Annotated in this window: 50 protein-coding genes (1 of these 50 running past the window's edge); 26 read left to right on the top strand and 24 right to left on the bottom strand. The window is 59.2% G+C overall.

Going from position 1 to position 51801, the window contains the following annotated elements; all coding sequences use genetic code 11:
* Window positions 1–328, top strand: partial view of a TMEM165/GDT1 family protein gene (locus tag LEPTO7104_RS0120690; protein ID WP_017300501.1) — the 3' portion only. The gene continues 98 nt to the left of window position 1, outside the view; 328 of the gene's 426 nt are visible here — the last part of the coding sequence; its start codon lies off the left edge, out of view; the stop codon is at window positions 326–328.
* Between the two features lie 47 nt (window positions 329–375).
* On the top strand, window positions 376–657 hold the full coding sequence (locus tag LEPTO7104_RS0120695) for a TMEM165/GDT1 family protein (protein WP_017300502.1): 282 nt from the start codon (window positions 376–378) through the stop codon (window positions 655–657).
* A 55-nt stretch (window positions 658–712) separates the two neighbouring features.
* Here the strand turns inward: LEPTO7104_RS0120695 and LEPTO7104_RS0120700 are convergent, their stop codons facing one another.
* The 4 genes from LEPTO7104_RS0120700 to LEPTO7104_RS0120715 all read right to left on the bottom strand — a co-directional run bounded on the left by LEPTO7104_RS0120700 (window position 713) and on the right by LEPTO7104_RS0120715 (window position 3952).
* On the bottom strand, window positions 713–1699 hold the full coding sequence (locus tag LEPTO7104_RS0120700; RefSeq protein WP_017300503.1) for an L-lactate dehydrogenase: 987 nt from the start codon (window positions 1697–1699) through the stop codon (window positions 713–715).
* A 120-nt stretch (window positions 1700–1819) separates the two neighbouring features.
* Window positions 1820–2629 (bottom strand): lysophospholipid acyltransferase family protein, encoded by an 810-nt coding sequence (locus LEPTO7104_RS0120705; RefSeq protein WP_155523715.1) that lies wholly within the window; start codon window positions 2627–2629, stop codon window positions 1820–1822.
* A 205-nt stretch (window positions 2630–2834) separates the two neighbouring features.
* On the bottom strand, window positions 2835–3359 hold the full coding sequence (gene tadA / locus LEPTO7104_RS0120710; RefSeq protein WP_017300505.1) for a tRNA adenosine(34) deaminase TadA: 525 nt from the start codon (window positions 3357–3359) through the stop codon (window positions 2835–2837).
* A gap of 275 nt (window positions 3360–3634) precedes the next feature.
* Window positions 3635–3952, bottom strand: a complete 318-nt coding sequence (locus tag LEPTO7104_RS0120715) for a Mo-dependent nitrogenase C-terminal domain-containing protein (protein WP_017300506.1) — start codon at window positions 3950–3952, stop codon at window positions 3635–3637.
* Between the two features lie 497 nt (window positions 3953–4449).
* On the opposite strand from LEPTO7104_RS0120715, the gene LEPTO7104_RS0120720 reads away from it, so the two are divergent.
* The 3 genes from LEPTO7104_RS0120720 (at window position 4450) to tatC (ending at window position 6701) form a co-directional block, all read left to right on the top strand.
* A complete protein-coding gene (locus LEPTO7104_RS0120720; protein ID WP_026072909.1) occupies window positions 4450–4719 on the top strand; it encodes a YciI family protein in 270 nt (89 codons plus the stop codon).
* A gap of 118 nt (window positions 4720–4837) precedes the next feature.
* Entirely contained in the window at window positions 4838–5821 is a 984-nt protein-coding gene (locus LEPTO7104_RS0120725; RefSeq protein WP_017300508.1) for a helix-turn-helix domain-containing protein, read from the top strand.
* A gap of 85 nt (window positions 5822–5906) precedes the next feature.
* Complete coding sequence (gene tatC / locus LEPTO7104_RS0120730) at window positions 5907–6701, top strand: twin-arginine translocase subunit TatC (protein WP_017300509.1); 795 nt, start codon at window positions 5907–5909, stop codon at window positions 6699–6701.
* A 54-nt stretch (window positions 6702–6755) separates the two neighbouring features.
* Here tatC and LEPTO7104_RS0120735 read toward each other — a convergent pair whose 3' ends face one another.
* Entirely contained in the window at window positions 6756–8669 is a 1914-nt protein-coding gene (locus tag LEPTO7104_RS0120735) for an ABC transporter ATP-binding protein (RefSeq protein ID WP_017300510.1), read from the bottom strand.
* 192 nt (window positions 8670–8861) lie between these two features.
* Between LEPTO7104_RS0120735 and LEPTO7104_RS0120740 the strand changes: the two genes are divergently transcribed.
* Complete coding sequence (locus LEPTO7104_RS0120740; RefSeq protein ID WP_017300511.1) at window positions 8862–9914, top strand: hemolysin family protein; 1053 nt, start codon at window positions 8862–8864, stop codon at window positions 9912–9914.
* Between the two features lie 281 nt (window positions 9915–10195).
* Here LEPTO7104_RS0120740 and argB read toward each other — a convergent pair whose 3' ends face one another.
* The 6 genes from argB to phoU all read right to left on the bottom strand — a co-directional run bounded on the left by argB (window position 10196) and on the right by phoU (window position 17556).
* Complete coding sequence (gene argB / locus LEPTO7104_RS0120745) at window positions 10196–11128, bottom strand: acetylglutamate kinase (protein WP_040695572.1); 933 nt, start codon at window positions 11126–11128, stop codon at window positions 10196–10198.
* Window positions 11129–11252: 124 nt separating this feature from the next.
* On the bottom strand, window positions 11253–11816 hold the full coding sequence (locus tag LEPTO7104_RS0120750) for a shikimate kinase (protein WP_017300513.1): 564 nt from the start codon (window positions 11814–11816) through the stop codon (window positions 11253–11255).
* A 50-nt stretch (window positions 11817–11866) separates the two neighbouring features.
* On the bottom strand, window positions 11867–13096 hold the full coding sequence (locus LEPTO7104_RS37200) for a hypothetical protein (protein WP_155523716.1): 1230 nt from the start codon (window positions 13094–13096) through the stop codon (window positions 11867–11869).
* A gap of 50 nt (window positions 13097–13146) precedes the next feature.
* The gene (locus LEPTO7104_RS0120760) at window positions 13147–13791 is read right to left on the bottom strand and encodes a flavin prenyltransferase UbiX (RefSeq protein ID WP_040695573.1); all 645 of its coding nucleotides are present in this window, start codon (window positions 13789–13791) and stop codon (window positions 13147–13149) included.
* A 209-nt stretch (window positions 13792–14000) separates the two neighbouring features.
* Entirely contained in the window at window positions 14001–16388 is a 2388-nt protein-coding gene (locus tag LEPTO7104_RS0120765; protein ID WP_017300516.1) for a ribonuclease R family protein, read from the bottom strand.
* 508 nt (window positions 16389–16896) lie between these two features.
* Window positions 16897–17556: a phosphate signaling complex protein PhoU gene (phoU, locus tag LEPTO7104_RS0120770; RefSeq protein WP_017300517.1), complete on the bottom strand. Its 660-nt coding sequence runs from the start codon at window positions 17554–17556 to the stop codon at window positions 16897–16899.
* Window positions 17557–17793: 237 nt separating this feature from the next.
* On the opposite strand from phoU, the gene psaM reads away from it, so the two are divergent.
* A complete protein-coding gene (gene psaM / locus LEPTO7104_RS0120775; protein ID WP_017300518.1) occupies window positions 17794–17889 on the top strand; it encodes a photosystem I reaction center subunit XII in 96 nt (31 codons plus the stop codon).
* Between the two features lie 110 nt (window positions 17890–17999).
* On the opposite strand, the gene pyk is transcribed toward psaM, so the two are convergent.
* Complete coding sequence (gene pyk, locus LEPTO7104_RS0120780) at window positions 18000–19787, bottom strand: pyruvate kinase (protein ID WP_017300519.1); 1788 nt, start codon at window positions 19785–19787, stop codon at window positions 18000–18002.
* Window positions 19788–20095: 308 nt separating this feature from the next.
* Between pyk and crtR the strand changes: the two genes are divergently transcribed.
* Window positions 20096–20983 (top strand): beta-carotene hydroxylase, encoded by an 888-nt coding sequence (gene crtR, locus LEPTO7104_RS0120785; protein WP_026072911.1) that lies wholly within the window; start codon window positions 20096–20098, stop codon window positions 20981–20983.
* A gap of 43 nt (window positions 20984–21026) precedes the next feature.
* On the opposite strand, the gene aroH is transcribed toward crtR, so the two are convergent.
* Complete coding sequence (gene aroH / locus LEPTO7104_RS0120790) at window positions 21027–21404, bottom strand: chorismate mutase (protein WP_017300521.1); 378 nt, start codon at window positions 21402–21404, stop codon at window positions 21027–21029.
* A 120-nt stretch (window positions 21405–21524) separates the two neighbouring features.
* The gene (gene sppA, locus LEPTO7104_RS0120795; protein WP_017300522.1) at window positions 21525–22391 is read right to left on the bottom strand and encodes a signal peptide peptidase SppA; all 867 of its coding nucleotides are present in this window, start codon (window positions 22389–22391) and stop codon (window positions 21525–21527) included.
* A 286-nt stretch (window positions 22392–22677) separates the two neighbouring features.
* On the opposite strand from sppA, the gene LEPTO7104_RS0120800 reads away from it, so the two are divergent.
* From LEPTO7104_RS0120800 to LEPTO7104_RS0120810, 3 genes are all read left to right on the top strand, one after another.
* A complete protein-coding gene (locus LEPTO7104_RS0120800; RefSeq protein WP_017300523.1) occupies window positions 22678–23685 on the top strand; it encodes a DMT family transporter in 1008 nt (335 codons plus the stop codon).
* A 190-nt stretch (window positions 23686–23875) separates the two neighbouring features.
* Window positions 23876–25126 carry a HEAT repeat domain-containing protein gene (locus LEPTO7104_RS0120805; RefSeq protein ID WP_017300524.1) on the top strand — a complete coding sequence of 417 codons (1251 nt, stop codon included), beginning with the start codon at window positions 23876–23878 and terminating at the stop codon, window positions 25124–25126.
* Between the two features lie 135 nt (window positions 25127–25261).
* Window positions 25262–26338 (top strand): glycosyltransferase family 4 protein, encoded by a 1077-nt coding sequence (locus LEPTO7104_RS0120810; RefSeq protein ID WP_017300525.1) that lies wholly within the window; start codon window positions 25262–25264, stop codon window positions 26336–26338.
* Window positions 26339–26408: 70 nt separating this feature from the next.
* Here the strand turns inward: LEPTO7104_RS0120810 and LEPTO7104_RS0120815 are convergent, their stop codons facing one another.
* From LEPTO7104_RS0120815 to LEPTO7104_RS0120825, 3 genes are all read right to left on the bottom strand, one after another.
* A complete protein-coding gene (locus tag LEPTO7104_RS0120815) occupies window positions 26409–27062 on the bottom strand; it encodes a J domain-containing protein (protein ID WP_017300526.1) in 654 nt (217 codons plus the stop codon).
* A gap of 74 nt (window positions 27063–27136) precedes the next feature.
* Window positions 27137–27772 (bottom strand): ATP-dependent Clp protease proteolytic subunit, encoded by a 636-nt coding sequence (locus tag LEPTO7104_RS0120820; protein ID WP_017300527.1) that lies wholly within the window; start codon window positions 27770–27772, stop codon window positions 27137–27139.
* Window positions 27773–27872: 100 nt separating this feature from the next.
* Window positions 27873–28559, bottom strand: coding sequence for an ATP-dependent Clp protease proteolytic subunit (locus LEPTO7104_RS0120825; protein ID WP_017300528.1), 687 nt, complete (start codon window positions 28557–28559; stop codon window positions 27873–27875).
* A 403-nt stretch (window positions 28560–28962) separates the two neighbouring features.
* Between LEPTO7104_RS0120825 and LEPTO7104_RS0120830 the strand changes: the two genes are divergently transcribed.
* The 3 genes from LEPTO7104_RS0120830 to LEPTO7104_RS0120840 all read left to right on the top strand — a co-directional run bounded on the left by LEPTO7104_RS0120830 (window position 28963) and on the right by LEPTO7104_RS0120840 (window position 32099).
* Entirely contained in the window at window positions 28963–29145 is a 183-nt protein-coding gene (locus LEPTO7104_RS0120830) for a CsbD family protein (RefSeq protein WP_017300529.1), read from the top strand.
* 866 nt (window positions 29146–30011) lie between these two features.
* Complete coding sequence (locus LEPTO7104_RS37205) at window positions 30012–30851, top strand: hypothetical protein (RefSeq protein ID WP_155523717.1); 840 nt, start codon at window positions 30012–30014, stop codon at window positions 30849–30851.
* 321 nt (window positions 30852–31172) lie between these two features.
* On the top strand, window positions 31173–32099 hold the full coding sequence (locus LEPTO7104_RS0120840; protein WP_017300531.1) for a glycosyltransferase family 2 protein: 927 nt from the start codon (window positions 31173–31175) through the stop codon (window positions 32097–32099).
* Between the two features lie 90 nt (window positions 32100–32189).
* Here LEPTO7104_RS0120840 and LEPTO7104_RS0120845 read toward each other — a convergent pair whose 3' ends face one another.
* Window positions 32190–34304, bottom strand: a complete 2115-nt coding sequence (locus tag LEPTO7104_RS0120845; RefSeq protein WP_017300532.1) for a cation:proton antiporter domain-containing protein — start codon at window positions 34302–34304, stop codon at window positions 32190–32192.
* A 309-nt stretch (window positions 34305–34613) separates the two neighbouring features.
* Between LEPTO7104_RS0120845 and LEPTO7104_RS0120850 the strand changes: the two genes are divergently transcribed.
* Both LEPTO7104_RS0120850 and LEPTO7104_RS0120855 read left to right on the top strand, forming a co-directional pair.
* Window positions 34614–36389 carry an ABC transporter ATP-binding protein gene (locus LEPTO7104_RS0120850; RefSeq protein WP_017300533.1) on the top strand — a complete coding sequence of 592 codons (1776 nt, stop codon included), beginning with the start codon at window positions 34614–34616 and terminating at the stop codon, window positions 36387–36389.
* A gap of 205 nt (window positions 36390–36594) precedes the next feature.
* The gene (locus LEPTO7104_RS0120855) at window positions 36595–37146 is read left to right on the top strand and encodes an EF-hand domain-containing protein (RefSeq protein ID WP_017300534.1); all 552 of its coding nucleotides are present in this window, start codon (window positions 36595–36597) and stop codon (window positions 37144–37146) included.
* Between the two features lie 110 nt (window positions 37147–37256).
* Here LEPTO7104_RS0120855 and LEPTO7104_RS40295 read toward each other — a convergent pair whose 3' ends face one another.
* Window positions 37257–37427, bottom strand: coding sequence for a hypothetical protein (locus LEPTO7104_RS40295; protein ID WP_155523718.1), 171 nt, complete (start codon window positions 37425–37427; stop codon window positions 37257–37259).
* A gap of 354 nt (window positions 37428–37781) precedes the next feature.
* Here LEPTO7104_RS40295 and LEPTO7104_RS0120860 point away from each other — a divergent pair, with 354 nt between their 5' ends.
* The 8 genes from LEPTO7104_RS0120860 to LEPTO7104_RS0120895 all read left to right on the top strand — a co-directional run bounded on the left by LEPTO7104_RS0120860 (window position 37782) and on the right by LEPTO7104_RS0120895 (window position 42376).
* Window positions 37782–38027, top strand: a complete 246-nt coding sequence (locus LEPTO7104_RS0120860) for a pentapeptide repeat-containing protein (RefSeq protein ID WP_017300536.1) — start codon at window positions 37782–37784, stop codon at window positions 38025–38027.
* 75 nt (window positions 38028–38102) lie between these two features.
* Window positions 38103–38318: a hypothetical protein gene (locus LEPTO7104_RS40300; protein ID WP_155523719.1), complete on the top strand. Its 216-nt coding sequence runs from the start codon at window positions 38103–38105 to the stop codon at window positions 38316–38318.
* Between the two features lie 276 nt (window positions 38319–38594).
* Window positions 38595–39131, top strand: a complete 537-nt coding sequence (locus LEPTO7104_RS0120870) for a gamma-glutamylcyclotransferase (protein ID WP_017300538.1) — start codon at window positions 38595–38597, stop codon at window positions 39129–39131.
* 62 nt (window positions 39132–39193) lie between these two features.
* Window positions 39194–40438, top strand: coding sequence for a tryptophan synthase subunit beta (trpB, locus tag LEPTO7104_RS0120875; RefSeq protein WP_026072913.1), 1245 nt, complete (start codon window positions 39194–39196; stop codon window positions 40436–40438).
* A gap of 46 nt (window positions 40439–40484) precedes the next feature.
* Entirely contained in the window at window positions 40485–40973 is a 489-nt protein-coding gene (locus tag LEPTO7104_RS0120880) for a DUF29 domain-containing protein (protein ID WP_017300540.1), read from the top strand.
* 8 nt (window positions 40974–40981) lie between these two features.
* Complete coding sequence (locus tag LEPTO7104_RS0120885; RefSeq protein WP_017300541.1) at window positions 40982–41608, top strand: ribonuclease D; 627 nt, start codon at window positions 40982–40984, stop codon at window positions 41606–41608.
* 58 nt (window positions 41609–41666) lie between these two features.
* Entirely contained in the window at window positions 41667–41900 is a 234-nt protein-coding gene (locus LEPTO7104_RS0120890) for a Calvin cycle protein CP12 (RefSeq protein ID WP_017300542.1), read from the top strand.
* A gap of 170 nt (window positions 41901–42070) precedes the next feature.
* Window positions 42071–42376, top strand: a complete 306-nt coding sequence (locus LEPTO7104_RS0120895) for an RNA recognition motif domain-containing protein (protein WP_017300543.1) — start codon at window positions 42071–42073, stop codon at window positions 42374–42376.
* A gap of 76 nt (window positions 42377–42452) precedes the next feature.
* On the opposite strand, the gene LEPTO7104_RS34730 is transcribed toward LEPTO7104_RS0120895, so the two are convergent.
* The 3 genes from LEPTO7104_RS34730 to LEPTO7104_RS0120910 form a co-directional block, all read right to left on the bottom strand.
* A complete protein-coding gene (locus LEPTO7104_RS34730; RefSeq protein WP_017300544.1) occupies window positions 42453–43373 on the bottom strand; it encodes a hypothetical protein in 921 nt (306 codons plus the stop codon).
* Between the two features lie 67 nt (window positions 43374–43440).
* On the bottom strand, window positions 43441–43884 hold the full coding sequence (locus tag LEPTO7104_RS0120905; RefSeq protein ID WP_225887019.1) for a peptide chain release factor 1: 444 nt from the start codon (window positions 43882–43884) through the stop codon (window positions 43441–43443).
* A 58-nt stretch (window positions 43885–43942) separates the two neighbouring features.
* Entirely contained in the window at window positions 43943–45664 is a 1722-nt protein-coding gene (locus tag LEPTO7104_RS0120910) for an IS1634 family transposase (protein ID WP_017300546.1), read from the bottom strand.
* Between the two features lie 462 nt (window positions 45665–46126).
* On the opposite strand from LEPTO7104_RS0120910, the gene LEPTO7104_RS0120915 reads away from it, so the two are divergent.
* The gene (locus tag LEPTO7104_RS0120915; RefSeq protein WP_017300547.1) at window positions 46127–46948 is read left to right on the top strand and encodes a carbonic anhydrase; all 822 of its coding nucleotides are present in this window, start codon (window positions 46127–46129) and stop codon (window positions 46946–46948) included.
* 227 nt (window positions 46949–47175) lie between these two features.
* On the opposite strand, the gene LEPTO7104_RS34735 is transcribed toward LEPTO7104_RS0120915, so the two are convergent.
* Window positions 47176–47745 carry a hypothetical protein gene (locus LEPTO7104_RS34735; RefSeq protein ID WP_017300548.1) on the bottom strand — a complete coding sequence of 190 codons (570 nt, stop codon included), beginning with the start codon at window positions 47743–47745 and terminating at the stop codon, window positions 47176–47178.
* Between the two features lie 394 nt (window positions 47746–48139).
* Between LEPTO7104_RS34735 and LEPTO7104_RS0120925 the strand changes: the two genes are divergently transcribed.
* Entirely contained in the window at window positions 48140–51133 is a 2994-nt protein-coding gene (locus LEPTO7104_RS0120925) for a type I secretion system permease/ATPase (RefSeq protein ID WP_017300549.1), read from the top strand.
* 487 nt (window positions 51134–51620) lie between these two features.
* Here the strand turns inward: LEPTO7104_RS0120925 and LEPTO7104_RS43705 are convergent, their stop codons facing one another.
* Window positions 51621–51734, bottom strand: a complete 114-nt coding sequence (locus tag LEPTO7104_RS43705; RefSeq protein WP_422879852.1) for a DUF6972 family protein — start codon at window positions 51732–51734, stop codon at window positions 51621–51623.
* Between the last annotated feature and the right edge of the window lie 67 nt (window positions 51735–51801).

Consider the following 51801-nt stretch of genomic DNA (forward strand, 5'->3'; position numbering starts at 1 on the left):
CTCCCAGCCCACCGATGGGGATAAGCCCGCTGAATCTGTCAGTCGGTCGGCTTTTTGGCGCATTTTTACTTCCACCTTCATCACTATTTTTTTAGCAGAGCTGGGGGATAAAACCCAGGTCACTACGCTGCTGATGAGTGCTCAGTCTCAGGCACCTATGATGGTCTTTATAGGGGCTGGCACCGCTCTGGTGACCACCAGCTTAATTGGCGTTTTGCTGGGGCAGTGGCTCGCTCGCCGCGTTTCCCCCGCCGCCCTCGACACCGCCGCTGGCGCCATGCTGCTGGGCATCACCGTCTGGCTGCTCTGGGATATTGCCCACCTCTAGGGCTTTCCCCCTCGACTTCCCTAACGTCCTCATCTTTTTATCTGCCAATGGACTGGAACCTCCTCGCCCTGAGCTTCACCGCTGTATTTGTCTCAGAGCTGGGAGATAAAAGCCAGCTGGCCGCGATCGCCCTTGGCGGCAGCTCCAGCTCTCCTCGCGCCGTCTTTCTGGGCACCGCCGCCGCCCTGCTGCTGGCCAGTCTGCTAGGGGTCTTAATCGGTGAGGGCACAGCCCAGGTCTTGCCAGAGCGACTGGTCAAAGCTGTAGCCGCAGTGGGCTTTGCCATTCTGGCTGTGAGACTACTGTGGCCAGGGAAAAGTGCAGACTAAGCGCCCCCCATAGCTAGGGCCAGAAAGGCTATAAAGGCTATAAAACAGAATATTCCTAAAACCGAATTTGATTGATCACATCGCGCAGCGTCTGAGCTGAGTGCTGCAAAAGCTCCTGCTCACGCTGGTTGAGCGATAACGTTAGCTGCCTAGCTACCCCAAAACGCCCCACCACCGCAGGTACACTAAGGCATACATCGCTAACGCCAAAAATTTCATCGGTAATGCAGCTCACCGTTAGCACCCGGTTTTGGTCGCGGACAATGGCCTGAACAATTTGCGCCACCGCCAGCCCCACGGCGTAGTTGGTGTACCCCTTGCGCCGAATGATTTCGTAGGCCGCGTTTTTAGTCTGCTGAAAAATCTCATCCATGGCCTCGCGCTCGTCGTCGGGCATGCCGTCGTAGTAGAGGGGTGTACCGCAGACGTTGGCATGGCTCCAGAAGGGCACTTCGCTGTCGCCATGCTCGCCGATGATGTAGGCGTGGAGGCTGCGGGCATCGATGCCTAGACGGCGGGATAGCAAATACCGAAATCTCCCCGTGTCCAGCACTGTGCCCGATCCCAGCACCTGCGACTGGGGCAACCCCGACAGCTTCCAGGCCGCATAGGTCAGCACATCTACCGGGTTGGAAACCAGCAGCAAAACCGCCTGCGGGGAGTGGGAGACAAGCTCAGGAATCAGCTTTTTGAGCAGCTCAACATTCTTTTGCACCAGATCCAGCCGCGTTTCGCCGTCCTTCTGCGCGGCCCCAGCCGTGATAATCACCACATCGGCCCCGGCGCTGTCCGCCATGGTGCCGGCCTTGATCACCGTGGGCTGTACAAACGACATGCCCTGTTCTAGATCCATCACCTCGCCAATCAGCTTCTCCTGGTTGATGTCGATCAGCACCATCTCATCCAGCACGTTCTGAATCATCATGGCGTAGGCGCAGGACAGACCCACCTGGCCGGCCCCCACGATCACCCCCTTGAGGGGTCGCAGCGGGTCGAGGTGCAGACCGGGCAGGGCATGGGTGGTAAAAAGGCTATCAAACATAGGACACCCCGGTTTACAAGGCCAATGCCTTTAATAAACCACGGCGCGATTGAATTTTCCTGTCATTGCCAATGCCATTGGCCGCAAGTTAAGCGGCTTTCGGCAATTGGCTTTAGCTTGCTAGGGGGAAGATGACGGGGATGAAGCGGCGGCGATCGCCTGTCGGCTCGCCACCATGGCCTCCAGCCGAGACCGGAGATCTTTGCTCAGCTGCTGAGCCCTAGTCTTGAGTACCTCAGGAGAGTCCTCGCCGTGGATATAGCCCTGCACCCCCAGGGGGGCACCGATGTGAATTTGGACCGGACAGCGCCAGCCTGGATAGGCCTCGCCGTAGAAAATATCCACGGGCAATATCTGGAGGCCAAGGCCTGATCTAGCCGCTTCGGCCTGCACCGCCATGCGCGCCAGCCCCGGCTTGAGATTGTGGATGCGATCCTCACGATAAATCCCGCCCTCGGGATAAATGACCAGCATTTCACCCCCCAGCAGCAGATCGATGCCGTGGCGCAGGCTGGCCACTGTGGGCCGCCGCACATTGACGGCAAAGCCTCCCAGACGGCGAATAAACCATCCCTGCAAGCCCTTGACCTCATCGGCGGTGACCATGAAGCGCAGATCGCGGCCAGTTACAGGCCGTCCAGTGGCAAAGGGCAGCAGGATTGAGTCCCAGCGGGCTCGGTGGGTAGGGGCCAAAATTACTGGCCCGGCAGTGGGCAGGTGCTGTTGGCCAGTAATAGTAATGTTGCCGAAGTAGGCAGGCACCACCAGGCGCTGGCCAAGGAAATAGGCCAGCGGAGTCAGCACAGGCGAGCAGTGCGACAGGGCCGGGGCGATGGTCAAAGGCCTGACCCCAGGGGCGATCGCCCCAGCCTTTGATTCCGCCGCAGACGACTCAGAGAATGACGGTTCAGGGAACTCAGAGGATTTCATAGAAAGGCGCAGTGCAGAAGCCATGGTCAGCCAAACCCTATAGTGCCGATACCAGGCCTTCCCAGTATGCCCGTCTTGACGGCTCCGCAGCCTATGACCGGAAACAAACGGGGGATGGCCCTGGTCTATAGACATCACCCTATAGCGCCTACCCCCAAGCGCAAACCTAGCTCAGGACAGTTCCGCTGGTGTCATGGTACTGATGTCATGGTGAAAGAAACTTGCGGCGGTGCCCCTGACGGCGCTGCTGAAACCACTGCTGGAGCTGCTGGCGACAGGGTTCAGCCAAAATACCCGCCACCACGGGCAGTCGATGGTTGGAGGAAGGGGCATCGGGCAGGTTTAGCACCGATCGCACCGCCCCAGATTTGGGGTCGGAGGTACCGTATACCAGCAACCCCAAACGGCTCAAAATAATGGCCCCAGCGCACATGGGGCACGGCTCCAGGGTGACGTAGAGCGTGCATTCATTGAGATGCCAGTTGCCCAACTGGCGGGCGGCCTCTCGCAGGGCCAGCACCTCGGCATGGGCCGTGGGGTCCTGATCCTGCTCGCGGCGATTCCCCGCCTCTGCTAGCACCGCCTCCCCAGGTCCAACCACCACCGCTCCTACTGGTACGTCTCCCAGGTCTCCCGACACCTCAGCCAGCTCCAGCGCCCGCAGCATCCAGCGGCGGTGGCGCGATTCCGTTTCATCCTCCAGAGTCGGTGGGGGAATCTCATAGGGCATGGTAGACAGAGCAAAACAACCTAGCCAGACTGTCCATAGTAAGACAGCCGACTAACGTTATAGCAATAGTCACGCTGGTTAGGACATCCAGAAACCCTATGCACGTTCAAACGTTGAACGTGTACAGGAGACATGTCTTAACCAGACTGGCCGCAGCTATAAGACAGCTGAGGGGCGGTAGCCACAGATATTAAGCAAAAATCCAACGTCTTTGGCAGAGCCAGACGGCCGTTTGCCCCTGCCAAACTTTATGCTTTACGCCAGCGACCCTAGGCCTAGATGTAGGCCGAAATATCTTCGCCGCACTCATCGGCTAGGTAGCAGAGCGCCCGAAATCGCAGTTCAACCAGTTCGTTGTAGAGGGGGTTGAGCTTGCAGAGGGGCGGAATATGAGCAATGGAGCGTCCGCACAGCACAATATCGCGCTCAAAGGGGCACTGGGCTGGGATCAGCTCGGCTACCTTGTGGGCGCGACGGGGAGTTTCAACCCGCAGGTGGCTGATCCACTGGCGCAGTGGCCGAAACAGGTCTAGGTTTAGAGTGCGACCCGCAGCGCGCAGGCCTTGACTCACAACAGACATAAAGCGTTTCATGGTTAAACCTCTCGCAAGTCCAATGGTTGAGACTGTCTGAGAAAGCATCGAGTACTGAGCTGGACTTGATATAAACACTCAATACTTGACTAGGGGGACATAGTGATGACAGGCCTTTGCGGAGCCTCTTGCTTAAGCTAAAGAATTCCCCCAGACATCGGGTGAAGCATCAGCAAAGCTCACTAGTTTTCAACTAAAGCTCCAGTAAAGAGAACCTTCAATAAACTGAGATTAAATTCCGGAAAAGTCTGCGAAATATAGGCTTTAAGCTATTAAAGACTCGGTTTATCGAGATTGCTTTCAAATATTTCTAGTAGTTTTACTGATCCTGTCTGTAGTTAATTGTTTCAGGCGGAAGTGGCTTTTTACGTGAAAGCCATGACACTTTGATAACTGGGTCAATGCTCAAGTGGTGTCTGTTCAGAAACCACTTTTTGTAGTGAATACTACTTAATCTGATACCATCAGCGGAGACTGAGTTGATGGCAGTAAATCTGATGGCAAAGTATGTGATGTGGGGCAGCTATTGCGAAGATGTGCTTGAAAAGCGCGCCCCCTACCGGGCAGACCATTTAGAGGGGTTGCAGCAGCAGAAAGATGACGGTGTGCTGGTCGCCCTTGGTCCCACCATTGACAACACCAGGGTCTTTGGCATCTACGAAGCCGACAGTGAAGCGACGGTGCGGCAGCTCGTAGAGGGTGACCCCTACTGGCGAAACGGCATCTGGACGGCCTATGAGATCTATGCCTGGAACCAGGTGTTTTGAGGGGGAAAGAGGTTTTCCGCAGGCTCGACTACGCTGGCGCCCATTTCCCATTAGAATAGCTTCGTTCGGGTTCATCGCCCAGGGCATAGTTCCCCATAGCGTAGTTCAATGAGGTGCCGTGGCTAAGTTAGCTCCTACCCAAATCGAGCAGCTCCAGAGCATCGGGGCGTATCTGCGCCAGGTGCGGCAGGAGCAGGGGTTGTCCATTGATATGCTGGCCAATCAAATTTTTATCCGCCCGGCGCTTCTCCAGGCATTGGAGTCGGGGCAGGATTCGGCGCTGCCGGAGCCGGTTTTTATTCAGGGGTTTATCCGTCGCTACGCCGAAGCCCTGGGGCTGGATGGACAAACGATCTCCAAAGAATTTCGGGTGACGCCCGTGGATATACTGCCGACTCCAGAGCTAGTTGAGCAGGTCAATACCAATGGCATTACCAATGGCAGTACGAATGGCATTGTGGAGCCAGCGCCTCGCCCCAGCAAACAGCGGGTTGAGCCATCTTATTCAACTCCGGTGGTGGGATCGGAGCAGCGATCGCCGCTTCCCCTGCTGCTGGGCCTGGGAGTGCTGGTAGCGGTGCTGGGGTTGGGGGCCTGGGGCATATTTGGCCGCAGTAGCGGCACCTCCCAGGCCAACAATGGCGATCCGACCGTGGGCGCGACTCCAGATCAAACAGATACGGCGGCGATTCCAGGGGATGGCACTGCCGCTGGCACCAGTGGCGCAGAGATCGATGGTACAGGGACCGACGGCACAGGAACCGACGGCAAAAACGGGGCTGACTCCCTTGAGCCGTCAGACGCCTCGGACGATGGCTCGAAGCAGCCGTTGGAGGCACCCGTGGTGGTGAGCGCTAGCTTGAGCGATCGCGCCTGGCTCAGCGTGGTGGCCGATGGCAAGAATGTCTACGAAGGCATTGCTGAGAGCGGCTTTAAGGAAACCTGGACGGCCAAGAACAGCCTGGTGTTTAGAACCGGCAATGCGGGGGGAGTAGAGCTGTCGGTGAATGGCGATCGCGCTGTGGCATTGGGTAGCTCTGGAGTGGTGAGAACCCTGACTTTTACCCCCGACTCTGGGGCAGAAACTGCCCAGACCCCCTAGGGATTGTCCTAGGCCAAAGGACTGATACCCCTAAATTATGGACCTACAATAGAAGCGATCCTCCTGCTGTTCATCCGCTCGCCCTATGACACCGCCCACCGAGCTTGAGACCGCCGCCGCCGAGACGGCTAGCCCTTCCGGTGCCGCAGCCGATTCGGCGGTTGATCTCGACGACGTTCCCTACGATGTCGAGATGTCGTTGTTCGACCACCTGGAAGAGCTGCGACAGCGCATTTTTTACAGCCTGATTGCCGTAGTGCTGGCGATCGTAGTCTGTTTTTGGCAGGTCAAGCCCATTGTCAGCCTGCTGGAGGTGCCGGCCCAGGGGGTGAAGTTTTTGCAGCTCTCGCCGGGGGAATACTTTTTTGTCTCCTTTAAGGTGGCGGGCTACAGCGGCTTGGTCGTAGCTAGCCCGTTTATTCTCTATCAGATAGTAATGTTTGTGCTGCCGGGGCTAACCCGGCGAGAGCGGCGGCTGATTGGGCCGCTGGTGCTGGGATCAAGCGTGCTGTTTTTTGCGGGACTGCTGTTTGCCTACGTGGCGCTGATCCCGGCGGCGTTGAACTTTTTTATTAGCTACGGGGCCGATGTAGTTGAGCAGCTGTGGTCGATCGATCGCTACTTTGAGTTTGTGCTGCTGCTGCTGTTTAGTACTGGCCTGGCCTTTCAGATTCCTATTCTCCAGATGCTGCTGGGGCTGCTGGGGATTGTTAGCTCGTCGCAAATGCTGACCAGCTGGCGCTATGTGCTGCTGGGGGCGGCGGTGCTGGGGGCGGTGCTGACGCCTTCCACCGACCCGGTGACCCAGAGCCTGCTGGCCGGGGCGGTACTGTTTCTGTACTTCGGCGGCATTGGTCTGGTGAAGGCGATCGGGCGTTAAATCCCTGGGATTCTTGTTATCTCCGTGGCCTCATAAGGAGCTGGGACATACGCCCTAGGCTACCGAGGCCCGATCGCGCTGTAATTCCTGAATGCGATCGAGGCTGCCCAAGGGAATTGCGCTGATCAGGTCTTGGGTGTAGGGGCTTTGGGGCTGGCGGTAGACCTGCTCGGCGGGGCCAATTTCTTCTACCCGACCCTGGTTCATCACCATGATGCGATCGCTCATAAACTTCACCACCGCCAGGTCGTGGGAGATGAAGATATAGGTGAGGTTAAACTCGGCCTGGAGTTCTTTGAGCAGGTTGAGCACCTGGGCCTGCACCGACACATCCAGCGCCGACACCGACTCATCGCAGATGATGAACTTGGGGTTGAGGGCCAGGGCGCGGGCAATGCAGACCCGCTGGCGCTGCCCGCCCGAAAACTCGTGGGGGTAGCGGTTGATGCAGGTGGTGGGCAGCCCGACGCGATCGAGCAGGTAGGCCACCCGCTCCTGCTGGTTTCGCCTGCTTTTGATCACGCCGTGGATTCTGAGCGGTTCGGCGATCGCGGCCCCAATACTCATCCTGGGATCTAGAGAACTGTAGGGATCTTGAAAAATAATCTGCATGTCGCGGCGCAGCTGCCTCAGCTGAGAGGTGCCCAGCCGCAGCACGTCGCGGCCCTCAAACCAGACATTGCCGCCCATGGTGGGCACCAGCCGCAGCAGGGCGCGGCCCAGGGTAGTTTTGCCGCAGCCCGACTCGCCCACCAGCCCAAAGGTTTCGCCCCGCTGAATCTGGAACGACACATTTTGTACCGCCATGACGTGGCGATTGGTTCTGCCAAATACTCCCCGCACCGGGTAGCCCACCTGCAAGTCTTCCACCGCCAGCAGGGGGCCATTGGTGGCCAGGGCTGCGGCACGGGCGGTCAGCTCCGCCTCGGTGATGGGGGCAAAGCGGGCCTCGGCCTCGGTATCGAGCACCCGCTCGCGCAGGCTTGCCGCACCGGGCCTGCCGCCGTTTTGGCTGTCGGCCAGTTCGACCTCTGTGGTCATAAAGTCGGCCACGGTGGGCAGCAGGCGCAGCCGCTGGTTGGGCTGGGGACGGCAGGCCAGCAGCCCCTTGGTGTAGGGGTGCTGGGGCTGGGCAAAAATCTCCCACACCGGCCCCGCTTCGACGATCTTGCCCTGGTACATGACTGCCACCTGGTCGGCAATTTCGGCGATGATGCCCAGGTCGTGGGTGATGAAAATCAGCGACATGCCCCGGCGATCGCGCAGCTCGCGCAGCAGGTCGAGAATGGTGGCCTGTACTGTCACATCGAGGGCCGTGGTAGGCTCGTCGGCAATCAGCAGGGCGGGGTTGCAGGAGATCGCCATGGCGATCATCACCCGCTGAATTTGTCCCCCCGACAGCTCGTGGGGGTAGCGATCGAGAATGGCCTGCTGGCGGCGATCGACCTCTTCTTGCCGCGATTGGTCATCGAGGCCGGGCTTTTCGGCCCGAACAGTGGCCGCCAGATCGCTGTCGGCGGGCAGCAGCTGTACCTCTTGCAGCCGGGCGATCGCCTGCTGACGGGCCTCCTCTTTGCTGATGTTCTGGTGCTGGCGAATTGCCTCCACCATCTGAAAACCCACGGTATACACCGGGTTCAGCGAACTCATTGGCTCCTGAAAAATCATCGACACCTGGCCGCCCCGGTAGCTCTGGAGCTGGGACTCGCTCAGGGCGACGAGATCAACCGGGTGGTCGGCATTGCCGTTAAACCAAATTTCGCCGCTGACCACCTTGCCCGGCGGGCTGGGCACCAGCCCCATCACCGCCAGCGAGGTCACCGACTTGCCGGAGCCTGACTCGCCAACAATGCCCAGGGTTTGTCCCCGCTTGACCTGAAATGAAATATTGTTAACGGCCTGAATCTGCTGGTTGTCGACCTCAAAGTGAACGGTGAGGTGCTTAACGTCGAGGATGGTATCGCTCATTGGGTGCTATCAGGCGGACGATCAGGGCCAGGGTCTCTTGTTACATGCCCAGTTCAACCCTAGCCTGAAGCACGCTTCTAAGGCCACCCTGAACCAGGCGCAACGGAATGTTGATTAATCTCGTTAATGGATCATAGTAGATGAATCATAACAGCGTCCCCTCTAACGATTTCGTTCGCCCTCAACCCTCCCATGCTGAATCTTGCGATCGCCATTTTGATTATGCTCATCGGCTCTGCCCTGTGCTCCTGTAGCGAGGCGGCCCTGCTATCGGTGCCCATTCTTAAGGCCCAGCAGCTGGCCGAGTCCAAAAAGCCTTCTGCCCTTACGCTTTTGGCTATTCGCCAGAAGATCAATCGGCCCATTGCCACCATTGTGATTATCAATAACCTGTTCAACATCGTGGGCAGCGTTTTAATTGGGGGCATTGCCGCCACGGTGTTCAACGATGCCCTGCTGGGGGTGTTCACCGGGGTATTGACCATGCTGGTGATTTTATTCGGGGAAATCTTTCCAAAGGTTTTAGGAGAGCGCTACGCCGTCCCCGTTGCTCTGACCGTCGCCACGCCCGTGCGGTGGACCACCTGGCTATTTCACCCGGTCGTGCTGCTGCTAGAGAAAATAACGGCGCCCCTGGTCAGCGGCGGCAACCGTCCCAGCACCAACGAGGCCGAGATTAAGCTGATGGCCACCATTGGCCACCAGGAAGGCATCATCGAAGCCGACGAAGCCGAGATGATTCGGCGCGTTTTCCGCCTCAACGACATGAAGTCGGTGGATATTATGACCCCCCGGGTCGCCGTCACCCACCTGTCCGGCGACCTTACCATCGCCGAAGCCGAAACGCAGATTCTCAGCTCTCAGCACAGCCGCATTCTGGTCAGCGACAACGATATCGATCGCATTGTCGGGCTGGTGCTCAAAAACGAGCTGCTCACCGCGCTGATTCGCGGCCAGGGGGATCAGCTGCTCAGCCAGGTGGCGCGCCCGGTGCGCTTTGTGGCCGAGGCCGAACGGGCTGACAAGCTGCTGCAAGACTTTCAGACCGCCCGCGAGCACCTGGCCGTGGTGGTAGACGAGTACGGCGGCGTGTCGGGGGTGGTCACCCTGGAAGACGTGCTGGAGGTGCTGACGGGGGAAATTGTCGATGAGACCGATCGCAGCATCGACCTGCAAAAGCTAGCCCGCCAGCGCGGGCGCCACATTCTGCGCACCCGGGGCTTTAACTGGCCCTCAGATTCCTAGTACTTGACCAAGTTAATGGTGACAGGGAGCAATGGCATGGGGTTCAAGGTTTAAGGTATACCGTGAACCGTATACCCCCCCCCTTTACCTGTCATCTTTGGCTTGGCAGTCTACTAGGTTTATAATGCAATGCCCCTACGGGACCCCGTTTTGAACCGGGGTTCCCCAAGGTGGATCTCGGATTAGTCGGAGGCTGTTTGCCTAAGGGGAAAGGGCAGACGCCGCTTGCCCCTGCGCCATCTCTTGGAACCGGGGCTGTTGGAACCAAGGCGATGGCGATCCTAGCTGTGGAATTCTGAGGCGACGATCATCGAGCCGATGCCCAGGTCGCTGAAAATTTCCAGCAGCAGGGCGTGGGGCACGCGGCCATCGAGAATGTGGGCGGCACCGACCCCCTGGGCCAGCGATCGCACGCAGCAGTTTACCTTTGGGATCATGCCCCCGGCCACGACCCCGGTTTCGATCAGCCTGCGGGCCTGCTGAATATCCAGCTTGGGCAGCAGGGTCGAAGGGTCTTTGTAGTCTTCCAAAATGCCCTTGGTGTCGGTCAGCAAGATCAGCTTTTCGGCCCCCAGGGCAGCGGCAATTTCCCCTGCCACTGTATCGGCGTTGATGTTGTAGGCCTGGCCGGTCTCGTCGCTGGCCACGCTCGACACAATGGGGATGTAGCCCGCCTCCACCAGGGACTTCAGCAGGCCCGAGTCGATGCCGCTGACTTCGCCCACAAACCCAACCCCTTCGGCCCCCTGGGGGCGAGCGGTGATCAGGTTGCCGTCTACCCCACACAGGCCCACCGCTTTGCCGCCCGCCTGGTTGATCAGGGATACCAGTTCCTTGTTGACCCGGCCCACCAGCACCATTTCCACCACGTCCATGGTGGGGGCATCGGTCACCCGCAGCCCGTCTTTGAACTGCGGCTCAATGCCCAGCTTGCCCAGCCAGATGTTGATCTCTGGGCCGCCGCCGTGCACCACCACCGGGCGAATGCCCACGCAGGCCATAAACACAATGTCGCGCACCACATCGGCCTTGAGGCTGCCGTCCTTCATCGCCGCGCCGCCGTACTTAACCACCACCGTGCGGCCCCGAAACTGCTGAATGTAGGGTAGCGCCTCGCTGAGAATGCGAACCCGCGAGGCTTCGGCTTCATTGATGTTGTCTATCTGCAAGGGCTGCGAGGGCTGCGAAGGCTGTGACGGAGAAGTTTGAACCATAGTGGGTAGGTAGGGATAGCAGGGAGAAAACCTAATTCCAGCCCAGGGGTGGCCTGGATCGGCAGGCGGCTTTCAGATATTGGCCTAGGCTCGATTATGAACCTGAAATCGTGCCAGTAGTGTATCAATTGAGCACAGCGGAATCAGCTTCAGAACGAATTCTTTGATCGACTAGGGCCAGGGTGCGGGCTGCGATCGCCTCGGCCCGGTCCTCTGCTCCTACAGAAACCCGGACGTCGGCCTGGGCGTAGAGGCTCTGCCGCTGGGACAGCAGGGTAGCGAGGTGGCTCTCCCAATCGGGCCGCTGCAGCAGTGGACGCGCCTGATCCTGCGCCAGCCGGGCCTGTAGCACGGGTGCGGGGACATCTAGCCACACCACAATGCCGTGGTGCAGGTAGCTCCAGTTTTGCCGCTGGGTGACAATGCCGCCCCCGGTGGCAATCACCAGGCGGCGGTAGGTGGAAAGTTCTGCCAGCACTCCGGTTTCGAGCTGGCGAAAGGCGGCCTCGCCCTGGGCGGCAAAAATGTCGGCAATGGGCTGCCCCGATGCGGTTTCTACCACCGCGTCGGTATCAAAAAATTGATAGCCCAGGGTCTGGGCCAGGGCTGCACCCGTAGTGCTTTTACCAGCGCCCATCATGCCGATGAGGTAGACATTGATGCCGTTGAGGCGATCGGTCAGGGTCATGGATCGGGGGAAAGTAGATGGATGAGTGATGGAGTTAGGGGGTGATGGAGTTAGGGGGTGAGGGCGTCGTCGGCATCGTCCCACTCGTCGCCGCTTGGGCTCCGGGGCGGGCGATCGCTGTCGGGGGTCCAGGTTTCTGAGCTGGCGGCGGCTTCGGCAGCGGTGGTGTAGGGAGGCACGATGACGCGGTAGTCGGCATCGACGACCCCATCGTCGGCCATTTCGGGCTCACCCAGCGGGCCATCCTCCTCCTCAAAGTCGGGGCGATCGCCGTAGTTGTCGGCGGTGGAAGACCCGTAGGCGTCCTCTGTGGCGTACTCGGACGTGGCGTACTCGCCAGCATACTGGGCATCTGGGGCGTTGCCGTAGATGGCATCGTCGGGCGGGGCGTAGATGTTGTCTATCTGGCCGCTGGGGGCCGGTGCGTCACCTTCCTCGCGGTAGCTGTAGGAGTACAGCGACCCATCGCGGTAGACCCGCCGGGGCGCCTGAGAGGCCTCAAAACTGCGGCTAGAATCACCGGCTTGCCGCTGCTGTTCCCAGCCCTGGTTAATGTCGTCTAAGCTGTCCTGCACTGGACTGACCCCAGGGGGTGAGTAGGACCGATTTTCTAGACCGTCCCAGTCGTCATCTAGCTCGCGCAGCGACTCGTCGACCCGCTGCTGCTGCTTGGCCCGCTGCTTGCTGCTGCTGAACCAGGTGGTGACGCCATCGAGGATGCCTGCCGCCGGGTTCGAGGCCGCAGCGGGGTTGGTAGCGGAGGTTTCTGGCTTAGGGGCCTGGCTCAGGGTTTCCCAGTCGTTCCACTGCCCGGGGGATTTAAGACTGGTCCAGTCTCGCCAGTTGGGGTCATCGTCGGCGGGGTCGTTGCCCCGGTTGCTGGCGCTGGGGGAGGATGGCGCTCGACCCGATCCAGCCGCTCTGGAGGCGGGGTTTGAGTAGGCAGATGGGCCGGGGCGATCGCTCCCCGCTCGACCGGCTGAGGCCGCAGCTCCAGGCCCCGAGCTCGAACCGACTGGCTCATAAAAGGACTGAGGCCGATACTTATAGGCCGCCGATCGACCGCCGGGGCCACCTCTGCCAGAGCCTAGCAATGCCGTCAGCACCAGGGTGGTCAGCGCGCCCAACAGCACCGCCGCTGCTAGCCAAACGCCCAGGGGCAGCGCCTGGGTGCTGCTGCCAAAGAAAATCAGCGGCATGGCTGGAGCCAGATTCTGCACCCCCAGCAGCACCACGAGCCCCAGCACCAGCAAGACAACAATTAGACGTACGGTAGCCATATATCTAGCCCTACAGCGCCATATTGCCCATCCTATCGTGGCTGGAGATATTAGTCGTGAGATAAGTGCCCCTGCCAGCGGCTGAGCGGTACGCAGTCAATATCCAGCTGGTCGAGGGCGCGGGCCACGACAAAATCAACTAAATCGGCGATGGTTTGGGGCTGATGGTACCAGGCCGGAATGGCGGGCACAACCCGCGCTCCGGCCTCGGCCAAGGTCGTCAGGTTGCGCAGGTGAATCAGGCTGAAGGGGGTTTCGCGCGGCACTACCACCAGCTTGCGTCCTTCCTTGAGCTGGACGTCGGCGGCCCGTTCCAGCAGGTCGGAGCTGAGCCCCGCCGCCAGCCGCCCCACGGTGCTCATGCTGCACGGTATGACCACCATGCCCGCTGCCCGGTACGATCCGCTGGCAATGGTGGCCCCCACGTCGCCCCAGGGATGGCAGCGCAGCTTGCCTGCGGCGGGCACACCCGCGCGATCGCGCCAAAACTGCTCCTGCTTCTCAGGATCGAGGGGCATGTGAATGCCCGACTCCGCCTGCCACACCATTTGCGACGCCTTCGAGGCCACCAGATCGATCACGCCATCGGCGCTGAGCACGTGCTTGAGGGTTCGCACGGCGTAGATTAACCCTGAGGCTCCGGTGACACCCACGATTAGCGGACGGGCAGCGGCAAGGGTGTCGGATGGAGGCATTGGAGGTGGGGAGGGTGAGGGGATGGGGAAGGTGAGGGAGATGAGGGGATGGGGAAGGTAGGGTTTGGTGGGATAGGCATCCTGCTGTCCTGCCTGTCCTGCCGAGACGGCTGTCCCACGGAGCCTTTTACTATCCTAACCAGCCTTTAATCCCAGCGCTAAGTTCCCTATCTCCTCCCCTACTCCCTCACTCCCTCACTCCCTCATCCCTATTCACTCTCATCCCGCCCGTCATCCCGGCCACCGATGGGATCGCCGTTGTCGTCTTCGGTATACCCGTTGGGGTCTTCATCGTCGGGGGCCTGGCTGCCGCCGCCCACGGCTACCAGGTCGATCTGCTGGCGGTAATAGTCAACGCTCTTGACCTGGACGTCAACCTTGTCGCCGAGGCGGTACTGCTGACGGTTTTTGCGGCCCACCAGCTTTTGCTGACGGGCGCGGTACTCGTACCAGTCGTCCTTGAGGGAGCTGACGTGGACCAATCCTTCCACCAGCAGCTCTTCGATTTCTACAAAAAAGCCGTAGGACTGCACGCCGGTAATCAGCCCGTGGAAGACTTCGCCCGTGTGCGATCGCATGAATTCAGCCTTCTTTAGCCCCTCCAGGTCTGACTCTGCCTCCTGGGCCAGCCGCTCGCGCTCGGTCAGGTGAATGGCGAGGCGGGGTAGGTCGTCCTCTAGCTCGTGCTGAATCTCCGGGGGCAGCACGTTCCAGTTGACCTGGCCCTGGCTGGAGCTGTGGCGCAGGTTGGCGGGGTCTTTGGAGCGGGTGGAGCGGCGATCGCGGCCTGACTCAAACACGGCGTGGAGAATGCGGTGCACCAGCAGGTCGGCGTAGCGGCGGGAGGGGGAGGTGAAGTGGGTATAGCCGTCGGTGAGGGCCAGCCCAAAGTGCAGGTCGGGGTGGGTGCTGTAGAAGGCGGGCTGAATGGTCTCCAGCAGCAGGTAGGTGAGAATTTTTTCGGCCCCGGAGGCGGCGAACTGCTCCACAAACCGCTGGTAGTCCTTGGGCTGGGGGGTAGTTTCGTCGTCGAGGGTGAGCTGAATCTCCATGTTTTCGGCCAGTTTCACCAGCTCCTGCACGTCGCCCGCGTCGGGGGCGCGGTGCAGCCGGTAGATGGCGGGCACCCCCAAAGCCCTGAGCTGCTGGGCAATCAGCTGGTTGGCCAGCAGCATGCACTCGGTTACAATCTGCCGCGAGGGCAGGCTGGTGGCGGTCACCATCACCCCCAGCAGCCCTTCATCGTCGTACTGAAACTTGGGCGATCGGTAGTGGGCCAGGGGCTCGCCCGCATCGGCGGGGAAGTCGTACTCGGGCAAATTTAGCTCAAAGGAGCCCCGGTGCAGCCGCTGCCGCTTGATCGCCTGACTCAGGTAGAGCAGGTTGTCGAGCAGGTCGTAGACGGGCTCCAGCGCCTTGAGGGCCTTGGGCTTAATGCCCAGGCTCTTGATCAGGTCGGAGTTGTCGCGCTCCAGCACCGCCTGGGCTTCCTGGTAGGAAATTTGGTGGTCTACAGCTACTATCGTGGGCTGCACCTCGTACTCCAGCACGGCGCCCGTGTCGTCGAGGGTGACCAGCACCGAAATGGCCAGGCGATCTTTGCCCGCCAGCAGCGACCCCAGCGGCCCGGACAGCGGCGGCGGCAGCATTGGGATCACCTCGTCGCCCAGGTATACCGAGGTGCCCCGCTTGGCGGCCTCCTGGTCAATGGGGGAGTGGGCCGCCACGTAGTGGGAAATATCGGCAATGTGAATGCCCAGCTTCCACTGGCCGGAGTCGGTGCGATCGAGGGTGAGGGCGTCATCGATCACCTGGGCGTTGGGACCGTCGATCGCCACGGTGAGGACCTCGCGCAGGTCAACTCGATCTTTGCTGTCGGCCTTGCGCACGCGGGTGGGCAGATCCTGGGCGGCCTTTAGCACGGCGTCAGAGAAGGTGCGGGGCAGGTCGTGCTTGCAGTAGACGATGTCGATGTCGGCGGCGGCTTCGGCGTCGCTGCCCAAAATTTGGGCCACCCGGCCCTGGGGCGGATGCTGGCCCAGGGGGTAGCGCACGACCTCTACGTGGGCCAGCTGATCGACCGCCTCGGCCAGGTCGCCGCCGTTGGCCACCAGGGTCAGCTCAAACAGCAGGCGATCGTCGAGGGGCACGGCCCGATAGTCGTCGGCTTCCTGCTTGACCCGCGCCAGCACCGAGGCGTTGGCCCGCTCTAAAATCAGCTGCACTTCCCCCTCGGGGCTGCGGCGGCGGCTGCCTTCTTTGGTGACTTTGACCAGCACGCGATCACCGTTCCAGGCCGTATTCAGCTGGCTTTCGCGCACGTAGATGTCGTCGGCCCCCTCTTCGTCTTGAATGGCAAAGCAAAAGCCTTTGCTAGAGCAGCGCAGCTTGCCCTCGATCACGTCTTCGGCCAGATTGCGGCGGTATTTGCCCCGCTCTTTGACCAGCACGCCCACCCGCTCCAGGGCATCGACTGCAATTTGGAGGTCGCGCTGGCTGGCGTCATCGTTGCAGTGCAGCTTTTTTTCCAGGCCCTTGAGGGTGTGAGTCTTTTCCTTGGCGAAGCTGGCCAGTAGGGCTGCGATCGAAAGTTCCATGTAGCGACTGATTCCTAAAACTATTCATGACTGATTGCCCGGGTTCGGGGCAGGGCATCAACCCGGGTGGGAGCGGAAGGGAATCTTCAGCGCGCGCCTGTGGTAACGAGGCAGCGCTAAAGCCAGGGGTGACGCTGTAGGTGAAACCAGCCCCGGTGCGTTGACTTAAACAGGGTTTTCAGCTCCTAAAGCCTTTGCTTTCGCCTCTAGCTCTGGCCGAAAAGACAACCGACCGGAACGCCCAACGCCCAAGTGTACCTGCTACAGCCGCAGATGAACCCCGCTGGTGGCGGCCCAACCCCAGGTCAGCCCCGCACAGGGTCAGTACCGCAGCGGGGGCAAACCCATCTGGTGACGGAGAGCGGGCAGCCTCCTACAGTTTCTCAGGAAATGGACCGCTGTCAAATCTTTTTGTCAACGGTATGCAACGTTTTGTAAAGGGTTGGGAGGCCCTGGGCCGAGGTTTTGGGCTGCGCCCTGCCTCGGCCCCCGCGCCTGCCCCCTGCTATCAGGTGCGCTCGCCGGTCACGATGTAGGCGACCCGCTTGCCGATGTTGGTGGCGTGGTCGGCGATCCGCTCCATGTATCGAATCGCCAGCACCAGCAGCACCGTCGGCTCGATCGAACCGATCAGATTGCTCTGGTGGGCCAGCAGATCGTAGAGCTCGTCGTAGTCGGTGTCGATGGCGTCATCTTTTTGCTTGATCTCCAGGCCGCACTCGGCGTCGAGGTCAGAGAGGGCCATCAGGCACATGGCCACCATAGACCGGCAGCGATCGAGCATGGTTTGCACCCGGCCCATGAGCGGATGTACCGGGTAGGGGAACAGTTTGATCGCCACCTCGCCCAGGTCTTCGGCATAGTCGCCAATCCGCTCCAGATCTCGCACCAGCTGCATAAAGGCGCCAATGCGCCGCAGATCTTCCGGCTCCGGCAGCGCCTGGAGGGTAAACAGGTGCATACAGTCCAGCTCGATCTGGCGGTAGAACTGATCGATCTGCTTGTCGTGGCGGTGCAGGCGCTGGGCGGCGTCCAGGTTGCGATCGCACAGCGCCTCCCGGGCCAGCACGCAGGAGTTTTCAACCAGCGCCCCCATGCGCAGCAGATCGCGCTGCACCCGCAGCAGCTGACGCTCAAAATCACCGCGCAGCGGTTTAGTTGTATCCATAATCAAGCATCGCCTAGCACGCCGAGAGAATTGAGATGGCAGCACCCGTGGTTCTATGGCCCCGCAGGCCGCAGAGGCTAATCCCTCAACCGAAACCCTCGGTGCTGCCCGTTGGGGTTCCCATTAAGCTCTGTAACAGTTAGGTTGGCCAGCCTCGCGAAAGCTCCCATCTTAGTTAACAATCGGTCTAGACCAAGCGTCTTTGAGCGTTATCCACCCAGCTTGAGGAGTATTTTTATGCCCCTTTCAGACACTCAGATTTTTATTGCCCTGGCCCTGGCCCTATTGCCTGGTATTCTGGCACTTCGCCTGTCTACTGAGCTTTATAAGTAGGTTAAGTCGGGGTGGGTTGTCTCGACTCTCCCCTGAATAGTTCACCATAGCAAACGGCTTCCGTGAGATCTCACGGAAGCCGTTTGCTATGAAAAGCTAACAATAGCGTCCTAGAAGCTCATGGCAGGCTCATTCTTGACCGGCCCCAGGGCGCCGGAGTAAATTAGCCCCCGCCGGGTGTCGAGGGTGAGAATGCTGCCGTCGCGGATGATGTCAGTGGCGTTTTTAACCCCCACAATCACCGGCACCCCCAGCCGCAGGCCAATCACCGCCGCGTGGCTGGTGGGACTGTCGTCTTCGGTAACAATGCCCCCCGCCCGGCGAATCACCTCCACAAAATCGGCGTTGGTGTGGGGCACCACCAAAATTTCGCCGTCGTTAAAGTCATTGACGTCGAGGCTGTTGCGGGCCACCCGCGCCCGCCCGCTTACCGAGGCTTCGCCAATGCCCACGCCGCGCCCCAGCACCGCCGTCACCACATCGACCTTGATCAGATCGGTGGAGCCCGACACGCCCTGGAGGGTGCCGGCTGTCAGCACCACCAGGTCGCCGTCGTTGAGCAGATGTTTTTCTTGGGCGACGCCCATGGCCGCCTGAAAGGTCTGGGTGCTAGAGGGCAAATCGAGCACCAGCAGAGGCCGCACGCCCCATACCAACTGGAGCTGGCGGGCCACGTGCACGTGGGGGGTGACCGCTAAGATCGGAGTCTCGGGGCGGTACTTCGACACGTTGCGAGCGGTGGCCCCGGTTTTAGTCAGGGTCATAATCGCTGCCGCATTGAGCTGAGCTGCAATCCGCCCCACCGCCTGACTGATGGCGTTGGGAATGGAGCGAGCACCGCTGCCCTTGCGATCGCTCAGGGTCAGCCCCTCCTGCTCGGTGCACACCGCCACCTTGGCCATCGTGGCTACCGCCTCCACCGGAAACTTGCCCACGGCGGTTTCGTTGGAGAGCATCACCGCATCGGTGCCGTCGAGAATCGCGTTGGCAATATCCGAGACCTCAGCCCGCGTGGGGCGGGGGTTCGACACCATGCTGTCGAGCATCTGGGTGGCGGTAATCACCGGAATGCCCAGGGCGTTAGACATAGCAATCAGGCGCTTTTGCAGAATCGGGACCTCTTCGGCGGGCAGCTCCACCCCCAGATCGCCCCGGGCCACCATCACGCCGTCTGAGAGCGACAGGATCGCCTCCATCTGCTCGATCGCCTCGTGCTTTTCAATCTTGACGATCACCGGCACATTCTTCCCGGCAGCGGCGATGATCTCCTTGATTTCCAGCACATCCTGAGGGTTGCGCACAAAGCTGAGGGCCACCCAGTCCACCCCCTGGTTGAGGCCAAACAGCAGGTCCTCGCGGTCTTTGTCGGTCAGCGCCTTGACCGAGAGATACACCCCCGGAAAGTTAACCCCCTTGTTGTTCGACAGGGTGCCGCCCACTACCACGCGGCAGTGGAGCTCCTGGGTGTCCAGGTTGACTGACTCCACCTGCATCTCCACCTTGCCGTCATCGAGCAGAATGGTGGCTCCGGCAGGCACCTCCGGGGCCAGCTTGTCGTAGGTGACGCAGGCTCGCTCCTGGTTGCCCACAATGATTTCACTGGTCAATACAAAGGGATCGCCCTTGGCCAGCTGAATCGAGCCCTGTTCAAACTTGCCCAGGCGAATTTTCGGCCCCTGCAAGTCTTGCAGAATGCCCACGGGCTGGTTGAGCTCAAAGGAAATTTGGCGAATCAGCCGAATGCTGCGCTGGTGGTCATCGTGGCTGCCGTGGGAAAAGTTGAGCCGCAGGGTGGTGGCCCCGGCTTCGATCAGGGCTCGCAGTACGTCGGCATCCTGGGTGGCGGGACCGATGGTGGCAACAATTTTGGTGCGGCGGACAGAGTTGCGCAGGGGCATAGACGACCTCTACTGAGAGTAAAACGCTACCGCATGGGACCCTTGAACAAGCCCGTACATTGGCAGTTATAAAGCACAGGGATACTAGCACGAATGCCGAGGGGCTTTACGCTTGGCCTCAAAACCAGCAAGAATTTCAGCGTTTTCACGGGCAATGAGTCGGGTGATGAGGCCCAGGACCATTACTTGCCCCATTGCTCCATAGCCAAAGGTTGCGACCCCTCATGTCGGGGGCGATGTCACAAAACTTTATTATTAATGCGCCGTAACGTATACTACCGAAAACACTGGTGTAGGAGCGATGCAACATGTCGGCGGCAGCTGAGCCCCTGACGATTCGAAGAACGGTACCCCCTGAGCTGCTCAAAACTGAGGGGGGATTGAGTCTTAACGCACTCATGTTTATAGCCTCCGTAGGGCTAATCAGCCTGTCGACGGTGGGCTATTTCGGCTGGCATTGGGCCGGCTGGTGTGTGTTTTTGATGAATGTCCTGTCCCTCCACCTGGCGGGTACGGTAATCCACGATGCCAGCCACAATTCGGCCCACCGCAATCGGGTGGTCAATTCTCTGCTGGGCCACGGCAGCGCCCTGATTTTGGGCTTTTCATTTCCGGTCTTTACGCGGGTGCACTTGCAGCACCACGCCCACGTCAACGATCCCGAAAACGACCCCGACCATTTTGTCTCAACGGGGGGACCCCTGTGGCTAATCGCGGCGAGATTTTTCTACCACGAGATTTATTTCTTTAAGCGGCGGCTGTGGCGAAATTGGGAATTGCTGGAGTGGTTTTTAGGCCGTCTGGCGGTTGGTCTGCTGGTGGTTGCGGCCTGCCGTTTTGATTTCCTGGGCTACATCTTCAACTACTGGTTTTCTCCGGCCCTGGTGGTGGGCATTGCCCTGGGGCTGTTTTTTGACTACCTGCCCCACCGCCCTTTTAAAGACCGCGATCGCTGGAAAAATGCCCGAGTCTACCCCAGCCCCATTCTCAACCTGCTGATCATGGGCCAAAACTATCACCTGGTGCACCACCTGTGGCCCTCGGTGCCCTGGTACAAGTACCAGCCCACCTACGAGGTAATGCAGCCACTGCTCGACGAAAAGGGGTCGCCCCAGTCCCTCGGGCTGCTGCAGATGAAAGATTTTTTTGGCTTTCTCTACGACCTGGTCTTGGGAATCCGCTTTAAAGGCCACTAGCGTCTTTCCGCAGGGGCGCTCCATGGGGCGCCCCTGCGGCGCTTTATCCTGTAACCACCAGGTCAGGGCGCAGGTCGCGGGCACCGCGCAGGTAGACGTGCTGCACCTTGCCGTGGAGAATGGGCAGCTGCACATGCATCAGGATGCGAATGCAGCAGGGCAGGCTGCCTTCGACGTGCATGTGCTGCACGTCGAGCAGGGCGACGCTATCCCAGTGGGGCCGCTGACGGGCGATCGCAGCGGGGAATACCGCATCCAGGTCGCGGGTGACCGAAAAGGTAGCGCTGATGATGCAGGCGGGGTCCAGCCGGTTGCGCTCCTCAAGGGCGTCTAGCAGCTCTGTTACCGCCTCTCGAATCGCCCCCTCAGTATTTTCCGGTACCGTCACCGCTCCCCGAATTGCCCACACTCGCCAGTCCACGCTGCAACCTCCAAAGGTCATTCTTCCAGGCCCCAGGGTTGCCGCTGTAGGCGACTGGAGCAGAGAATTGACTGCATTTTACTGCTTAATCCTACCAGGCCAGAGATCTGACCTACGCCCCTAGGGCCGATACAGCCACAGGGGCAGACCGCTGGTCGAGCGCTCAAACTCCAGCCATTCCAGGGTGGCGTTGAGGGCGGGCACGGCCAGGCCGGGGTAGGCCAAATCAGAAATCGGGCCAGCTGCCCGGGCGCTGCCGCCGCCGGGTACCAGCCGCTTGAGCAGGGGCTTTTTCTCGTCGAAGGTGATGCATTCGGCTTTCTCGGGGTCGAGACCGACCAGTTCGGCGGTCCAGCGGCGGGCCTCTTCTTCGCTGCCCAGACGGTCTACCACGCCCATCTGGAGAGCCTGCTCGCCGGTAAAAATACGCCCGTCGGCAAAGCTGCGCACGGTGTCTTCGCTGAGGCGGCGGGCCTCGGCTACGGTTTTGACAAACTGGCCGTAGCTGACGTCGATCAGCTCTTGCAGAATGGTTTTTTCGGAGTCGGTAAGCTCGCGATCGAAGGCGAGAATGTCTTTGTAGGGGCCAGACTTGATCACCTTGAACGACACCCCCACCCGATCGAGCAGGCGCTCCAGGTTGTTGCCCCGCAGGATGACGCCAATGCTGCCGGTAATGGTGCCGGGGTTGGTCACAATGTGATTCGCCCCCATGGCGATGTAGACCCCGCCGGAGGCCGAAATGTTGCCGAAGCTGGCCACAATTTTGAGCTTGTCCTGCAGGCGTCGCAGGGCGGTATAGATTTCCTGGGAGTCGCCTACGGTGCCGCCGGGGCTATCGATGCGCAGCAGCAGGGCCGGAAAGCGCTTTTCCTCGATTTCTTTCAGGGCTTCGAGCACTCGCTTGCGGGTGGCGGCGGCGATCACGCCGGTCACCTCAATGCGGGCAATGGACTTGCGAAAACGGGGCGAAAACGGCCAAACCATAGGGATAACAACAAACCTAAACGGAAAAACTTAGCTAGGCCGCACCCGCGAGGATAGCAGGCTAGCTTTTGATTGTAGCTAAAACCGCCCGGCTTCGCCCCGGCGCCGGGCAGCATCGACGCTGGGGCAATTCTGAGGGGTGGGGCTCCGTCTGGGCCACCCCCGAACCCCGAACTGCGTTAACATTCCTTAAAGAAAGCTGAGCTGGCCGACGCGCTGCGCGCAGCATTCCACCCTTTGAAATCGCCCCCTGAGCCGATTCTTTACCCTAGTATTTCCTCGCCCTATGGACTCAGCCGCCGCTCCCCCAGCTGCCACCCGCAACCCCATTGTGCTGATTGCCCCCTTCTTTTTGTGGGGTACCGCCATGGTGGCGATGAAGGGCGCGATGCCCCATACGGCCCCCTTTTTTATGGCCGGGATGCGTCTGGTGCCCGCTGGTGCGGTGGTTTTGCTGGCTGGGCTGCTCCTGCGAAGGCCTCAGGCGATTGGCCGCCAGGGCTGGCTGTGGATAGCGCTCTTTGCCCTGGTGGATGGCACCCTGTTTCAGGGCTTTTTGGCGGCGGGATTGCAGCGCACTGGAGCTGGTTTAGGCTCGGTGATGATCGACTCCCAACCGCTGGCTGTGGCGGTGATGGCGCGGGGCCTGTTTGGTGAACACATTGGTGCCCTGGGCTGGATTGGCCTGCTGTGGGGCATTGCGGGCATTAGCCTGCTGGGCCTGCCCGATGAGTGGATTTTTTCTCTCTTCCACGGTGACACCACCTGGCTGACCGGGGGAACTGCCCTAACTACGCTGCTGCAAGGGGGGGAATGGCTGATGCTGCTGGCTGCCCTGTCGATGGCCACGGGCACCATTTTGATTCGCTACGTGTGCCGCTACGTTGACCCGGTGGTGGCCACCGGCTGGCACATGGTGCTGGGCGGGCTGCCGCTGTTTGGCCTGTCGGCCCTGGGTGAGGTGCAGCCCTGGCAGGGGCTGACCCTGTTTGACTGGGGCGCGATCGCCTACTCGACCCTGTTCGGCAGCGCCCTAGCCTACGGCATTTTCTTTTTTCTGGCGGCCCAGGGAAACCTCACCAGCCTCAGCGCCCTCACCTTTTTAACCCCGGTGTTTGCTCTGCTGTTTGGCAATCTGTTTTTGGCCGAAACCCTGAGTGTGCTTCAGTGGCTGGGCGTGAGTTTTACCCTGGTCAGCATCTACCTGATCAACCAGCGCGACGCTCTAACTCAAAAGCTGCGTCAGTGGATGCTGGCCTACGGGGCATCGGCGTCTCCGGTAGAGCCGGACTAGCGGGCGGGCAGGGGAACTGATTTTTTCGACTCCCACCACGGCTTGCGCTGCCCTCGGCGGGGTAAGTTACCTTAGGGGCATCTGCACCACAGGGAACCGCTGCTGCCAGCTATGGGCCGCCATGAAACTAAAAACCCTATTGTCTAGACACAGGCCCAGCCCTAGCAGTGGGCGTGCAGTTGTTTTGACCTTGACCACCAGTTTGCTGACCCTGGCGATCGCTGGTGTCCGGCCAGCCTGGCCAAAATCTAATCTGGCTCCGCTACTGGCTGTTCAAGGGGGAATTACCATCGCCCAGGCCGTGGCTCCAAGCCCTGTGCTGCTGCACCCAGGGGCCGAGGGCGATGAGGTCATGATGCTCCAGCGGCAGATGCGGCTGCTAGGCCTCTACGATGGGCCATTGGACGGCCGCTACGGTGCTGCGACCCAGGCGGCGATCGCATCGTTTCAGACTAGCGCTGGCCTGCCCTCCACCGGCAGCCTAGACCAGATCACTTGGCAGCGTATGAGCACCCCCCAGCTGCTGCCTGAGGATACTCCAGCCGCCGAGCCCCCGCCAGTGCTGCTGCCTGGGGAAAAAGAAACCGCCGAGCCTGCCGCTGCACCCCCTCCGGAGCAGACCGCAGAGAATGCTGCTGCACCGACAGCGGAGCCTTCTACGCCCGCCCAAACGGTTTCAGTTCATCCAGATCGCAGCTTGAACTGGCTGATTTTGGGCAGTCTGGCCCTGGCTGCTGGCCTGGGGGGCTGGCTGATTTTGGGCAGAGGTAACAAGCGCCCCCAGGCCGATGCATTGACGGCCACATTTCCCCATCCACCCGTGCCGTCGCCAGCCGACACCACATCCGACGGGGCTACCGCGGCCTCCTCCAATTTCCAGGCCGCCGCCATGGCGACTGCCGACCTGCCCCTGGAGGCCACCACCCGCCTTAGCCCGGTGGACATTGTAGGTTCTTTGGCACAGGAACTAGCCAGCTCCGATAGCGCCGTGCGCCGCCACGCCATTTGGGAGCTGGGTCAGCGCGGCCACTCCGATGCCATTCAGCCGCTGGTAAATGGGCTTTTAGAGGCCGACTCCCAGGAAAAAAGCCTGATTTTGGCCGCCCTGGCCGAAATTGGCAGCCGCAGCCTCATGCCCATGCACCGCGCTCTGGCCCTGGGGCTGCAAGACCCCAGCCCCGAGGTGCGCAAAAACGCCATTCGCGATCTCAGTCGGGTTTACGATGCGGTGGTGCAGCTCAGCCCCATGCTGGTCCACGCCGCCCAGGATACTGACCCCGGCGTGCAGGAAACGGCCCGATGGGCACTGAACCAGCTCAACCGTATCCCCGCTGTGCCCTATGCCGAAGCGCCTTCCCCGGAATCGACCGCGCTGGAACCTTCCTACGAGGGTCAACAGCCGACCCCAGAGGGCCATCGCCTCTCCCCACCCCACAGCTAAGGGCAATTCTGGCGAAAACACCCAAGAATCGTGATTCTTTTCAAGGTCGCAGGCCCTGTACCCTCCCCTAGGGATATCTTCTTTCCCAAAAACCTCCCAAGCATCCCCCCACCTTCCCCATCCCCTCACCTCCCCATGCCCTCCTCCCACCGCCGTCTCCTATTTCTCTCAACCCCGGTAGGCCCGCTGGGTTCTGGCCTCGGGGGTGGCGTAGAGCTAACCCTGCTGAACCTATCCCAGGGGCTGAGGGCGCGGGGGCACCAGGTGACCGTGGTGGCCCCAGAGGGATCTAGCCTCGCTGATGCTCCGGTCGTAGGCATTGGCGGCCAGCTGCAGCCGACGGCCCATACCCAGGGGCGCGCCACGCCGATCATCTTCCCCGCAGATAGCGTGCTGGAAAATATGTGGCGCTACGCTCGGCAGCACCAGAGCCAGGTTGATTTAATCGTTAACTTTGCCTACGACTGGCTGCCCTTTTACCTGACAGAATTTTTCTCTAGTCCAGTGGCTCATTTTGTCTCTATGGGCTCTTTGAGCGATGGTATGGATGGGGCTATTCGCCAGGTGGCGCAGGGGTTTCCTGGCCGCCTGGGGGCCTATACGCGCACCCAGGCTGAGACCTTCGGGGTAGCCGAGGCCTTTGAGATTCTTGGCAGCGCCATCGATTTGGAGCAGTACGAGTTTTGCCCGTTCCCCGGCCCGGCCCTGGCCTGGCTGGGACGTATTTCTCCCGAAAAGGGCCTTGAGGATGCTCTGGAAGCCGCCGCCATTGCCCAGGTATCGCTCAAAATTTTGGGCAAGCTGGAGGACGCCAACTACTGGCAAAGCCTGTGTCAGCGCTTTCCTGAGGTCGCTGACAGCTACCTGGGCTTTTTACCCACCCACGGGCTACAGCAGGTGCTGCGCCAGTGCCGCGCTTTGCTAATGACGCCGCGCTGGATCGAGGCTTTTGGCAATGTAGCGATCGAGGCACTGGCCTGCGGCGTGCCGGTAATTGCCTATGCGCGGGGTGGCCCAGCGGAAATTGTGCAACCGGGCAAAACGGGCTGGCTGGTGCCGCCGGATGACGTGCAGGGACTGGTGGACGCGATCGCAGATATCGATCGGCTCGATCGCCAGGCCTGCCGTCACCAGGCCGAAACCGACTATTCCCTCAAAGCCCTGGCCATGCGCTTTGAGCAGTGGTTTGAAACTGTGATCAATCCCGGCTAGGGGCGAGCCACCTCCGCTAGCCCACCGCAGGCTGCTGCCAGCACAAGCTGGGCCACAGGTCGTGCTCTGCTCAGGTTGGCGTCTGGGCCATGGGACGCTGGCGCAGCCGCTCCAGACGTTCAAAATCATGGTGCAGGGCCTGGCGCAAAGAGCGATTTTGTGGGTCAACGCGGCGGGCTTTCTTCAGGCAGGCTTCGGCTTTGGTCGGGTTGCCGTTGTTAAGCAGGTCGTGGCCCCAGCGGTAGTAGGTGATCGCGTGCCACTGACGAATCTCCGGGTCTGATGGGAAGCGCTGGGCTAATCCTTCAACCAGGGCAACGGCGCGGGGGTAGCGCTGTCCCCGAAACAGCTCGCGCAGCTGCTTGAAGCTGCTAATTTTGAGCTGCTGGTCGGCCTCAGAGCCACCCGGTGTAGGGCTAACCTTCAGCTCGGCCGCTTCAACCGGCGGAGCGGGCGGCGCTGGCGAGGGTTTGGGCGGGGCTTTTGCCACAGCCTGGGCAGCAGCAGCGGTAGGGCGCTGAGCTATCAAAGCTTCGGGCGGGAGCGCGCTGACCAGAGCCTGGTAGGCCTGGGTTACCTGAATAAACTTTTCCTTCGCCAGTTGGTCGCCGGGGTTGGTATCGGGGTGATAAAGCCGGGCCAAATTGCGATAGGCCAGCTTGACATCGCCAAAGCTGGCCCCGGTTCTGAGCCCCAAGATGCGGTAGTAGTGCGCCAGCGCCATGTTCGCGAACTCTATAGCAGAGGTACGTGTGCTGCCCCTATTCTGCCAACTGTCGGCGAAAATGGCGCAGCGAATTAGACTGTGGCCGGTACAGAAGTGGCTAGCTCCTGGGTGCGCTCTTCAATCACCCGATCGATGATGCCGTAGGCTACAGCTTCTTCAGCCGACATGAAGTAGTCGCGATCGGTGTCCTTTTGAATTTGTTCAATAGAGCGACCGGTGTGGCGAGACATCATCTCATTGAGTTCCTGGCGCACCCGCAGAATCTCTTTGGCTTCAATGGCGATATCGCTGGCCTGGAGGCGCTGCCGCCCGGTACCGCCCATGGGCTGGTGGATCATAATCCGCGAATGGGGTAAGGCGACCCGCTTGCCGTGGCTGCCCGCCGCCAGCAAAAATGACCCCATGGAGGCCGCTAAGCCCAGGCAAATAGTGACTACGTCAGACTTGATGTACTGCATGGTGTCGTAGATTGCCATGCCCGCTGTCACCGATCCGCCGGGCGAGTTGATGTAGAGGTAGATGGGCTTGGTATTGTCGTCGGAGTCCAGGTACAGCATGGCGGCCACAATGGAGTTAGCCAAGCTGTCGGTAACTTCCTGCCCTAAAAATATAATCCGCTCCTGGTTGAGGCGGGTATAGATGTCGACCCACTGAGAATATTGACTACCGGGCAAGCGATAGGGAACCTTGGGAGTGCCGATGGGCATAGTGCTCTTTCAACCTAAAAACAAAACAACAGACATAGGATCAAACAACTGTGCGATGTCCCAAATATCAGCCCCAGTGGACTGTCTTGGCTGGCTAGGGTTAAACCCCCACTCCGGCGGGTACCTGAGGTAGCTCCTTACGGCTAGTCAACACCCGGTCAATAATGCCGTACTCCTTAGCTTCTTCGGGGTTCATGTAAAACATGCGATCGGAGTCGCGCATGACCTGCTCCAGGCTCTTATCAGTGCTCTTAGCCAAGATACTCATCATCGATCGCTTGTTGTCGAGCACTTCTTTAGCCCGAATTTCAATATCGGTGGCCTGACCCTGGGCACCGCTGCGGGGCTGGTTGAGCACAATGCGGGCGTGGGGCAGACTAGCCCGATAGCCCTTGGTCCCCGATGCCAGAATGACCGCCGCCGACCCCATGGCCTGACCAATGCAAATGGTGTGCACCGGGGGCTTGATGTAGTTCATGGTGTCGCAGATGGCAAAGGCTTCGGTGTCGTAGCCAATCATGTTGCCGTCGTACCAGGAGGTGCCAGTGGAGTTGATATAAAAGAAAATTGGCTTGTCGGGGTCGTCAAACTGCAAAAATAGCAGTTGGGCAATAATCAGCTCGGTGACGTCAATTCCCACCTGCTGTTTGATGTCATCCCCAGAAAACAGGGGCAACCCCAGATAGACAATGCGCTCCTTCAGCAACAGCGAGGGTAAATCGGGGGGTGGCGTGCGGTAGGATGCATCGCCATACGGTGCCTGCACGGCTTTAATCTCTAAGCTCATAGACCGAAGACGCCCAAAGTACGGGTTTTTAACAGTGTAACGCGGGATTGAACTGGCTTCTATGCCGCTCCCAGACGGATATCCCCACCCAGATATCCCCACTCAAATGTAGCCCCCCTAACCCGCGCTGATGCCTTCCCTAGAGCCTGCTTTAGAAATTGAAGTTCGGCTGGGACATTCCCTTTAGGCGACAGGCGGAATGTTTGCAGGATGCTACTCGTGAACCGCCAAAGATCGGGCGCTCAACTCTCTGACCAACAATTGAGATGAAAACGCAATAGATGCCTGGTTTTAGAACAACCTACGTCCAAATGTAGAGATTAACCTCTTTCCTGCTGTAGATGGCCTCGCCCACGGCAGGCTCTACTATCGAATAAACAGTTTCGCTAAAGGCATCACGACTATGTCTATTGAAGAACGCGCTAAAGCTACCGCAGAAAACATCGAAGGTAAAGTTCAAGCTGCGGTCGGCGAAATTACCGGCGATCCAAAGGACAAATCTGAGGGCAGAGCCAAGCAAGCCGAGGCTGAAGCTATCCATGCTAAAGAAGATGTCAAAGACACCCTCAAAGACATTATCGATTAAGCTGGCAAGTTGGCAATCCAATTTGGTCTAATATAACTTTTCTAAGGCAGCCCGAGGCTGCCTTTTTTAATGTCCCGCGAAGTTTTCTGGACGGCGCTGCGGCTCAAGGGGCATGGTAACTAAACTCTTGCCGAAGGGCTCTATCTCAATCTGAGGGGTGGATTTTAGACGGCTACTTAATTTTTATTGCTGGGCAATTACTTTTTGACGTCTCGTTTACGTGAAAAGTTCCTGGCTCTACTTACGGCGTTCAAACCGCCCCTTGAGCAGAGGTATGGGGACGACCCACATGGATGAGTTGACCATATCTTGCCTAAGACTTTAAGTTCAGCGATTTAAAACCGAACCGCTCCTCGACACGTACCTGTAGACATCACCTGTGATGGCTGAAAATCTTTTCTGTTGCCTAGTTGAGCCACGCTTTTGTAGCTGAGAAATAGCCTATGTTTGCCTGGATTGACCTAACGGTTAGAGCCAGCCAATGGATTGCCCGCCGTCTTCAAATCTTCCCGTAGAAATAATTCTTGAATTGCCTCTATCTCTCTGCGTCGTCTCAAATAACCTTCAGGTTGCTGCGCGGACGCTCATTTTCTTTTAGATTAAGAAAAAATAAAGCTCAGGTAAAGAAAAGCGCTATACCCTTTGTTCTGCAACCGTCAAGGCTAGATTGCGTTAAGACATAGATTAAGGCAGATTTAAGAAAAGGTGATGTAACCACAGCTTTGGAAGGGGTAGCCCAAATTTCAAGGCTATGGCCAGGCAGAGAGGGGCATGCCTTAGAGGTCTGTCTATATAGCGCCCTGTGGAGGCAGCTAAAGCGCAAAACGTCGAGACAGTATTTTATTTGGTGAGTGCAAATGTTCTTTATGCGAAATGGACAAGGTGCCTTAGCACATTTTTTTAATGCCAGAAAAAATGTTATTCCAGGAAGAACTGGCGGGGTTAGTGAAAAAATGCTTGCTAGGCATTTGATTCAAGACGAGTTTGAAGTAGTCATGAATCCTCGACGCATATCTTTGTTTTTGACCAAGATAGTCGCCCTTGTCGTTGTTGGGCACATTGTTGCGAACTTAATTGAGCCCTTGTTCGCCCCTGGGTCGATTGCTTATGCAGGAATTTATAATTTCTTTAACATGGGCGCTGAATCTAACTTTCCTACGTTTGTTTCTACGTTGAATCTACTCTTTGCCGGGTTATTGTGTGCCTTTATCGCTCAAAGTAGAACGATTCGGAGAGGTCGCCAGCGCTATTACTGGTGGGGGATGGCGCTGGGTTTGATGCTGATGGGCTTTGATGAAGCTGCAATGATTCATGAAGGCTTGGTTGGGCAAATCTTAGAGTCTTTTACGGGGCAGGGTGAAGGCATCTTCTACTACGTTTGGTATACGCTTTACATTCCTATTGTTTTGGTGGTAGGTGGTCTGTACGTGCCGTTCCTCAGACGGCTGCCGCTTCAATATTCATTGCTCTTTGTGCTGTCTGGGATAGTCTATTTCGGTGGCGCTCTGGGGATGGAAATGCTGGAGTCTTACCTGGCTTACAATGGCTATGCCATTGGTGTAAACATAATTTTTGAAGAAACTTTCGAAATGATGGGTATTGTAATACTTATCTATGCCCTGTTGCTCTATCTTGCCAACTTAGGCTGCACGGCCAAGCTTCGGTTTACGTTGGCTAGCGGAGATTCGGCTCTTCCTGAAGACTGAGGGTTTAGCTGAATTGCTCCAGCTTTTGATCGCTGGGCTGTCTGCGCCAATAGGCAGCACTCCATAGCCTCTGCCTATTGGCGGGGGCTGTTTTTGCAGAGTGTTTCGGGCTGGAACAGAGGTTGTGCCGATTGAGCACGGTGATTTTTAGCGCGCTGCTCACCAGAGGGCAGCATGTTTTCGCAGCCATGATGGAGCGGTAAAGATGCCTAAGCAGGCTGGCCGGTGGCGAAGTTGCTGAGTAGATTTCAGTTTGGAGACCAAAATGGGTTCTCTAAACCAAGGATGAGTTCCTGTCTACCGTTGGGATGCGCTGCACCTATGTTTTCTATCTTTATCCTCACCCACAATGAAGAGCGGGATATTGCCGCCTGTATTGAGTCGGCCCTGCTATCGGACGATGTGATTGTGGTGGACTCGTGCAGCGGCGATCGCACCCAAGCCATTGCCACCCAGTACCCGATTCGCTTTGTCGAGCATCCCTTTGCCAGCCACGGCCAGCAGCGCACCTGGATGCTGGAGCATGTGCCCTACCGCCACGACTGGGCCTACATTCTAGAGGCCGACGAGCGGATGACGCCGGCGCTATTTGCCGAATGCCTGGAGGTGATTGCCAGCGGCGATCGGGTGGGCTACTACGTGGCTGAGCGGGTGATGTTTATGGGCAGCTGGATTCGCCGCAGCACCCAGTTTCCGCGCTACCAGCTGAGGCTGCTGCGGCGGGGCAAGGTGTGGTTTGACGACTATGGCCACACCGAGCGCGAGGTGGTGGATGGACCGACGGGATTTTTGCGGGAAACCTACCCCCACTACACCTGTAGCAAGGGACTGAGCCGGTGGATTGAAAAGCACAACCGCTACTCAACCGATGAGGCTGCCGAGACGCTGCGGCAGCTGCAGCGAGGGAAGGTCGACTGGCGATCGCTGCTGTGGGGCCGATCGGAGGTGGAGCGGCGGCGAGCGCTCAAGGATTTGTCGCTGCGGCTGCCGATGCGGCCCCTGGCGCGGTGGTTTTACATGGTGTTTATTTTGGGCGGCTGGCTCGACGGGCGAGCGGGGCTGGCCTGGTGCACGCTGCAAGCCTTTTATGAGTACCTAATTGTGCTGAAGGTGCGGGAGCTAACCCACCCCGAATTTCTCACTGGGGTACAGCCGACGGGGGTAGGCCAGGCGAGTGCTCAGGCCCTGGCCGACGGTACGGTATCGGTTTGCGCCCCCAGGCCGCCGGTACAGGAGCAAGTTTCCTAGGCCGCTGCGCCATGTTTAGTTGGCTCACGCCGCCGCCCAGCCGCTCATCTGCGGAGGGCGCTTGGCTCTACCGATCGCTTCACGGCGATGTCAGGATCGGACCTTCAAGGCAGCGCGCACGGGGCGATCGCTGCGTTGGGGGTGGGGTTCTCCAACCAAAATAACTGAGCCTTTCAGCTGGTCGACCAGGGGAGTGGTGCTGGCACCCACGGTTAGCCCATTGCCCACCCGACGACGCTGCAAGCGCAGCATGACCAGGTCGTACTGCGCCGCTGTTTTGACAATAGTGGCCACCACGTTATCGCCCGCCAGCAGACGAACATCAATCTCACCCTCCGCTGGCGGCAGACGCTTGACCAACAGGTCAAGCTGTTTGGCCAACCGGCTGCGCTGGAGTTCTGAGGCTCGGGGGCTGTGCACGTGGAGCAGGGTGATTTTGGCCTGGTTTTGGCTGGCCAGCACTTGGGCAAACCGCAGGGTGCGCAGAACGGCAGGCGATAGCGTCTCGATGGGCAGCAAAATGGTTTTGCAGTTGACGGGGGACTCCAGCAGGCGAGCGACGACAACCGGACAGTGGGCCGACCATAAAATGTTGTCCTGGATGTTGCTGAACAGCCTCGCCCCCAGGCGCGATCGCGCTCCCATGCCGAGCAGAATCAGGTTGGCGTTTTCTTCGCGGCTGAGGTGAGAAATGGCCTGGGCCACGTTGTACTCAATTCTCAAGCGGGGGGCGATCGTAGCTTCTAGGTTGGCGCTGATGGCTTCGGCGGCTTCCAGGCGCTGGCGGCTGTGGGCCACCGCTCGGGCCAGCTGGGGCGAGTCCATCTGGGGCTGGGCCAGGGCGACCGCCAGGGGGATGACCCGCCCGTTTTCGTACCGGGCGATCGCCGCCGCCAGCTCAATCAGCCACTGCTCGGTGTTGGGGTTGTAGACCGGCACCACCACCGTAAACGATTCAGGCATATCGGTGGGCGGGGGCAGCCAGTCGAGCACCTCGGTTTCGGTGAGGGGGGCGTCGTCGTTAACCAACTGCTGGCCTGCTCTGGTGGTGACTAGCGGACCTAAAACGGCGGTGACCAGCATCAGCAAAATAATGCTGTTGAACACCTGTGAGTTAATGATTTCGGCCTCGTAGCCCACCAGGGCCGCCGCTAGCGTGGCCGCCACCTGCGGAATTGACAACGACCACATGGTCCAGGTTTCGGCCCAGCTGTATCGGTAAAGCAGCCGCGCGCCCAGGGCGGCCAACCCCTTGGCCAGCAGCAGGACACCGACGATGATCAGCGGCAGCTGAATCGATTGCAGCAGATCGCCAAATGCCCCCAGGTCGAGCAGCAGCCCCATGGCCACAAAAAACATGGGAATAAACAAAACGCTGCCCAAAAACTCCGTTTTTTCCTTTACGGGGCCGTCGCCAATCACGCTGTTGATGGCCAGCCCGGCCAGAAAAGCCCCAATGATGTTTTCTACCCCAATTAGCTGGGCCACCAGGGCGCAGAGGAACACCGAGAGCATGACAAAGAGAAACTGATTGCCCTCGTCTTTGCCGGTTCTGCGAAAGAAAAGCTGGCTGAGCTTTTTGAGGCCGATCAAGACTGCAATGGTGTATAAAATCAGCGATCCCAGCAGCGTCCCTAACTTCAGGGGCGAAAAGTCTCCCTGGTTAACGCCCAGGCAGATGGCCAGCACCAGCAGCGAGCCAATGTCGGTAAAGATAGTGGCTCCCACGGTGACCGTGACCGCTTCGTTGCCCACAATGCCCAGCCGCTGCACAATTGGGTAGGCCAGCAGCGTGTGGGAAGCCAGCAGCGAGCCCATTAAAACCGCCGCCAGCCAGCCAAACCCAAACAGCAGCCCGATCGCAATGCCCCCCACCATGGGGATGGTAAAGGTCATCGCCCCGAAGCCCAGGGAGCGATCGCGGGTTTTTTGAAACAGGGCCAGGTCAATTTCCAGGCCCGCCACAAACATGAGGTAGATTTTGCCGATCTCTGAAAACAGCCGCATGATGTCAGAGTCGGCGCTGAGCCATCCCAAGCCGCTGCCGCCAAACACCACGCCAGCCATGATTAGCCCCACTAGGCCGGGCAGCCTGAACCGCTCAAACAGCGGCGGCGTGATCAGCACGATCGCCAGCAGCAGCACAAAGGTCGTGATTGGTTCGCTTAAGGTTTCTGCGATCGGTTCTGCCAGGAACAGCGCCATAGGATTGCCCTTTATATAGCGAGAGCCAGGACCTGAGGACCTGGCTGCGGGGGGTGTTTCGAGGTTGAGAGTGATTAAATTAGCTCTTCTCAGGTTTAGGCTCTCCGGCCAATTCTGTCTCTCTACCCGAAGAAATACTTTGCTTTGGCGCCTGTCCCTGGCGGGGGCAGACGGGTTCCCTGCACCCCATTCATCTCCACCTCCCAAGGGCCGAAACGCTATTGTAGGAAAATGAGTGAATACAGGGTAAAGCGGGTTTCGGCGCCAAAAAAGAAACAGCCGTGGCGCAATTTGGGTCAGTCGCTGGGCATGTATCGCTACGGGCAGCGCGCCATTCAGCTGGTGTGGCAGGCCGACTGGCGGCTGACGGTGGTGCTGGGGGCACTTACCCTGGTGGCGGGGCTGCTGCCGGCGGCGATCGCCTACGTGGGCAAGCTAATTGTCGATGCGGTGGTGCAGGCGGCCCAGTCGGGGCAGGCGGTAGATCGGCAGGCGGCGCTGATGTACCTGGCCCTGGAGGCGGTGCTGGTGGCGATGCTGGCGGGCACGCGCCAGGGGCTGACGCTATGCCAGTCGCTGCTGCGGGTGCTGCTGGGCCAGCGGGTCAACATGATGATTTTAGAGAAGGCCCAGACTCTGCCGCTCACCTACTTTGAAGATTCTGAGTTCTACGACAAAATGACCCAGGCCCGGCGAGAGGCCTCCCAACGGCCCCTGAGCATGGTGAACCGCACCTTTGGGGTGGTGCAGGACGGGCTGTCGCTGGTCACCTTTGGCGGGCTGCTGCTGCAATTTTCGGGCTGGGCGGTGGCGCTGCTGGCGATCGCCACCCTGCCCGCCTTCATTGCCGAGACCCAGTTTGCCGGGGAGGCCTTTCGGCTGTTTAAGTGGCGATCGCCCGAAACCCGGCAGCAGGTCTACCTGGAGGCGCTGCTGGCGCGGGAGGACTTTGCCAAGGAGGTGAAGCTGTTTGGCCTGGGGCCATTGCTGATGCAGCGCTACCAGGATATTTTTCACAAGCTGTACGCCGAAGATCGCAGCCTGACGGTGCGCCGCAGCGGCTGGAGCTACGGGCTGGGGCTGCTGAGCACGGCCTCGTTTTACCTGGCCTACTGCTGGATTGTGCTGGAGGCGATCGCGGGCCGCATTTCCCTCGGTGAGCTGACCATGTACCTGACGGTGTTTCGCCAGGGGCAGACCACCTTTGCCAGCTCCCTGACGGCGATCGGCGGCATGTACGAAGACGGGCTGTACCTCTCCAACCTCTACGAATTTCTGGAGCAGCCGGTGCCAGCGGATACAGGCACGGCTGTAGCGGGACTCGATCCAGCGGATGGGCTGCGCTTTGAGGACGTGTCGTTTACCTATCCGGGCAGCGATCGCCTGGCGCTAGAAGGCGTTTCCCTTCACCTCAAGCCGGGCGAAAAAATGGCGATCGTGGGGGAAAACGGCTCCGGTAAAACGACGCTGATCAAGCTGCTGACCCGGCTCTATACGCCGTCTCAAGGCCGAATTTTGCTGGATGGCCGCGACCTGCAGGAGTGGGACAGCGAAGTTCTTCAGCGGCGCATCGGCGTGATCTTTCAAGACTTTGTGCGCTACCAGTTTAAGGTGGGCGAAAACATCGGCGTCGGCGATGTCGCCGACTTTGAGGATGCCCACCGCTGGCAGGACGCCGCTGCCAAGGGCACCGCCACCGAGTTTATTGAGTCGCTGCCCCAGGGCTACGACACCCAGCTGGGCAAGTGGTTTTTTGGTGGCCAGGAACTCTCCGGCGGCCAGTGGCAAAAGATCGCCCTCTCCCGCGCCTTTATGCGCACCGAGGCCGACATTCTGGTGCTCGACGAGCCCACCTCGGCTATGGATGCCGAGGCCGAAACCCGCCTGTTTGAGCAGTTTCGCGAAGCCACCCAGGATCAGATGGCGATTCTGATTTCCCACCGTTTTTCGACGGTGCGGCGGGCCGACAACATCATTGTGCTGGCCAACGGCAGGCTGATCGAGCAGGGCACCCACGCAGAGCTGCTACAGCAGGATGGCCGCTACGCCCGCCTGTTCGCCATGCAGGCGGCAGGGTATTTGTAGGCAACCAGATCCCAGGATTCTACCCTGACCAACAAACCCTGCTCAAGCCTAGAAGAACCCTGGGATCTACCTCGCCAATCCATCCATCCTGTTGACGGGGCAGCTGATTGATGAACCTGTATAGGCACACAGCAGCAGGCAACTCGAAAGTACTATAGGCTAGTGACTGTCATGACAACTGCCGGGGCAAAGGGACGTACAGGCCATGTTAACTGACTTGCAACAGCGCAAATTGACCAAGCTCTTTAGCATGTACGACTCTGACTACACCGGGGTATTGGTCAAAAAAGACTTTGAGCTGATGTTCGACAAGCTCTCTACCCTGCGCAACTGGTCGCTGCGATCGCCCCGCTGCCTGGTGCTGCAAGACAAGCTCATGCGCAAGTGGCAGGGGCTAGAGAAAAAAGCCGACACCGCCAAAAATAAGCAGGTTTCCCTGGCAGAATGGCTGGCCTACTACGATGAGGGGTTATCCGACACGGAGCCTCGCTCGGAGGACATTTTCGGCCTGATGGAGCTAGTCTTCGATGTCTTTGACCAGGATGAAGACGGCAAAGTGAATCAGAAAGAATGGGGGCAACTGCTGGCCGCCTTTAACGAGTCCCCGGTCTACGCGCCCCTCGTGTTCCCACCGCTGGATGCCGATCAGGATGGCTATCTCACTAAGGCCGAGGTTTTGCAGCACTTCAGCTCCTTTTGCTGTAGCGACGACGCCGACAACCCCGCCAACGGCATGTTTGGGCCTTACTCAATGTAGCCAGACATCTCTATGGCAACAGCGTTGTAGATTGATGACATCGAAGATCCAGCCGACGCATTGGCATTGCAGTCGATCGCATTGACAAAACACGGTCGTGATATCGATGATCACGCCGCTGCAATGGCGTTGCAGCGCAGCGCGATCGCATTGCCCTGCAACGCAATCGTGTTGCAGGCGATTCCTTCGGATAGCTTCGCTAACGCATTAGAGAAGCCAGCGATCGCAAAGTCGGCAGAGGCGATCGTAGGGTGCGATCGCCCTAGGCGAGGCTTTGCCAACGCGGCTAATCACCTTCGCTACCTAAAACCCACTTACCGCACCGCATTGCACCAAAACTCACCCATCGCGCATTCCCCAGCCGCAGAAACCGGGTTTCTTCTACGAGTAGGCGAAGGATTGTGCCTTGTATCCCAGAAACCCGGTTTCTAAATCTAGAATTTCGGTAAGGCTTTGGCGAAATTCTCGCTGAGCGCTTGTAGGGTTAGGTAACGTAGCGCTTTCCATAAGCGTGAGACGTATCGCAAAGCTGTTTCGATCCCCCCAGCTTCTTGCAGTAAAAGGCCGATCACGTACCCCCCTTTTTAAGGGGGGCAGGGGGGATCACAAAACCAAGCTCTAATCGCCCCGCCCCCATGCAACGCCTCACCGCCAAAGAACTACAGCGTCGCTACCGTACCGGAGAGCGCAACTTTGCCAATGTAGACATCAGCGGCGAATCGTTGCGTGGCATGGGCTTAAAGGGCATTGACCTCAGCGGTGCCGACCTCAGCCGCACTGACATACGCGGCACCAACTTTAGCGAGGCAAACTTGGTCGGTACCCAATTTGTAGAAGCTAAAGCCGGTACCCAACGCCGTCATGGCTGCCCAGGCCCATGAGCCTTCCTAAGGCGCTGCAACTTCACCATAGGCATCGATCCTGAAACCGGGCCTGAAACCGGGGCAGAGACTGCTTTGGTTAACCTCCGGCAGCAGCGCTGGGCAGATCACTTCATCTGGCCAGTCGATGGAATCCGTTTGATTGGGGTGCCATCCACGGGGCGGGCCACTTGCGATCGCCTTGATCTCAATGACAATCGCCGTCCCGATACATTTATTCAAACCTGTAGACAGCAGTGGAGCCTGAGCGGCCTGCATCCCTCAAAGGATGATCTGCGGCAGTCAGAGTAAGCTTTTGCCAAAGCTGCATCAGGCACTTTAAAGACTTGTCAAGGCTTTATCCAGAAGCCTTTCCCCCACAGAAATAGAGTGATATAAACAAAAGTAACAGCGGCAATCCTCGGTATCTCGACCGGAAAACCGTACATTAGATTATGTAGTCGATTTTGTATGGCCAGACAACTGCGCTCAAGGCCGCTGTTTTAGCTAAAGCCCCTCCTGGGAGGGGCCGGGGTGGGCCATCCCCTAGCCCCAATCGCTCTCAACCCTCGCTCTCAACGATCGCCCATGGACAGCCCCATCCTGCTCAATACACCCGCCGCCACCTCTGAAGACTACTTCTACTACTTTGCCTACGGCTCCTGCATGTGTCCGGTCGATTTGAAGCGATCGCTGGGTGAGAGTACCCACGCCTACGTAATTGGCCCGGCGACGCTAGAGGGCTATCGGCTGGGGTTTTTTCGGCGATCGCGGCTGCGCGACTGTGGCGTACTCGATGTGGTGCTCAACCCTGGCTCTACCGTGCAGGGGGTGCTCTACCGCTTGCCCTGGCGGCTCAGTCCGGCTCTAGACCTGCGCGAAGAAGGCTACTGCCACGAAATGGTGACGGTCAACTGCAACGGACGAGCCTACGGCGAAACGCGCACCTATTCCGTGATTAGCAAAACCCACGCAGAAATTGCCCCCAATGAGTGGTACTCCAGCGTGGTCATGCGCGGTGCCGCCACCTGCGGTCTGCCAGAGCAATACTGCTGGGAGCTATTTCACCACATCCATTCCCTCCAGCGGCGGCAGGCCCCGGCGACCCTGCGGCGCACCGCCTAGCGCCAGGGTCAGGGCATTCCCTATAATGGGGGCTACTCTTGCCCTTCACCCCCGCCAAGCCTGTGACCCAAACGCCGCTGTCGCCTCGTCCCGCCATCACCGATGCTCGCCCCGATGCCCTGGGCCGCTTTGGCCAGTTTGGCGGCAAGTACGTGCCCGAAACGCTCATGCCCGCGCTCTTTGAGCTGGAGCAGGCGTTTTACCAGTACCGCGACGAGGCCGATTTCAAGGCCGAGCTAAACGGGCTGCTGAAAGATTACGTTGGTCGCGCTACGCCCCTGTATTTTGCCGAGCGGCTCACCGCCCACTACCGCCGCCCCGACGGCAACGGCCCCGACATCTATCTCAAGCGCGAAGACCTCAACCACACGGGCGCGCACAAAATTAACAACGCCCTGGGGCAGGTGCTGCTCGCCAAACGCATGGGCAAGCAGCGCATTATTGCCGAAACCGGAGCCGGTCAGCACGGGGTAGCCACCGCGACGGTGTGCGCCCGCTTTGGCCTCCAGTGCATCATCTACATGGGCGTTCAAGACATGGAGCGCCAGTCGCTGAACGTGTTTCGCATGCGGCTGATGGGGGCCGAGGTGCGCGGCGTGACGGCGGGCACGGGCACCCTCAAAGATGCCACCTCCGAGGCGATTCGCGACTGGGTCACGAATGTGGAAACCACCCACTACATCCTCGGCTCGGTGGCCGGGCCGCACCCCTACCCGATGATGGTGCGCGACTTCCACGCCATTATCGGCGAAGAAACTCGCGCCCAGTGCGCCGAGAAGTTTGGCGGGCTGCCCGATATTTTGATGGCCTGCGTCGGCGGCGGCTCCAACGCCATGGGCCTGTTCCACGAGTTTGTGAATGAACCCACGGTGCGCATGATTGGCATTGAGGCGGCGGGCAGCGGCGTGGCTAGCGGCAAGCACGCCGCCACCCTCACCGAGGGCCGAGTGGGCGTGCTCCACGGCGCGATGAGCTATCTGCTGCAAGATAGCGAAGGCCAGGTGATCGAGGCCCATTCCATCAGCGCTGGTCTCGACTACCCCGGCGTTGGCCCCGAGCACAGCTTTTTGAAGGATGCGGGCCGGGCCGAGTACTACAGCGTCACCGACCAGGAGGCGCTGGATGCCTTCCAGCGGGTGTCGCGCCTGGAGGGGATTATCCCCGCCCTGGAAACCGCCCACGCTTTCGCCTACCTGGAAACGCTTTGCCCTCAGCTCTCCGGCAACCCCCGCATTGTGATCAACTCATCAGGCCGGGGCGATAAGGATGTGAATACCGTTGCTAAAGCGCTGGGCGGGCTGGAGTAGTTCTTTCTACCGATTGAATTGTCCAAAGCTGGGGTAGGGATTGCAGATGAGCGCGGAAATCGATGTCAAGCCAAAGTCACTGTACGACCAGGATTATCAACTCTGGTTGGAAAATACTGTCGCTCAGCTGCAATCCCAAGACTTTAGCGCCCTTGATTTGGAAAACCTGATTGAGGAAATTGAGAGCTTGGGTAGAAGTGATAAGCGATCGCTCAACAGCTATCTAAAACGACTCTGTGAGCACCTGCTAAAGCTCCGCTACTGGGAGACGGAGCGCGATCGCTGCTTCTCTGGCTGGGATAGAGAAATCGTTAACTTTCGCCAAGAGATTCAGGCCATCCTAGACGATAGCCCTAGTCTGCGCAACCATCTCAGAAATCGTTACGCTGCCGAATATATTAAGGGTCGAGAGCTGTTTCTCAAGTCCAGCAAATTAGACCCTCAGCAAGTACCTGAGGATCCTTGGTTCACGCTTGAGCAAGCCCTTGACGATAACTGGTTGCCCTGGCAGCCCGACCCCCCTGACAACAATTAGGAACCCCTATGGCCGACGGTTTTGAAATCTGCGATCGCGACCTTACCCCCGAGCTGCTGAGCCGCTACCAACAGGCCAGCGCGATCGCCTGCGATACCGAGACCATGGGATTGCTGCCCTGGCGCGATCGCCTCTGCCTGGTGCAGCTGGCCGACGCCGACGGATATGTGGCGGTGGTGCGTATCGAGCTGGGCCAGCGGGAAGCGCCCCTGCTCAAAGAACTACTCGAAGCACCGGGCATTCTCAAGCTGTTTCACTTTGCCCGCTTTGACCTGGCCACGCTAAAGCACAACCTGGGCATCACGGTGGCCCCCGTGTTTTGCAGCAAAATTGCCAGCAAGCTGAGCCGCACCTACAGCCCTCGCCACGGCCTCAAGGAACTGGTTAAAGAGCTAGAGGGCATTGAACTCGACAAAACTGCCCAAAGTTCCGACTGGGGCAATGCCATGCACCTGTCCGAAGAGCAGCTGCGCTACGCCGCCAACGACGTCCGCTACCTGCACAGCATTCAGCAAACCCTCACTGCAATGCTCAAGCGCGAGGGCCGGTGGGAACTGGCGCTAGACTGCTTTAGCTGCCTGCCCACCTTCGTGGCTCTAGATTTGCTTCAGTACCAGGGCGTGTTTGAGCATTGAGGCCGGATAAGATAGGTCTATTCATCTCGAAGATTGATTGACTACGAGGAGAACCACTATGAGCGTTGACAGCAAAGACTTTCAAGACGAGCTGCAAAAAGCGATCGACTACGCCCACCAGATCAGTGCCGAGAAGGGTGAAACCTCCTCTGAGGCCGCTGCCGCCTGGGATGTAGTTGAAGAAATGCGGGCTGAGGTCTCGCATCAGCACCAAAAACCCAAGCAAACCGGCTTTGATAAATACCTAGAGGAGAATCCCGATGCTCCCGAAGGCCTGATGTACGACACCTAGATCCCGCCAGCGATCGCCGAAAACTAGCCCCACTGGCAAATCGCGGTGTTAAGATAGGCAAGGTTAGTTTTCGGTAGATTTCGCTTGTTTCATTCCATCAATTTGTTTGATTTCCGATACAGCTTTGTCTCCGTTTACTCACTGCACTTGTACAGTAAGGAGACAAAACTATGTCACTCTATGTTGGTAACCTGTCCTACGATGTCACCCGCGACGACCTAGAACGGGTGTTTGCAGAATACGGCGACGTGAAGCGGGTCAGCCTGCCCACCGATCGCGAGACTGGCCGCCCACGGGGCTTTGCCTTTGTCGATATGGCCGCTGAAACTCAGGAAGACACCATCATCGAATCCCTCGATGGGGCCGAGTGGATGGGTCGCGAAATGCGGGTTAACAAAGCCCGCCCCCGCGACGATTCCCGCAGCAGCGCAGGCGCAGGCGGCAACGGCGGCAACTATCGCCGCACCGGCTTCTAAATATCGCTAGCGAATTTTAAGCCTTGATAGGGTAGGCCCCAGCGGTCTACCCTTTTTGCTGACATCTGCGGGCCGATTACAGGTTCTCTCGCTCAGCAATAACCGGCGAGCGATCGACCTGGGGCTGGGGCTTACCGTGAACGTCCAGGTAGCCCAGTTCCGTCAGGAAGGCGTACAGGGCGGTGGGAAAGTCGGGGTAGGTCTCAGCTACTTCACCCTCGTTGGTATAGCTTTCGAGCCCCCAGTCGTCGTGACGATCGTAGTGAGCCAGCATGTACTGCCAGCCCTCTTGATACTGCCCTAGACGAATTTGCTGGGCCACATAGCCCGCCAGCACACCGTTTTTGTCGCCCTGCTCGGCAAAATCCGGGTCTTCGATCGTGAAGCGCATGCCGGAGGCAATATCCTGTAGGTAGTTGGTGAACTGGGCGGTGGTGTCGCGGTACCCGCCGTTGCTGTAGGTCAGAATGACGCTGGGCGGATAGGACCCGGCGTAGGAGCTAAAGCTGTAAAAAAAGGCATTGTCGAGGCTGACAAATTCCATCAGCCCATCGCCATTGAGGTCTTTAAAATCGCCGCCGCCGCCGTCGAGGTAGCTAAAGTAGATGGGGTTAAACTGCTGGTTTTGCCAGGCGTAGGTGGTGTAAGCCAGGCAGCAGTGGGCGCCCCCCGTAAAGGTTTGAACGACCACCTCTGAAGTGCCGTCACTGTCGAGATCTATCAGCTCGATGCCCCCAAAGCTGGCGGCGGTGTCGGTGGCTGTCAGCTTCAGCTCGTCGTTGTAGAACAGTTGCAGCGTCAGGTTGTCGCCGCTTTCCTCGGCGGCGTAGTCGATGGGGGTGTAGCTGGCTACGACGCGAATAGGCCCCTGCTCGATCGCGCGATTTGTGAACGCTTCGCTGTCGTAATCGATGTCTAGGCGAGGGTTTTCGGCCAGGGCGGGCAGCCCCAGGGTCAGCAGGCTACCGACTAGCAGACTTTTCAGGATGGCTTTCATCAACGGTTCTATGTCTCAATGACACTACTTACACGGTTGGTTCAGCTTGCCCCGGTTAATTCTGGGGCTACCAGCGCCGCCAGTGGCGTTTGCCCACGACAAAAACGCCCAGCAGCACGCCGACGACTAGGGGGTAAGACATGGTAACCAGGGCCGCCGGAATGGGCAAAAATCCTTTTACAAAAATTACCAGGGTGACGCAGGGCACCAGCGCCCACAGTACGCCCGTATCGATGTAAACGCGACTGGTAAACCACCGCTCCAGGAGAGTTAGAGCCAGCGCCCCGACGACAAAGCCAGCGATAACGGGCAACACCATAAACAGCAGCTGCAACAGCGGCAGCAGGCCGCTGCCCGCGTTGGACAGCAGTAGGGATAACCCCTGGGTCAGCAGCAGGTCGGCGGCGGTGGCGATCGCCACCGCCGCCAGCGCTACCTGAAGCAAAATCACCCAGGGCAAGGACTTAAGCCGCCAAAAGGGGTTACGCATAGCCGCAGCAATAGAAGTCACGCCCATTATTGCGCTGAATTTTAAATCTGCCGAACTTTAACTCCCGGTTCGCTCATTTCTAAGGTGGTTCGTCAGATACGGGCCCCAGCAGGGTGTAAATACTTACCGGGAAGTTGAGAGCCTTTAAGATCTGCTGCTGTAAAGGCGTCAGCTCCGTCAGATGGGCATAGGTCTGCCCTCGTGCATTCACCATGACTAGAGTAATGTCGCGAAAACTGGCCAACAGTAATTCGGCTGTCGGACGTGCCGTCGCCCGCTTGGGATTACCGATATATAGCCCTGAGAGGGTTTCTTGGTGACCAGCTAAGGCTTGACGCATCTGAAACTCCACCAGCGTTAACAGCCGCAACCCCATCGAGAGTAAGCGAATTAATCCCTTGATATGGTCTTCACGCTGTAAGTACATCGGGGAGAGGGAGAGGGGATGCCCTTTGAGTCGGCTAAAGCTGTGCTCCACCAGATATTCTTGGCGGTAGACCGTCACGGCTTGAGGCAGCGATAATGCCACTGCGGGATGATTGGTGACATAGACCCGCCAGCCCAAGGTTTGCATCTGCTGGTTGATGGCCTCAGTTTCTAGGGTGCCATTCACCTGGAATCGACGGTGCTCCACCATCCGAGCCGGGCGGTCCCGGTAGCGACGCACAGCGTGTTGCTCCACCTGTTGTGAGTAGGTGAGTTGAACGTAGGCCTTGACCCGGTAGCGGGTGAGAATCGTCTCGGCGGCTTGCGCTAAGGCGACCTCATCGGGAAAGGCTTTCTGGCCGCGCCCCGATTGGTTGAGCGCCGCTAGGGCCGTCTGGGCGTGCTCAAGTCGAGCTTGGAAGGCCTGCTGGGCGGATTGAGCATAAGCCAAGGAGTACACGACCAATTGCCGCTCTGACCACGTCCAGGTGTGTCCGTCCCATTCTCCTGTGCGGGTCTGGGTCTGCTCATAGCCTCGGGCAATCAGCGCGGTGTGACCGTCGGCATAGTCGTAGTGAATCTCCTGCAACTCAACGGCCCCTTGCTCCACTGGGTCTAGGTAGGCCTGCATCGCCTCCGCCTTGAGTTGAGTCCCACCGAGCGGACAGAGATAGTAATCGCCTGTGGCCTGGAGAAAGCAACGGGTCGCTAGACTGGCCATCTTGCTGTCACCCACGTAGAGCAACCCAGACTGACTGAGGGTCTGACGCACCTGCCCGATGGCCGGAATGTAGAGCGGGTCGTCGGCGCGCTGCCCGGAGACAATCTCGGTCGCTATCGGTAGCCCCAGCGGATCTAGCGTCGCCAGCATCAGCTTCAGTTGGGGCAGGTCGGGGCGATGGTCTTTGCTATGGCCATATTGGAACAGCCCTGACTCATTGACCGTCCAATCCCCGCTGACGCTGGTACTATCCAGACGCAGCCGTTTGGGGTGCAGGTCATACACCTGAATCTGACGCTGATTCAACGCCGGTTCAAACAACGCCCATTGGGCATCATCACTGAGATATCGCAACACGCTTTCTAGGCGGTCGTCACTCAGGTCAAGGGCGCGAACCGGTTGCTGCAAGCCCTGTTGCAAGGTTTCCTGATGTCGCTCTACCCAGGCCTGCACGGGGTTTAACCGGTGATCCGCTTGGGACAAAATGTGGCTCAGCCAAACTATCACCACATGGCCTAAGCTGAGCCCCTGCCAGTTCCCATGGGTCGGAAAGTAGTCGTCGAGCAGGGGTTGCACGTCCATCCGCTGCAGTTGGGCCAGCAACAGGGGAATATCGTCAACCCGTTCGGTGATAACGGTTAGGGGGGTATCCATAGCCCTAACCTATCCCAATTGGCTGACCTCATTTAAAAATGAGCGAACCGTGAGCTTTAATGCTGGTTGAAGGCGAATGGCCAGGGTCGTGGCCGAGCAGGCAGGCCCCTCGCATAGAGGCGCAGGGCCTGGACCCGTGAGATGGATCAAAAATCCTCGGGCATTTTCGTTTCCAGAATGCTCCCAGAGTGTGGCTAGTACTCGAAGGCTGAAATATATCCACCGTTTGGGCACGCTTGGCTCCCTAGCTCCCCTGCTCCCTAGCTTGCAGAAATAGTCCCTAAACTTCTGCCTCAGAGTACTTAGGGAGGTACCTCAGTCCGTTAGAAGCAGGGGTGATTGCTGTGATAAGTAAATCTTTGCAGTGCTGAGGCCTTAGATATGGGATAACAATAGGTGTGGGCGCAGGTGCTGATCTGGGCCTGGCTTGTCTTACTTTTGCCCTGGTTTTGAGTTTGTCCTATGGAAAAGCTGCTGCAAGGTCTGCGTGAGTTTCAGGAAAACTACATTCCCGATCGCCAGGAGCTCCTTAAGCAGCTGGCCAAGGGGCAGACTCCTCGCGTGCTTTTCATCGGCTGCTCCGACTCGCGGGTTGACCCCACCATCATCACCCAGTCTGAGATCGGCGACCTGTTTGTGATTCGCAATGCGGGCAATATTATTCCGCCCTACGAGGCCACCAACGGCGGCGAAGGGGCCACGATTGAGTACGCCCTGGAAGCGCTGGATATTGAGCAGGTGATTGTCTGCGGCCACAGCCAGTGCGGGGCGATGAAGGGGCTCCTGCAAATTGGCGATCTAGAAGACAAAATGCCCCTGGTCTACCACTGGCTGCACCACACCGAGGGCACCCGCAAGCTGGTGGAAGACAACTACGGCCACCTGGAGAAAAAAGAAAAGCTGAACATGCTGGTGGCCCAGAACGTGCTGACCCAGATCGACAACCTGCAAACCTACCCTTCGGTGCGATCGCGCCTCCACGTCGGTACCCTGTCCATCCACGGCTGGATCTACGAGCTTGAAACCGCCCAGATCCTGGCCTACGACGAGGAGAGCAACGCCTTTTTGCCTCCCCACAGCAAAATTCACCCTGACCGAGGCGCGGCTAAGGTGCTGAAGCTCGGCGGGCTGTCGCGATCGCTCAACCCTACGGTGCGGCCAGGGGCCGGTGCCCCATCGGTGGCGCTGCCCACCTTTTCTGAACCAGCACAGCCCCACTGGCCTGGGGCCAATCGCCTCAGCCCCGAGCAGGCGGCCCGCATTTACCGGGGCGCTGGAGTCTGAGGCTATCCTGAAGACAGGCGCCGCTGAAGGAATCCCACGCCCCCGGCCTACGCGATCGCCCCCAGCGAAGTCCGTGAAGGCTATGCCAAAGTTACCTTTCCCGACCGCTGGCCCCTCAGCGAGTCCATCGAAGACCTGCCAAGCCCACCCTTCTGGGCCTAAACGACCCTCTAACCCCCATCTCCTCCCCTCCCCCATCCCCCCTACTCCCCCCACTCCCCCACCCCCTACCGATCAAACCTAGCAATCCGCCGCGCCCCCCCAATACTCTGCTCACCGGGGCCAAAGGTCACTTCCAGGGCCTGCTGGTCGGCATAGGCCTGGGATGCCTCCCGGTAGACGGTGCGGGTGGTGGGCAGGGTGCGCCGCTGGCCGTCGTAATCGAAGGTAATGGCGTATTTGACATCCTTAAGCAGGGTGGGGTCGGTGCGCTGCTCGATCGGTTCGCGCTTGCGGGCCTCCAGCTCGTCGGCGGTGGGGCGAGGCGGCAGCGGTGGCCAGAAGAGCCCGTTGTCGTCGGGGCCGGTGGCGGCTCCCTCGGGGCGCAGGCCGTTGCGGTTGACCAGCGAGTTCGAGTCAAAGGTTTCCGCATGGATCGTCTGGCGGCGATCGAAGCTGCGGGCATACTCCACCTGCCAGGTTTGGGTGACGGTGGCGGTGGCCTCGTAGGTGCCGGTAGTCACGGTGTTGCCCGTGGCGGGGTAGTTATCGCACCCGGCGACCAAGCTTAGGGTCAAACCCAGGGCACCGGCCTGGACCCAGCGAAATGGCGAGAACTGAGGCGTTGACGTAGGCATAGCAGCGATTGGTGGCTTTTCCAGAAGGTTATCTGTGTTGTTTAGACGCTACCAGGGCTTTGTATCGAACAGATCGGGAAAGCGGCAGGGGGCAAAAGTGGCACAGCGGCGGCAGGGAAGGGTTTGGCCCCTTGGATCTAGGTAAAGAGATCCAGGTAAAGAACCGATGACGTTAACCTGGGGTTATCTTCTGAGCGGCATCTAACGGCTTAGCATAATTCAAGTAGTTTGAGCTTCAGGCTCAAATTACGTTGTGTGTCAGTCTGCGGCATCTGCCGATCGCCCCCTGGGAGTATCCGCTAGACATGGTATTGAGTGCCTGGCTGCGGCCTATGTACGGCGATCGAGAGGCATGCCCCGCTCCCGGCTTCCGCGCTTTCCCCCAACCTGCCCTATGACCCAAACGTCGCTTTCTATTCAGCAGACCTTTCAGACCTTGCCACCTTTTGATCGGCTGCCCGCCGCCGCGCTGCAACAGCTGCTGCAAGCGGCCCAGCCGCTCAGGTATCGGGTGGGCCAGCCTCTGCTGCGGCGCGAGATGCTGACCCAGCAGGTCATCGTGCTGCTCGAAGGACAGGTCCGCCTGCTGGGCTACGACCCGCGCAGTCAGCAGCCCGTGACCCTGGAGCGCTTCGATCGCGGCGAAATGCTGGGGGTGATCAGCCTGATTCGCGGCGTGCCCTGCGAAACGGTGATTGCCTCCAGTGAGGTGCTGGCCCTCACCCTACCGTCCTATATGTTTTTGGATTTACTCAGCCAGCACCCAGAGTTTGGGGCGGCTGTACGCGATCGCGTCTATGCGATCGAGGCTTTTGACCTGGTGGCCGAGCACGCCAAGGCCCACGCCCTCGACTTCGGCGATCTGAAGACCAAGGCCCAAAAAGTCTGTGACGAATCGACTATTGTCACCTTGCCCAGCGGCCCCAACGACCTGATCCAGCTGGATGCTGCCCTCACCTGGATTCTCAGCGGCGGCACGGTGCTCAATATTCCGGTTGGTTCAACCCTGGCGCGCGATCGGTCGGTGGAGGTGCTCAGCCCCCAGGGGGCAAGAGTGCTGGGCATGACTCCGGCTGTCTTGGCCGAGGCCCTGCCCGAGCCAGCCCCAGAGTCTGAGGCCGCAGCGGTGCCCGTGGAGGTACTGGACGTCAACAATATTCCCTACGCCACCGAGGCCGATCTAGCCCCGCGCGGCCAAGACGCTGCGACCTCAGAGAAATCCCCTGGTCGTAGCTACCCCTTTGCCCGAGGTCGGGGCGAGGTGGATGGGGCACTGGCCTGCTTCGACATGCTCAGCCAGCACTTTTCTATGCCCTTTCGGCGCGACGTGATTCGCCGCATTCTGGCCAACCAGCACGAGCGCATGGGGCAGCTTTCCCTGCCGATCTGCGGCTCGGTGAGTGAAATGATGGGCCTTAAGACCCAGCTGGTGCGGGTGCCCGTCGGGGCCGTTGGTCGCCTCAACACCCCCTGCCTGATTCGGTGGCAGGAGAGCTTTGCGGTGATCTACGAAACCACTGAGAAAGCCTATATTCTGGGCGATCCCGAGGTGGGCATCATTCGCCGCACCCCCGAGAGCTTTGCCGAAGCCTGGGATGCGGGCGATGGCACAGGGGGGGAAGTGCTGCTGCTGGAGCCCACCCGCGAAACCCCCCAGCAGAAGTTTGGGTTGCAGTGGTTCTGGCCCTCCATCAAGCAGTACCGATGGGTGCTGATCGAGGTCTTCGTGGCCTCGTTCTTTGTGCAGCTGTTTGGCCTGGCCAACCCGCTGATGGTGCAGATCATCATCGATCGCGTGATTGTGCAAAACAGCATCGACACGTTGCAGGTGCTGGGCGTTTTTCTGGTAGTTGTGGCTGTTTTCGAGGCCGTGCTCACCAGTCTGCGCACCTACCTGTTTGTCGATACCACCAACCGCATCGACATGGCCCTGGGGTCAGAGATTATCGACCATCTGTTTCGCCTGCCCCTGCGCTATTTCGACAAACGCCCCGTGGGTGAACTCTCCAGCCGCATCAACGAGCTGGAGAACATTCGCCAGTTTCTCACCGGCACCGCCCTCACCGTGGTGCTCGACGCGGTGTTTTCGGTGGTGTACATCGTGGTGATGTTCATCTACAGCTGGCTGCTGACCCTGGTGGCGCTGGCGACAATTCCGCTGTTTGTGCTGGTGACGGTGCTGGCGGCCCCGATTGTGCGCAAGCAGCTGCGCACTAAAGCCGAGCGCAATGCCTCTACCCAGTCGCTGCTGGTGGAGTCGCTGTCGGGCATTCAAACGGTGAAGGCGCAGAACATTGAGCTGCGCACCCGCTGGAAGTGGCAGGAGCGCTATGCCCAGTACGTCAGCGCCGGGTTTAACACGGTGCTCACCTCGACTACGGCCAACTCGGCCAGCAACTTTTTAAACAAACTCTCGGCGCTGCTGGTGCTGTGGGTGGGAGCCTGGCTGGTGCTGGAGGGGCAGCTCACCCTGGGCCAGCTGATTGCCTTTCGGATTATTTCGGGCTACGTGACCGCGCCGATTTTGCGCCTGGCCCAGCTGTGGCAAAACTTTCAGGAAACGGCGCTGTCGCTGGAGCGGCTCTCCGACATCATCGACCACCCCCAGGAGACCGACGCCGACGAGGCCAACCAGATCCCCATGCCGGAGATTGCCGGGCAGGTCACCTTCGAGAATGTGGCCTTTCGCTTTGCCCCCTCGGGGCCGCTGCAGCTGGCCAACGTGAGTCTAGAGTTTCCGGCGGGCATCTTTATTGGCGTGGTGGGCCAGAGTGGTTCGGGCAAGAGCACCCTGATGAAGATGCTGCCGCGCCTCTACGAGCTGGAGTCGGGCCGCATTCTAATCGACCACTACGACATCAGCAAGGTAGAACTGCACTCGCTGCGGCGGCAGATTGGCATCGTGCCCCAGGACAGCCTGCTGTTTGAGGGCACCATTCAGGAGAATATTTCGCTCACCAACCCCGACGCCGAGCCCAGCGTGATTATCGAGGCCGCCAAAACCGCCTGCTGCCACGACTTCATTATGGATTTGCCCCTGGGCTACAACACCCGCGTCGGCGAGCGGGGCTCGACCCTCTCGGGGGGGCAGCGGCAAAGAATTGCGATCGCTCGCACCATTCTGCAAAACCCGCGCCTGCTGATTCTCGACGAAGCCACCAGCGCCCTCGATTACGACACCGAGCACCAGGTCTCAATGAACCTCAAGGCCTGGGCCGCAGGTCGCACGGTGTTTTTCATCACCCACCGGCTCAACACCATTCAGCAGGCCGACCAGATTTTGGTTATGGATCAGGGTTCGGCGGTGGAGCTGGGCACCCACGCCGAGCTGATGGAGCTCCAGGGACGCTATTTCACCCTCTACCAGCAACAGTTAAGTGGTGTTTAAGGAACGATTTATGCCCTATACCCACAGCCCGTAGGGTGCATTAGCGCAGCAATGCACCGTCCCCTCAACAAGGAATTTGTCCCGAAAAATGTCCTCGACGATCGGAGATTTCCTCCTGTCCCCAATGCTCTAGCGGTGCGTTAAGGCCAGCCCAGAGCTAGCCTGTCTCCCCCTTATCGTCCTAGCGCCTAACCCACCCTTGTATGTAAGGTTTGGCCCAAAATAGACCTAGGAGTGACTCTGGACGCACCCTAAAGCCCTTTGGAGCTTGCTATGTAGAACAAGAGCCTCCCCCTTTCATTGACCTAGATTGCCGCCAGCAGACTGGACAGTATATTAGGGAGTCCTGAGATTCCCAAGCTGGATAACAAGGATAGCGCTGAGAGCGATCTGCCCCCTTGCCGTCATCAGGAGTATCGAACCATGACTCAAAACCTGATTCCCGTTGGCATTGATGTGAGCAAAGCCACCTTAGAATTTCCAGGTTTTAGCCTGTTCTGCGAGGGCCGGTTCGGGGGATAACATGGTACTCACCTGTAGCTTTCACAATCTTAATTTCCCCGTAGTACAGGGGTTTTCGACTTCCGTCTGCTCTCAGCATGTAACCAATGGCTTGAGNGAAGTAGAGACCATACCGCTCATAGTCATCCTCTTCGTCATTTGCCCCA

This window comes from Nodosilinea nodulosa PCC 7104 (assembly GCF_000309385.1).
Classification (GTDB): Bacteria; Cyanobacteriota; Cyanobacteriia; order Phormidesmidales; family Phormidesmidaceae; genus Nodosilinea; species Nodosilinea nodulosa.

Coding starts and splice junctions, on each gene's coding strand:
- LEPTO7104_RS0120695 (WP_017300502.1), top strand. CDS start 376: ATGGACTGGAACCTCCTCGCCCTGAGCTTCACCGCTGTATTTGTCTCA.
- LEPTO7104_RS0120700 (WP_017300503.1), bottom strand. CDS start 1,699: ATGTTTGATAGCCTTTTTACCACCCATGCCCTGCCCGGTCTGCACCTC.
- LEPTO7104_RS0120705 (WP_155523715.1), bottom strand. CDS start 2,629: ATGAAATCCTCTGAGTTCCCTGAACCGTCATTCTCTGAGTCGTCTGCG.
- tadA (WP_017300505.1), bottom strand. CDS start 3,359: ATGCCCTATGAGATTCCCCCACCGACTCTGGAGGATGAAACGGAATCG.
- LEPTO7104_RS0120715 (WP_017300506.1), bottom strand. CDS start 3,952: ATGAAACGCTTTATGTCTGTTGTGAGTCAAGGCCTGCGCGCTGCGGGT.
- LEPTO7104_RS0120720 (WP_026072909.1), top strand. CDS start 4,450: ATGGCAAAGTATGTGATGTGGGGCAGCTATTGCGAAGATGTGCTTGAA.
- tatC (WP_017300509.1), top strand. CDS start 5,907: ATGACACCGCCCACCGAGCTTGAGACCGCCGCCGCCGAGACGGCTAGC.
- LEPTO7104_RS0120735 (WP_017300510.1), bottom strand. CDS start 8,669: ATGAGCGATACCATCCTCGACGTTAAGCACCTCACCGTTCACTTTGAG.
- LEPTO7104_RS0120740 (WP_017300511.1), top strand. CDS start 8,862: ATGCTGAATCTTGCGATCGCCATTTTGATTATGCTCATCGGCTCTGCC.
- argB (WP_040695572.1), bottom strand. CDS start 11,128: ATGGTTCAAACTTCTCCGTCACAGCCTTCGCAGCCCTCGCAGCCCTTG.
- LEPTO7104_RS0120750 (WP_017300513.1), bottom strand. CDS start 11,816: ATGACCCTGACCGATCGCCTCAACGGCATCAATGTCTACCTCATCGGC.
- LEPTO7104_RS37200 (WP_155523716.1), bottom strand. CDS start 13,096: ATGGCTACCGTACGTCTAATTGTTGTCTTGCTGGTGCTGGGGCTCGTG.
- LEPTO7104_RS0120760 (WP_040695573.1), bottom strand. CDS start 13,791: ATGCCTCCATCCGACACCCTTGCCGCTGCCCGTCCGCTAATCGTGGGT.
- LEPTO7104_RS0120765 (WP_017300516.1), bottom strand. CDS start 16,388: ATGGAACTTTCGATCGCAGCCCTACTGGCCAGCTTCGCCAAGGAAAAG.
- phoU (WP_017300517.1), bottom strand. CDS start 17,556: ATGGATACAACTAAACCGCTGCGCGGTGATTTTGAGCGTCAGCTGCTG.
- psaM (WP_017300518.1), top strand. CDS start 17,794: ATGCCCCTTTCAGACACTCAGATTTTTATTGCCCTGGCCCTGGCCCTA.
- pyk (WP_017300519.1), bottom strand. CDS start 19,787: ATGCCCCTGCGCAACTCTGTCCGCCGCACCAAAATTGTTGCCACCATC.
- crtR (WP_026072911.1), top strand. CDS start 20,096: ATGTCGGCGGCAGCTGAGCCCCTGACGATTCGAAGAACGGTACCCCCT.
- sppA (WP_017300522.1), bottom strand. CDS start 22,391: ATGGTTTGGCCGTTTTCGCCCCGTTTTCGCAAGTCCATTGCCCGCATT.
- LEPTO7104_RS0120800 (WP_017300523.1), top strand. CDS start 22,678: ATGGACTCAGCCGCCGCTCCCCCAGCTGCCACCCGCAACCCCATTGTG.
- LEPTO7104_RS0120810 (WP_017300525.1), top strand. CDS start 25,262: ATGCCCTCCTCCCACCGCCGTCTCCTATTTCTCTCAACCCCGGTAGGC.
- LEPTO7104_RS0120815 (WP_017300526.1), bottom strand. CDS start 27,062: ATGGCGCTGGCGCACTACTACCGCATCTTGGGGCTCAGAACCGGGGCC.
- LEPTO7104_RS0120820 (WP_017300527.1), bottom strand. CDS start 27,772: ATGCCCATCGGCACTCCCAAGGTTCCCTATCGCTTGCCCGGTAGTCAA.
- LEPTO7104_RS0120825 (WP_017300528.1), bottom strand. CDS start 28,559: ATGAGCTTAGAGATTAAAGCCGTGCAGGCACCGTATGGCGATGCATCC.
- LEPTO7104_RS0120830 (WP_017300529.1), top strand. CDS start 28,963: ATGTCTATTGAAGAACGCGCTAAAGCTACCGCAGAAAACATCGAAGGT.
- LEPTO7104_RS37205 (WP_155523717.1), top strand. CDS start 30,012: ATGCGAAATGGACAAGGTGCCTTAGCACATTTTTTTAATGCCAGAAAA.
- LEPTO7104_RS0120840 (WP_017300531.1), top strand. CDS start 31,173: ATGTTTTCTATCTTTATCCTCACCCACAATGAAGAGCGGGATATTGCC.
- LEPTO7104_RS0120845 (WP_017300532.1), bottom strand. CDS start 34,304: ATGGCGCTGTTCCTGGCAGAACCGATCGCAGAAACCTTAAGCGAACCA.
- LEPTO7104_RS0120850 (WP_017300533.1), top strand. CDS start 34,614: ATGTATCGCTACGGGCAGCGCGCCATTCAGCTGGTGTGGCAGGCCGAC.
- LEPTO7104_RS0120855 (WP_017300534.1), top strand. CDS start 36,595: ATGTTAACTGACTTGCAACAGCGCAAATTGACCAAGCTCTTTAGCATG.
- LEPTO7104_RS0120860 (WP_017300536.1), top strand. CDS start 37,782: ATGCAACGCCTCACCGCCAAAGAACTACAGCGTCGCTACCGTACCGGA.
- LEPTO7104_RS0120870 (WP_017300538.1), top strand. CDS start 38,595: ATGGACAGCCCCATCCTGCTCAATACACCCGCCGCCACCTCTGAAGAC.
- LEPTO7104_RS0120880 (WP_017300540.1), top strand. CDS start 40,485: ATGAGCGCGGAAATCGATGTCAAGCCAAAGTCACTGTACGACCAGGAT.
- LEPTO7104_RS0120885 (WP_017300541.1), top strand. CDS start 40,982: ATGGCCGACGGTTTTGAAATCTGCGATCGCGACCTTACCCCCGAGCTG.
- LEPTO7104_RS0120890 (WP_017300542.1), top strand. CDS start 41,667: ATGAGCGTTGACAGCAAAGACTTTCAAGACGAGCTGCAAAAAGCGATC.
- LEPTO7104_RS0120895 (WP_017300543.1), top strand. CDS start 42,071: ATGTCACTCTATGTTGGTAACCTGTCCTACGATGTCACCCGCGACGAC.
- LEPTO7104_RS34730 (WP_017300544.1), bottom strand. CDS start 43,373: ATGAAAGCCATCCTGAAAAGTCTGCTAGTCGGTAGCCTGCTGACCCTG.
- LEPTO7104_RS0120910 (WP_017300546.1), bottom strand. CDS start 45,664: ATGGATACCCCCCTAACCGTTATCACCGAACGGGTTGACGATATTCCC.
- LEPTO7104_RS0120915 (WP_017300547.1), top strand. CDS start 46,127: ATGGAAAAGCTGCTGCAAGGTCTGCGTGAGTTTCAGGAAAACTACATT.
- LEPTO7104_RS34735 (WP_017300548.1), bottom strand. CDS start 47,745: ATGCCTACGTCAACGCCTCAGTTCTCGCCATTTCGCTGGGTCCAGGCC.
- LEPTO7104_RS0120925 (WP_017300549.1), top strand. CDS start 48,140: ATGACCCAAACGTCGCTTTCTATTCAGCAGACCTTTCAGACCTTGCCA.
- LEPTO7104_RS43705 (WP_422879852.1), bottom strand. CDS start 51,734: ATGCTGAGAGCAGACGGAAGTCGAAAACCCCTGTACTACGGGGAAATT.